Origin of the sequence: Nocardioides sp. BP30, assembly GCF_029873215.1 — a bacterium.
Taxonomy (GTDB): Bacteria; Actinomycetota; Actinomycetes; order Propionibacteriales; family Nocardioidaceae; genus Nocardioides.
Genome location: NZ_CP123620.1, coordinates 3,748,402 through 3,806,072, shown reverse-complemented (window position 1 = coordinate 3,806,072; position 57,671 = coordinate 3,748,402). Strand labels below are relative to the sequence as shown.

43 protein-coding genes, 1 tRNA gene, 3 rRNA genes and 1 riboswitch (2 of these 48 only partly in view) are annotated in these 57,671 nt (G+C 69.8%); of the genes, 34 read left to right on the top strand and 13 right to left on the bottom strand.

All coding sequences use genetic code 11. The features are described 5' to 3' along the window. The 3 genes from hrpA to P5P86_RS17840 all read left to right on the top strand — a co-directional run. On the top strand, positions 1–3,334 hold the 3' portion of the coding sequence (gene hrpA / locus P5P86_RS17850; RefSeq protein WP_280608792.1) for an ATP-dependent RNA helicase HrpA. The gene continues 578 nt to the left of window position 1, outside the view; 3,334 of the gene's 3,912 nt are visible here — the last part of the coding sequence; its start codon lies beyond the left edge, outside the window; the stop codon is at positions 3,332–3,334. Then, complete coding sequence (locus P5P86_RS17845; protein ID WP_280608791.1) at positions 3,331–3,927, top strand: hypothetical protein; 597 nt, start codon at positions 3,331–3,333, stop codon at positions 3,925–3,927. The genes hrpA and P5P86_RS17845 overlap by 4 nt, the downstream gene beginning before the upstream one ends. Before the next feature lie 297 nt (positions 3,928–4,224). Continuing rightward, positions 4,225–5,610 (top strand): ABC transporter substrate-binding protein, encoded by a 1,386-nt coding sequence (locus tag P5P86_RS17840; RefSeq protein ID WP_280608790.1) that lies wholly within the window; start codon positions 4,225–4,227, stop codon positions 5,608–5,610. Between the two features lie 31 nt (positions 5,611–5,641). On the opposite strand, the gene P5P86_RS17835 is transcribed toward P5P86_RS17840, so the two are convergent. Together P5P86_RS17835 and P5P86_RS17830 are read right to left on the bottom strand one after the other, a co-directional pair. Continuing rightward, a complete protein-coding gene (locus tag P5P86_RS17835; protein WP_280608789.1) occupies positions 5,642–6,964 on the bottom strand; it encodes an HRDC domain-containing protein in 1,323 nt (440 codons plus the stop codon). Beyond that, complete coding sequence (locus P5P86_RS17830; protein ID WP_280608788.1) at positions 6,961–7,599, bottom strand: DUF3000 domain-containing protein; 639 nt, start codon at positions 7,597–7,599, stop codon at positions 6,961–6,963. The genes P5P86_RS17835 and P5P86_RS17830 overlap by 4 nt, the downstream gene beginning before the upstream one ends. A gap of 105 nt (positions 7,600–7,704) precedes the next feature. Here P5P86_RS17830 and hemE point away from each other — a divergent pair, with 105 nt between their 5' ends. Beyond that, complete coding sequence (gene hemE, locus P5P86_RS17825) at positions 7,705–8,721, top strand: uroporphyrinogen decarboxylase (RefSeq protein WP_446724946.1); 1,017 nt, start codon at positions 7,705–7,707, stop codon at positions 8,719–8,721. 22 nt (positions 8,722–8,743) lie between these two features. Here the strand turns inward: hemE and P5P86_RS17820 are convergent, their stop codons facing one another. Further along, positions 8,744–9,676, bottom strand: coding sequence for a LysR family transcriptional regulator (locus P5P86_RS17820; RefSeq protein ID WP_280608786.1), 933 nt, complete (start codon positions 9,674–9,676; stop codon positions 8,744–8,746). 243 nt (positions 9,677–9,919) lie between these two features. Between P5P86_RS17820 and P5P86_RS17815 the strand changes: the two genes are divergently transcribed. From P5P86_RS17815 to P5P86_RS17785, 7 genes are all read left to right on the top strand, one after another. Continuing rightward, positions 9,920–11,080: an LLM class flavin-dependent oxidoreductase gene (locus P5P86_RS17815; protein ID WP_280608785.1), complete on the top strand. Its 1,161-nt coding sequence runs from the start codon at positions 9,920–9,922 to the stop codon at positions 11,078–11,080. Next, entirely contained in the window at positions 11,077–12,450 is a 1,374-nt protein-coding gene (locus P5P86_RS17810) for an MFS transporter (protein WP_280608784.1), read from the top strand. Before P5P86_RS17815 ends, P5P86_RS17810 begins: the two co-directional genes overlap by 4 nt. Before the next feature lie 46 nt (positions 12,451–12,496). Beyond that, positions 12,497–13,000 (top strand): flavin reductase family protein, encoded by a 504-nt coding sequence (locus tag P5P86_RS17805; RefSeq protein WP_280608783.1) that lies wholly within the window; start codon positions 12,497–12,499, stop codon positions 12,998–13,000. 76 nt (positions 13,001–13,076) lie between these two features. Next, entirely contained in the window at positions 13,077–14,378 is a 1,302-nt protein-coding gene (locus P5P86_RS17800) for an FAD-dependent oxidoreductase (protein WP_280608782.1), read from the top strand. 70 nt (positions 14,379–14,448) lie between these two features. After that, positions 14,449–14,563, top strand: a riboswitch (SAM riboswitch). 17 nt (positions 14,564–14,580) lie between these two features. Further along, positions 14,581–15,960, top strand: coding sequence for an aminotransferase class V-fold PLP-dependent enzyme (locus P5P86_RS17795; protein WP_280608781.1), 1,380 nt, complete (start codon positions 14,581–14,583; stop codon positions 15,958–15,960). An 18-nt stretch (positions 15,961–15,978) separates the two neighbouring features. Further along, positions 15,979–16,722, top strand: a complete 744-nt coding sequence (gene hemQ, locus P5P86_RS17790; RefSeq protein WP_280608780.1) for a hydrogen peroxide-dependent heme synthase — start codon at positions 15,979–15,981, stop codon at positions 16,720–16,722. Positions 16,723–16,837: 115 nt separating this feature from the next. Further along, positions 16,838–19,021 carry a methyl-accepting chemotaxis protein gene (locus P5P86_RS17785; protein ID WP_280608779.1) on the top strand — a complete coding sequence of 728 codons (2,184 nt, stop codon included), beginning with the start codon at positions 16,838–16,840 and terminating at the stop codon, positions 19,019–19,021. Positions 19,022–19,227: 206 nt separating this feature from the next. Here P5P86_RS17785 and P5P86_RS17780 read toward each other — a convergent pair whose 3' ends face one another. Together P5P86_RS17780 and msrB are read right to left on the bottom strand one after the other, a co-directional pair. Next, the gene (locus P5P86_RS17780; protein ID WP_280608778.1) at positions 19,228–20,490 is read right to left on the bottom strand and encodes a uracil-xanthine permease family protein; all 1,263 of its coding nucleotides are present in this window, start codon (positions 20,488–20,490) and stop codon (positions 19,228–19,230) included. 127 nt (positions 20,491–20,617) lie between these two features. Continuing rightward, positions 20,618–21,016 carry a peptide-methionine (R)-S-oxide reductase MsrB gene (msrB, locus tag P5P86_RS17775; protein WP_280608777.1) on the bottom strand — a complete coding sequence of 133 codons (399 nt, stop codon included), beginning with the start codon at positions 21,014–21,016 and terminating at the stop codon, positions 20,618–20,620. A 79-nt stretch (positions 21,017–21,095) separates the two neighbouring features. On the opposite strand from msrB, the gene P5P86_RS17770 reads away from it, so the two are divergent. Further along, on the top strand, positions 21,096–22,172 hold the full coding sequence (locus P5P86_RS17770; protein WP_280608776.1) for a DNA polymerase domain-containing protein: 1,077 nt from the start codon (positions 21,096–21,098) through the stop codon (positions 22,170–22,172). A gap of 259 nt (positions 22,173–22,431) precedes the next feature. Here P5P86_RS17770 and P5P86_RS17765 read toward each other — a convergent pair whose 3' ends face one another. Together P5P86_RS17765 and P5P86_RS17760 are read right to left on the bottom strand one after the other, a co-directional pair. Beyond that, positions 22,432–22,965, bottom strand: a complete 534-nt coding sequence (locus P5P86_RS17765; protein WP_280608775.1) for a hypothetical protein — start codon at positions 22,963–22,965, stop codon at positions 22,432–22,434. Between the two features lie 37 nt (positions 22,966–23,002). After that, on the bottom strand, positions 23,003–24,085 hold the full coding sequence (locus P5P86_RS17760) for an ATP-dependent DNA ligase (protein ID WP_280608774.1): 1,083 nt from the start codon (positions 24,083–24,085) through the stop codon (positions 23,003–23,005). A gap of 40 nt (positions 24,086–24,125) precedes the next feature. Here P5P86_RS17760 and P5P86_RS17755 point away from each other — a divergent pair, with 40 nt between their 5' ends. The 4 genes from P5P86_RS17755 (at position 24,126) to P5P86_RS17740 (ending at position 26,480) form a co-directional block, all read left to right on the top strand. Further along, positions 24,126–24,557, top strand: coding sequence for an FAD synthase family protein (locus P5P86_RS17755; protein WP_280608773.1), 432 nt, complete (start codon positions 24,126–24,128; stop codon positions 24,555–24,557). Continuing rightward, positions 24,554–26,152 (top strand): LicD family protein, encoded by a 1,599-nt coding sequence (locus P5P86_RS17750; RefSeq protein WP_280608772.1) that lies wholly within the window; start codon positions 24,554–24,556, stop codon positions 26,150–26,152. The genes P5P86_RS17755 and P5P86_RS17750 overlap by 4 nt, the downstream gene beginning before the upstream one ends. Beyond that, the gene (locus P5P86_RS17745; protein WP_280608771.1) at positions 26,149–26,385 is read left to right on the top strand and encodes a DUF6752 domain-containing protein; all 237 of its coding nucleotides are present in this window, start codon (positions 26,149–26,151) and stop codon (positions 26,383–26,385) included. Before P5P86_RS17750 ends, P5P86_RS17745 begins: the two co-directional genes overlap by 4 nt. A 16-nt stretch (positions 26,386–26,401) precedes the next feature. Further along, positions 26,402–26,480 (top strand) — tRNA-Gln (locus P5P86_RS17740). Position 26,481: 1 nt separating this feature from the next. Here the strand turns inward: P5P86_RS17740 and P5P86_RS17735 are convergent. Further along, complete coding sequence (locus P5P86_RS17735) at positions 26,482–26,922, bottom strand: SRPBCC family protein (RefSeq protein ID WP_280608770.1); 441 nt, start codon at positions 26,920–26,922, stop codon at positions 26,482–26,484. A gap of 131 nt (positions 26,923–27,053) precedes the next feature. Between P5P86_RS17735 and P5P86_RS17730 the strand changes: the two genes are divergently transcribed. The 6 genes from P5P86_RS17730 (at position 27,054) to pth (ending at position 32,483) form a co-directional block, all read left to right on the top strand. Next, positions 27,054–27,392, top strand: coding sequence for a hypothetical protein (locus P5P86_RS17730; protein ID WP_280608769.1), 339 nt, complete (start codon positions 27,054–27,056; stop codon positions 27,390–27,392). Between the two features lie 63 nt (positions 27,393–27,455). Next, on the top strand, positions 27,456–28,403 hold the full coding sequence (locus P5P86_RS17725) for a helix-turn-helix transcriptional regulator (RefSeq protein ID WP_280608768.1): 948 nt from the start codon (positions 27,456–27,458) through the stop codon (positions 28,401–28,403). A 29-nt stretch (positions 28,404–28,432) separates the two neighbouring features. Continuing rightward, positions 28,433–29,965 carry a bifunctional UDP-N-acetylglucosamine diphosphorylase/glucosamine-1-phosphate N-acetyltransferase GlmU gene (glmU, locus tag P5P86_RS17720; RefSeq protein WP_280608767.1) on the top strand — a complete coding sequence of 511 codons (1,533 nt, stop codon included), beginning with the start codon at positions 28,433–28,435 and terminating at the stop codon, positions 29,963–29,965. 87 nt (positions 29,966–30,052) lie between these two features. Next, on the top strand, positions 30,053–30,997 hold the full coding sequence (locus P5P86_RS17715; protein WP_280611284.1) for a ribose-phosphate diphosphokinase: 945 nt from the start codon (positions 30,053–30,055) through the stop codon (positions 30,995–30,997). A gap of 262 nt (positions 30,998–31,259) precedes the next feature. Beyond that, entirely contained in the window at positions 31,260–31,895 is a 636-nt protein-coding gene (locus tag P5P86_RS17710; RefSeq protein WP_280608766.1) for a 50S ribosomal protein L25/general stress protein Ctc, read from the top strand. A 3-nt stretch (positions 31,896–31,898) separates the two neighbouring features. Beyond that, positions 31,899–32,483, top strand: coding sequence for an aminoacyl-tRNA hydrolase (pth, locus tag P5P86_RS17705; RefSeq protein WP_280608765.1), 585 nt, complete (start codon positions 31,899–31,901; stop codon positions 32,481–32,483). Here the strand turns inward: pth and P5P86_RS17700 are convergent. Further along, positions 32,473–33,159: a helix-turn-helix transcriptional regulator gene (locus tag P5P86_RS17700; protein WP_280608764.1), complete on the bottom strand. Its 687-nt coding sequence runs from the start codon at positions 33,157–33,159 to the stop codon at positions 32,473–32,475. The two genes, pth and P5P86_RS17700, sit on opposite strands and share 11 nt — an antisense overlap. Before the next feature lie 543 nt (positions 33,160–33,702). Between P5P86_RS17700 and P5P86_RS17695 the strand changes: the two genes are divergently transcribed. From P5P86_RS17695 to P5P86_RS17685, 3 genes are read left to right on the top strand one after another with little or no spacing between them, the layout of a single operon-like run. Further along, positions 33,703–35,007: a sensor histidine kinase gene (locus tag P5P86_RS17695; protein ID WP_280608763.1), complete on the top strand. Its 1,305-nt coding sequence runs from the start codon at positions 33,703–33,705 to the stop codon at positions 35,005–35,007. Beyond that, positions 34,985–35,698 (top strand): LuxR C-terminal-related transcriptional regulator, encoded by a 714-nt coding sequence (locus P5P86_RS17690; RefSeq protein ID WP_280608762.1) that lies wholly within the window; start codon positions 34,985–34,987, stop codon positions 35,696–35,698. The genes P5P86_RS17695 and P5P86_RS17690 overlap by 23 nt, the downstream gene beginning before the upstream one ends. Beyond that, positions 35,695–37,059 (top strand): sugar transferase, encoded by a 1,365-nt coding sequence (locus P5P86_RS17685; RefSeq protein ID WP_280608761.1) that lies wholly within the window; start codon positions 35,695–35,697, stop codon positions 37,057–37,059. Before P5P86_RS17690 ends, P5P86_RS17685 begins: the two co-directional genes overlap by 4 nt. A gap of 310 nt (positions 37,060–37,369) precedes the next feature. On the opposite strand, the gene P5P86_RS17680 is transcribed toward P5P86_RS17685, so the two are convergent. From P5P86_RS17680 to P5P86_RS17670, 3 genes are read right to left on the bottom strand one after another with little or no spacing between them, the layout of a single operon-like run. Beyond that, complete coding sequence (locus tag P5P86_RS17680; RefSeq protein WP_280608760.1) at positions 37,370–38,680, bottom strand: DUF4910 domain-containing protein; 1,311 nt, start codon at positions 38,678–38,680, stop codon at positions 37,370–37,372. Continuing rightward, positions 38,671–39,675 (bottom strand): NAD-dependent epimerase/dehydratase family protein, encoded by a 1,005-nt coding sequence (locus tag P5P86_RS17675; RefSeq protein ID WP_280608759.1) that lies wholly within the window; start codon positions 39,673–39,675, stop codon positions 38,671–38,673. The genes P5P86_RS17680 and P5P86_RS17675 overlap by 10 nt, the downstream gene beginning before the upstream one ends. After that, positions 39,672–40,295: a PIG-L deacetylase family protein gene (locus tag P5P86_RS17670; protein ID WP_280608758.1), complete on the bottom strand. Its 624-nt coding sequence runs from the start codon at positions 40,293–40,295 to the stop codon at positions 39,672–39,674. The genes P5P86_RS17675 and P5P86_RS17670 overlap by 4 nt, the downstream gene beginning before the upstream one ends. A gap of 415 nt (positions 40,296–40,710) precedes the next feature. Here P5P86_RS17670 and P5P86_RS17665 point away from each other — a divergent pair, with 415 nt between their 5' ends. The 9 genes from P5P86_RS17665 to rrf all read left to right on the top strand — a co-directional run bounded on the left by P5P86_RS17665 (position 40,711) and on the right by rrf (position 57,330). Further along, positions 40,711–42,090, top strand: a complete 1,380-nt coding sequence (locus P5P86_RS17665) for a right-handed parallel beta-helix repeat-containing protein (RefSeq protein WP_280608757.1) — start codon at positions 40,711–40,713, stop codon at positions 42,088–42,090. Positions 42,091–42,277: 187 nt separating this feature from the next. Beyond that, a complete protein-coding gene (locus P5P86_RS17660; protein ID WP_280608756.1) occupies positions 42,278–43,894 on the top strand; it encodes a succinic semialdehyde dehydrogenase in 1,617 nt (538 codons plus the stop codon). Further along, the gene (locus P5P86_RS17655) at positions 43,887–45,617 is read left to right on the top strand and encodes a GMC oxidoreductase (RefSeq protein WP_446724910.1); all 1,731 of its coding nucleotides are present in this window, start codon (positions 43,887–43,889) and stop codon (positions 45,615–45,617) included. Before P5P86_RS17660 ends, P5P86_RS17655 begins: the two co-directional genes overlap by 8 nt. A 290-nt stretch (positions 45,618–45,907) precedes the next feature. Beyond that, a complete protein-coding gene (gene guaA / locus P5P86_RS17650; RefSeq protein WP_280608755.1) occupies positions 45,908–47,491 on the top strand; it encodes a glutamine-hydrolyzing GMP synthase in 1,584 nt (527 codons plus the stop codon). A 118-nt stretch (positions 47,492–47,609) separates the two neighbouring features. Beyond that, entirely contained in the window at positions 47,610–49,694 is a 2,085-nt protein-coding gene (locus P5P86_RS17645) for an Ig-like domain repeat protein (protein ID WP_280608754.1), read from the top strand. A 112-nt stretch (positions 49,695–49,806) separates the two neighbouring features. Next, positions 49,807–51,336 carry an acyl-CoA synthetase gene (locus P5P86_RS17640; RefSeq protein ID WP_280608753.1) on the top strand — a complete coding sequence of 510 codons (1,530 nt, stop codon included), beginning with the start codon at positions 49,807–49,809 and terminating at the stop codon, positions 51,334–51,336. Positions 51,337–51,965: 629 nt separating this feature from the next. Further along, positions 51,966–53,494: ribosomal RNA gene (locus P5P86_RS17635) — 16S ribosomal RNA — on the top strand. 432 nt (positions 53,495–53,926) lie between these two features. Next, positions 53,927–57,059 (top strand): 23S ribosomal RNA (locus P5P86_RS17630). 154 nt (positions 57,060–57,213) lie between these two features. After that, a 5S ribosomal RNA gene (gene rrf / locus P5P86_RS17625) occupies positions 57,214–57,330 on the top strand. The 16S, 23S and 5S rRNA genes sit together here, the layout of an rRNA operon. A gap of 126 nt (positions 57,331–57,456) precedes the next feature. Here rrf and P5P86_RS17620 read toward each other — a convergent pair. After that, positions 57,457–57,671, bottom strand: partial view of an SDR family NAD(P)-dependent oxidoreductase gene (locus tag P5P86_RS17620; RefSeq protein WP_280608752.1) — the final stretch only. The gene runs 1,252 nt beyond the window's last position; only the last 215 of its 1,467 coding nucleotides appear in the window; the start codon falls outside the window, past its right edge — the gene reads right to left on this strand; it ends in the stop codon at positions 57,457–57,459.

Below are 57,671 nucleotides of genomic sequence, written 5' to 3'. Positions count from 1 at the left end.
TCGCACCTATCCCGTCGAGGTGCGCTACCGGCCGCTGATGGCGCTGCCCGACGAGCTGGGCGCGTCGGACGACCCGGACGATGGCGAGGGCGAGCCCGTCGTCCGGGACCAGACCGAGGCGATCGTGGACGCGGTCAAGGAGCTCTCGGCGGAGGGGCCGGGTGACATCCTGGTCTTCCTGCCCGGGGAGCGCGAGATCCGCGACACCGCCGACGCCCTGGCCGACCTGACCCGCTCGACCCGCGGCGGGGGCGTCGAGGTCGTGCCGCTCTACTCCCGCCTCTCCGCGGCCGAGCAGCACCGGGTCTTCCAGCCACACCCGGGGCGGCGGGTCGTCCTCGCCACGAACGTGGCCGAGACCTCGCTGACGGTGCCAGGGATCAGGTACGTCGTGGACACCGGGGTGGCGCGGATCAGCCGCTACTCGGCCCGCAGCAAGGTGCAGCGGCTGCCGATCGAGCCGATCTCGCAGGCCAGCGCCAACCAGCGCAGCGGCCGGTGCGGTCGGGTCGAGGCAGGCATCGCGATCCGGCTCTACTCCGAGGAGGACTTCGAGGGCCGCCCCGAGTTCACCGACCCGGAGATCCTGCGCACCAACCTGGCCTCGGTCATCTTGCAGATGGCCTCGTTGGGGCTGGGCGAGATCGCCCGGTTCCCCTTCGTGGAGCCGCCGGACGGTCGCAACGTCGCCGCCGGCGTACAGCTCCTGGAGGAGCTCGGCGCGCTCGGACCTGCCCAGCAGGACCGCGCGAAGCCCGACTCCGCGCGGCGCCATCCGCGACTCACGCAGGTGGGCAGGCGGCTCGCGCGGCTGCCGATCGATCCGCGGCTGGCCCGGATGGTGCTGGAGGCCGAGCGGCTCGGCTGCGTCCGCGAGGTGATCGTGATCGCCGCCGCGCTCAGCCTCCAGGATCCGCGCGAGCGGCCGGGCCAGGACCACCCCCAGGAGCAGGCCCAGGCCGACCAGCTGCACGCCCGGTTCAAGCACGAGCGCAGTGACTTCCTGACCTGGCTCCAGCTGTGGCGCTACCTGCGCGAGCAGCAGCGCGAGCTCTCCTCCAGCGCCTTCCGCCGGATGTGCCGACGCGAGTTCCTCAACTACCTGCGGGTGCGGGAGTGGCAGGAGTTCGAGTCGCAGCTGCGCCAGGTCGCCAAGGAGATGGGGATCCAGCTCGGGCAGCCCGCCGACGCCCCGGACGCGGACGGCATCCACCAGGCGCTGCTCTCGGGTCTGCTGAGCCACATCGGGCTGCTCGAGGAACGCGAGCCGGCGCGACCCGCTCAGGGCGCGAAGGCGGGCGCAGCTCGCCCGGCCCGCCGACCGCAGCGGGAGTACCTGGGCGCGCGCAACACCCGGTTCGCGATCTTCCCCGGCAGCGTCCTGCACCGGAAGAACCCGCAGTTCGTGATGGCCGGCGAACTGGTCGAGACCTCCCGGCTGTGGGCCCGGCAGAACGCCGAGATCAAGCCCGAGTGGGCCGAGCGGCTGGCCGGCGACCTGGTCAAGCGGACCTACTCCGAGCCGCACTGGTCGCGCAAGCGAGCCGCCGTGATGGCGCGCGAGCGGGTGACGCTGTACGGCGTGCCGCTCGTGGCGGACCGTCTGGTCAACTACGGCCGGATCGACCAGGAGCTCGCGCGCGAGCTGTTCATCCGGCACGCGCTGGTCTACGGCGAGTGGCACGGCGCCGGGCCCTCGGGCCACCACCGCTTCCTGCGCGAGAACGCGGCGTTGCTGGACGAGGCGCGCGAGCTCGAGCACCGCGCCCGGCGACGCGACATCGTCGTCGACGAGCAGACCCTCTTCGACTTCTACGACGCCCGGCTGCCCGAGAACATCGTCAGCGGGGCGCACTTCGACCGCTGGTGGAAGCAGCAGCGCGACAAGAGCCTGCTCACCTTCGACCTCGACATGCTCACCCGGGAGGTGGAGGTCTCCGCCGAGGAGTTCCCCACCACCTGGGAGTCGGGGCCGCTGACGTTCTCCCTCGGCTACCACTTCGAGCCCGGCTCGGCCGAGGACGGCCTGACGATCGACGTCCCGGTCGCCACCCTGAATCGGGTCGGCGACGACGACTTCTCCTGGAACGTCCCGGGGTTGCGCGAGGAGCTGGTCACGGCGCTGATCCGCAGCCTTCCCAAGGCCCTGCGTACCAGCTTCGTGCCGGCGCCCGACAGGGCCCGCCAGTTCCTCGCCGAGACGCCGCCGGGGGAGGAGCCGCTGCTGGACGCCCTGGAGCGCTGGGGACGGGCGACGGCCGGGGTGCACATCCCGCGCGAGGCGTGGGACTGGGCCAGGGTCCCCGAACACCTGCGTCCGACGTACCGCGTCGTGGACGAGGCGGGCCGTGAGCGGGCCCGCGGCAAGGACCTGGCCGCGCTGAAGGCGCCCCTGGCCGGCGAGTTCCGGCAGGCGATCGCCGAGGTCGCAGCGGACGCCGGCCTGACTCGCACCGGCCTGACCGACTGGGTGCTCGGCGACCTGCCGGCCACCGTCACCGAGAAGCGGGCCGGGCACGAGGTCACCGTCTACCCCGCCCTGCAGGACGAGGGCGCGGCCGCGGGTGTCGTCGTCTGCGGCTCCCTGGAGGAGGCCGAGGCGCGACACCGGCTCGGTACGACGCGACTGCTCCTGCTCGGCACCGCCGACCCGACCAGGCGGGTGATCGACGCGCTGTCGCTGCAGGACAAGCTGGCGCTGGCCTCCACGCCGTACGCGACCACCCAGGCGCTGGTCGAGGACTGCCGGGCGGCGGTGGTGCAGCAGGTGGTCGACGCGCGGCCGCGCGCCATGACCCGGGAGGCCTTCGACGAGCTCCGCGCGGCCCTCGGCACGCCTGCCGAGCACGAGGCCGCGGTCGCGGCCGTGCTGGGCGACGCCCTCCGGGCCCTGGCCGCCTGGCGGGAGACGGACAAGGAGCTCAGCGGCCGTGCCGACATGTACCAGCTGCCGGCGCTGACCGACATGAGGGACCAGCTCGGCAGGCTGATGGGCTCGACCGGATCCGGGGGAGGCTTCATCCGTGCGGCCGGCGTGACCCAGCTGCGGCGCTACCCGACCTACCTGGCCGCGATCGTGGAGCGCCGTCGCAAGCTCGACGCGGCCGGGCCCAACAAGGGGGTCAACGCCGACCGCCAGCTGCAGGATCGGATCAGCGACCTGCAGGAGCACTACCTGCACCAGATCGCGGCGCTGCCGCCCGGGCGGCCGCCGGGGGAGCGGCTGCGCCAGGTGCGGTGGATGCTGGAGGAGTACCGGGTGCAGCTGTGGGCGCAGCACCTGGGCACCGCCCAGACGGTCAGTGACCAGCGCATTCGTAAAATGCTGGGGTGAGCTCCGACCGACCCCATCACCGCCCGATGAAGCCGGGCGACCGGTTCCTCGAGGCCGTCGCCGGTGGCGTCGACCCGATCCAGGTCCGCGAGGCCGCCGACCGCGCCGCGACGCTGCTGGTGCGAGGCGCCCGCACCAGCGACGATCCGGCTGTCGCCGAACGGCTGCTGCACCTGGCGGACACCGAAGGAATCGAGACCATCGCCGAGGTGTGGTCGGGCTCGCCCGCCGACTCGCTGGCAGGGTGCCTGTGGCGGCTGTTCCTGCTGCGCAGCTGGGTGTACGGCGAGCCGCACGAGCTGGCGCGGCAGTTCGACGTCGGGCGCCGCGGGGCGCCGGTCGCGCGGGTGGTCGCGGGCGTGGCCGAGCCGCCCGGGCCCGAGGAGCTGAAGGCCCTGGTCGACCAGGTGCTGCGCGGTATCGCCACGAGCGACTTCGCCGACGTCCTGCTGCGGGCGGCAGCCTTCGCCCGGGTGATCGCGACCGGCCGGGCCGCGCTGGAGCACGATCCGGTCGAGGTGCGTCACACCCTGGTGCTCTCCGAGCAGCTCGAGGCGGCCGGTCATCTCGAGCTCGAGGGCCGGCTGCACTGAGTCGCTCGCCGGGATCTGCCGCGCTGACCTGCACTGATCGAACGAGCCGGTGCAGAAGTGCGCATCGTTGGGGAGGAGCCGTTAAAATGGACAACGAGCACGTCGGGCCGTGGCAGCCCCGGGTCCCAAAATAAGCCGCTGCGAGCGGCCACGCGCCGTGAGGCGCTCCCGGTCCGGCGTGTTCATCATCGTCGTGGTGACCATCCCCACGTCCTCGCCGACAGGCTCCGCTCAGGTCGGCCCGCTACAGTGAACCGGCCGTAGCGGATGGCGAAGGGGAGGCTCGGGTTGAGGTCGGTGCGGACGGTCGCTGGCGCGATCGCGGTGATCGGAGCGCTCGTCCTCAGTGGGTGTGGCGGGGGCGACCACCCCGCCAAGCGGAGTCACGCCCCGCGGCCCTCGGCCACTGCCAGCGCCGAGCCGACGGCCTTGACCGTCGGGTTCTACGGAACCGCCGACGAGATCGCCGCTTACAAGCAGGCCGTCGACAACTACGACGCCGCCCAGCAGTCGGTGACCCTCACCCTCGAGACCTGGCCGACCGCCGCCGCCATGATGACCGATCTCGCCGCCGGCAAGCCGGCACCCGACGTCTTCCTCGCCGGTCGCGGTGACCTGGACGTGCTGGAGCAGGACAAGCTCATCTCCCCGGTCGACGAGCTGCTCGCCGCGCGCAACGTCGACCTCGGTGACGCCTACTCGCGCGAGGCGCTGGAGGCCTTCTCGGCCGACCGGCACCTGACCTGCATGCCGTACGCCGCGACCCCGCAGGTGATCTACTACAACACCGACCTCATCGACTTCACGACCATGAAGGCCGAGGGCCTGGCCACGCCGGGCAACCTCGACAGCGGTCGCTGGACCGTGCCCACCTTCGCGGCGGCCGTGGAGTGGGCGTCGCGACCGGCGACGGGCGAGCGGGCCCTCTCGCTGCCGACGTCGGTGGAGGGGCTCGCGCCGTACCTCTACTCCGGCAAGGGCAAGGTCGTCGACGACGAGTCGAAGCCGACCTCGCTGGCGTTCTCCGACCCCAGCAACCAGAGCACCTGGGACCAGCTCCTGCCCGTGCTCAGCGGCCACGGCGCCATGCTGAGCGCGAAGCAGCTGAAGAAGCACTCCCCGCTGCAGTGGTTCGAGCGGGGCAAGCTCGGCATGCTCGTCGGTGACCGCTCGCTGGTGCCCGAGCTGCGCAAGCAGCCAGGCCTGCACTGGGACGTCATCTCGCTGCCGTCGGTCTCCGGCACGACCACGATCGGCGACTACAGCGGCCTGTGCCTGAGCGCGCACACCAAGCAGACCCAGGCGGCCGCCGACCTGCTGGCCTACCTGGTCTCCAAGCCGGCGGTGTCGCTGGTCGCCCAGTCGGGCTTCATCGTCCCGGTCAACACCGAGGTCGCGATGTCGGACGACTTCCTGCAGCCGACCCAGCAGCCTCTGCACGCGAAGGTCTTCGTGAACAACACGCGCTCGATGCACATCCTGCCGATCCCGTCCGCGACCCTCGTGACGCTCGACGGCCAGGTGGGTGGGCTGGTCGCGCAGCTGCTCAAGCCGGCCGCGGACGTCGGCGGCACCACGGCGCAGATCGACGCCACCAGCAAGCCGATCTTCGAGGCGCTCAACGCCTCGCTCAGCCCGAGCCCTTCGGCGTCCGCGACGGCGACGGGGTCGGGCGGCTCCTGAGCCGGGCGCGACCCTCGCGGGTCGAACGACGCTAGTCCCGCTCGGCCCCGAGCACCGCGTCGACCAGCAGCGGCGCCGTGAGCGCGATCTGCCACCCGCGGGCGCCGTACGTCGAGAGTTGGGTGGCCATCTCGTCGAGCAGCGTGCCCGGGTCACGGGTCGCCGGCGGCGTCCACATCACCCGGCGCAGGTAGTCGGGAGTGAGCAGGTTCTCCAGGGGGACGCTCTTCTCCTCGGCCAGCTGCGCGATAGCGTCACGGGCCAGGGTCAGCCGGCGGGCGGCGACCGGGTCCTTCTCCGCCCACGCGCGCGGCGGCGGGGGCGAGTTGTCGCCGCGGGGGTTGCGGGCGGGGAGCTCCTCGTCGCTGAGCGCGAGCGCCGCCTTGATGGCGGCGATCCACCGCGAGGAGTAGCGCTCCGCGCCACGGCCGTGGAAGCCCTTCGTGCCCAGCAGGGTGGCGCGGTCGGTGGGAGCCGCGGCCGCCGCCGCCACGATGGCGGCGTCGGGAATGATCCGGCCCGGCGTGACGTCGCGCTGCTGGGCGATCTCGTCGCGGGTCTCCCACAGCGCCCGGACCAGTGCCAGCTCGCGCCGGCCGCGGATGCGGTGCATCCCGGAGGTGCGGCGCCAGGCCTCGGTCCGCGGGGTCGGCTCGAAGGACCGCTCGGCCTCGAACTCCTGGCGTGCCCACTCCGCCTTGCCGGCGGCCTCGAGCTGGTCGAGGAGCGCCGCGCGCAGCTCGACCAGCACCTCGACGTCCAGGGCCGCGTACTCCAGCCAGGAGGCCGGAAGCGGCCGGGTCGACCAGTCGGCCGCCGAGTGCTCCTTGAGCAGGTGGAAGCCGAGCACCGTCTCCACCAGCGTGGCCAGACCCACGCGCGGATAGCCCAGCAGGCGGCCGGCCAGCTCGGTGTCGAACAGGGCCGAAGGTCGAAGCCCCACCTCGGCCAGGCAGGGCAGGTCCTGGGTGGCGGCGTGCAGGATCCACTCCGTCCCGGCCAGCGCCTCGGCCAACGGCTCGAGGGTGGTCAGACCGATCGGGTCGATGAGCCAGGTGCCCGAGCCCTCCCGACGCAGCTGGATGAGGTAGGCGCGGTTGCTGTAGCGGTACCCGGAGGCACGCTCGGCGTCGACGCCGACCGGGCCGGTGCCGGCGGCGATCGCGGCGGCGGCCTCGAGCAGGCCGGCGTCGGTGTCGGTGACAGCAGGCAGGCCGTCGCGCAGAGTCAGCAGCGGCGACTGCGCAGCGGCGTCCTGCTCCTCGCCGGTCCCGGTCCCTGCCCCGGCATCGGTGGTGCTCTCGGCGCTGCTGTCGGTGGTGCCGTCCGGCGTCGGTTCCGCCTTCTCCGTCACGCAGGCCCTCGCTGCCCACGCCGGCTCGGGATCACCGCTACCCCTTCGGGGACGGGCGGCAGGCCCACGGCGGTGCACATCAGCTCGGCCCATGCCTCGACGTGCGGCCGGACGTCGACGTACCCGTTCTCGTCGGCGCGGGGCGTCCACGACGCCCGGATCTCCACCTGCGCGGTCGCCGCCTCCTCGGCCATGCCACCGAAGCTCTCCGTCGCGACCCGGGTCACCGAACCGGAGGCGGCCAGGTAGTCGGCCTCGTGGGACTCCAGCGCCTCGGTCAGCCAGGACCAGCCCACCTCGCCGAGCATCGGATCGCTGATCAGGTCGACCTCGACCTCCGCGCGGGTGTAGAGCACGCAGCGGAAGGTGCCCCCACCCCACGCCTCGTTGCCCTCGGGGTCGTGCAGCAGGATCAGCCGGCCGGTGCCGAGGTCCGCCGGCTCGTTGGCGCCGGTGTCGACCGTCACGTCCGCCGACAGAGCACTCGCGTACGGCGCGATCCGCTGCGGCGCGGGCATCTCCTCGCAGAAGATCTCCGGGCGCAGGACGGCCGCGTGCATCGACGCCACGGCAGCACGGAACACGTCAGGCACGGCGGAGCCCGTACCCGGGCGTGCCTCCTCCCGAACGACCATGCGCTCAGCGTAGGTCCCAGGACTCGCACGGATGTGCGAACACGCCGGTCCTGGTGCGACGATCGCAGCGTGACCCCCGCGACCACCGGCACCGCTGACCCTCGCCTGGCCGACTCCGCCTTCCTCAAGGCGGCCCGCGGCGAGACGCCCCAGCACACGCCGGTCTGGTTCATGCGACAGGCGGGCCGGTCGCTGCCGGAGTACCTGCGGGTGCGCGAGGGCATCGCGATGCTCGACTCGTGCATGGACGCCGACCTCATCACCGAGATCACGCTCCAGCCGGTCCGCCGGTACGGCGTCGACGCGGCCATCTTCTACTCCGACATCGTGCTCCCGCTCAAGGCGGTCGGCGTCGACCTGGAGATCAAGCCCGGCGTCGGCCCCGTCATCGCCCACCCGGTGCGGACCCTCGCCGACGTCGAGGCCATCCCGGACCTCACGCCCGAGCACGTGCCCTTCGTCACCGCGGCGGTCCGCACCCTCGTCGGTGAGCTCGGCGGTACGCCGCTGATCGGCTTCGCCGGCGCGCCGTTCACCGTCTCCTCCTACCTGGTGGAGGGCGGCCCGTCGAAGGAGTACGCGAAGACCAAGGCGCTGATGTTCGGTGCGCCGGAGATCTGGCAGGCGCTGATGACCAAGGTCGCCGGCATCTCGGCGGCCTTCCTCGAGGCGCAGGTGCGTGCGGGCGCCTCCGCCGTACAGCTCTTCGACTCCTGGGCCGGCGCGCTCGCTCCCGACGACTACCGCGACTACGTGCGGCCCTACTCCGCGCACGTGCTGGAGCGGGCCGGTGCGCTCGGCGTCCCGCGCATCCACTTCGGGGTGAACAGCGCGTTGCTGCTCGACCAGATGGGTGCTGCCGGCGCGGACGTCGTGGGTGTGGACTGGCGTACGCCGCTGGACTGGGCGATCGACCGGATCGGTCCCGACCGCGGGGTCCAGGGCAACCTCGACCCGACGCTGGTGTTCGCCCCGACCGAGGTGATGCTCGCCCGGGCGGCCGAGGTGATCGAGGCGGGCCGTCGGGCCAAGGGGCACATCTTCAATCTCGGCCACGGGGTGATCCCCGCCACCGACCCCGACCAGCTCAAACGGCTGACCGAGTTCGTGCAGTCCGCCTGAGCCCGGCCCGCACGGGCCGCCGTCACCGGGTCCGGACGCTGACCTGCTCGGTCCAGGTGCGCGCTCGCTGCGTGAGCGTGTCGACCAGGGCGGCGACCTGCTCGGAGGGATGCGGATCGCGGCGCTCCACCAGCAGCAGGGTGATCGCCGCAGCGGCATCACCGGCACCGACGATCGGGCGCGCCACGATCGCGCCCGCCCGCTCGAGCGGGTCGCCGGTCACGCTGAACGCGGGCAGGAGCGTCAGCCCGAGCCCCTCGGACACCATCAGCTTGCCCATCTCGGCGCCGTCGGTGGTGCGGCAGCTCGGCGGTAGCCTCTCGCCGAAGAGCCGGTGCGCCAGCCGGTGCATCACGTAGCCCGAGCGCATCAGGATGAACGGCTCGCGGCGCAGGTCCTCGACGCTGACCTCCGGCTGAGCGGCGTACGGGTGCCAGGCGGGAAGGACGACGACAGGGCGGCCGGTCAGCAGGGGCGTGGCCTGCACGCTGATCGGCAGGTCGTCGCCGGGCAGGACGTTGACCAGGCCCAGATCCAGCGTGCCCTCCGCCAGGCCGGCCTCGATCTCGGCCTGGAGCATGTCGAGGACCTCGACGGTTGCCTCGGGGTGACTCTGCTGCAGGCTGCGCAGGCTCGGGAAGAGCAGTTGCGAGGTGGCGGTGTTGACGGTGCCGAGCCGGACGGCGCGGGCGGCCGTGCGCTGGTCCCCGGCGGCGGTGCGCAACGCGTCGACCGCCTGCAGCACCTCCTCGATCCGGGGCAGGAGATCCCGTCCGGCGCGGCTGATCCGCGCTCCGGAGCGGCGCCGGTCGAGCAGCGCCACGCCGAGCTCCCGCTCCAGCTTGCTGACGGCCTCGCTCAAGGCCGGCTGAGAGACGTGCAGGTGCTCGCTCGCGCGCCGGAGCGACCCGAGCTGTGTCACTGCCGCGATGTACTCGAGCTGCTCGATGCGCATGCCGGCGTACCTCTCTCCTCCAGGCGTCATGAAAGGCCCTGCCGATCACCCGGTCGGCGATGCCGAGCGTCGGACCTCTCCGCCGGTCGGCGACCCTGTGCCATTCTCTAGTAATCCACTCGTTTTTCCAACGAAGGATGGATCACGTGACCGCACCGGTGGCGCCGACCGGTGCGAGGGCCGCCGCCGGCACGCCGCGGCCGCGGCACGGCCAGCTCTGAGCGCTCGAGAGGGAGGAATGACATGAACGACCTGAGGTTCCACTGGTTCCTGCCGACCAACGGCGGCGACGGCCGATCGGTGGTGGGCGGCGGCCATGGCGTCAGCGCCGGAGACGGCCTGCACGGCCGGCCCGCGTCGGTGCCCTACCTGGGGCAGGTCGCGCGCAGTGCCGAGCAGCTCGGCTTCGAGGCGGCGCTGACGCCCACCGGTGCGTGGTGCGAGGACGCCTGGCTGACCACCGCGATGCTCAGCTCGGTCTCGGAGCGGTTGAAGTTCCTGGTGGCGTTCCGGCCCGGCCTGATCGCGCCGTTCCTGGCCGCCCAGATGGCCGGCACCTTCCAGAACCTGACCAACGGCCGGCTGCTGCTCAACGTCGTGACCGGTGGGGAGAGCGCCGAGCAGCGGATGTACGGCGACTTCCTCGACAAGGACGCCCGCTACGAGCGGTGCGCGGAGTTCCTGGAGGCTGTCACCGCGCTGTGGCGCGGAGAGACGCTCAGCTACAGCGGCAAGCACTATCAGCTCGACCACGCCACCCTCTCCCAGATCCCCGACCCGCGGCCCGAGATCTACTTCGGCGGCTCCTCGCCGGCGGCCCTGGATGTCGCCGCCCGGTACGCCGACGTCTACCTCACCTGGGGCGAGCCCCCGGCAGCGGTGGAGGAGAAGCTGGAGCGGGTCCGCAAGCGGGCCGCGGACGTCGGTCGCGAGCTCCGGTTCGGCATCCGGCTGCACACCATCGCCCGAGACACCTCGGACGCCGCCTGGGCCGAGGCGGACCGGCTGCTGGCCCAGATCTCGCCCGAGGACATCGAGCGGGTGCGGTCGGGCCTGATGCGCAGCGAGTCCGAGGGGCAGCGTCGCATGCTCGAGCTCAACGCCGGGTCCAAGGACGGCCTCGAGATCCACCCCAACCTGTGGGCCGGTGTCGGCCTGGTCCGGGGTGGAGCGGGCACGGCGATGGTGGGCAGCCATGCCGAGATCGCCGACCTCATCGAGCAGTACGCCGCGATCGGCATCGACGAGTTCATCCTCTCCGGCTACCCGCACCTGGAGGAGTCGTACTGGTTCGGCGAGGGCGTCCTGCCCGAGCTGGCGCGACGTGGGCGCTGGTCGCACCCGAACCCCGTCGTCGGGCGCGCCGCGGTGCCCTTCGGGGCGCACTTCGGGGCCCCGTCGTGAGCGCGCCCGCACGGCCGGCGTCCCCGCGCCGAGTGGCGCTGGCGGCCGCCGTCGGCTGCACCATCGAGTGGTACGACTTCTTCCTCTACGGCACCGCCGCAGGACTGGTCTTCAACAAGCTCTACTTCAACGGTCTCTCCGGGTCGGCCGCCACCTTCGCCTCGTTCGGCACCTTCGCCGTCGGCTTCCTGGCCCGTCCCGTCGGTGGCCTGATCTTCGGCCACTTCGGCGATCGCATCGGCCGCAAGGCCATGCTGATCTGGACGCTGGTGATCATGGGGTTCGGCACGGCACTGGTCGGGCTGCTGCCGACGTACGACTCGATCGGCGTGCTCGCGCCGGTCGCGCTGGTGGCCTTGCGGATCCTGCAGGGCGTGGGTGTCGGCGGCGAGTACGGCGGCGCGGTGCTGCTGGCCACCGAGTTCGCACCCCGCGGCCGTCGGGGGCTCTACGGCAGCTTCGCCCACATCGGTGTCCCCGGCGGGCTGTTCCTGGCCTCGGGTGCCTTCGCCCTGGCCAGCCGGCTGCCCGACCAGGCCTTCTTGGACTGGGGTTGGCGGGTCTGCTTCCTGCTCAGCATCGTGCTGCTGGCGATCGGCTCGTGGATCCGGCTCTCCATCATGGAGACACCGGTCTTCCAGCAGGTGCAGGCGCACCAGCAGGTCAGCAGGCTGCCGATCGCCGAGGTGATCCGGGCGCAGCCGCGGACGCTCCTGCTGGGGATGGGCACGCGACTGATCGAGGGCTTCACCTACAACCTCTACTCGGTCTATCTGCTCACCTATGCGGTCAACGACCTCGGGGTGAAGAGGTCGTCTGTCCTGAACGCGATCATGGTCGGAGCCCTGCTCGGGGTGGTCCTGACGGTGGTCTCGGGTGCGCTCAGCGACCGCTTCGGCCGACGCCGGATCTACAGCATCGGTGCGGGCTTCGGCCTGCTGATCGCCTTCCCGGTGGCGGCGATGGTGCAGTCCGGCGACCTCCGGGCCATCTCTGCCGCCTTCATCGGCGGCCTGGGCCTCGTGTACGGCACTGTCTACGGGCCGCTGGCGGCCTTCTGGAGCGAGCTGTTCGACACCCGCTACCGGTTCTCCGCGCTCAACGCGCTCTACCAGGTCTCCGGCGTGCTCGCCTCGGGGTTCACCCCCCTGATCGCGGCCTGGCTCGTCGAGCTCTCCGGCGACCGGAGCCTGTGGTTCGTGGCGGCGTACAACGTGCTGCTCGCGATCATCAGCCTCGCCTGCATGCGGGCGCTCCCCGAGACGCTGGGGCGCGAGCTGGACGATCGAGCGGTGCGTCGCACGAGGCGGGAGATGACGCCGGTGTCCACGGGGGACGGTCGTGGCGGGATTGCGTCGTATGTCGAGTAAACTTATGGAGAATCTGATCAAAGACTCCGGTCCCGAGAGGACACACATGAGCACCTTGTCGGCCCTGACCACCAACCAGGACCTCGACCCGATCGCGCTGCGGCAGGCGTTCGGCGTCTTCCCGACCGGTGTGGTGGCGGTGGCGGCCGTCGTCGACGGCCGGCCGGTCGGCCTGGCGGCGTCGTCGTTCACGTCGGTCAGCCTGGACCCGCCGCTGGTCTCGTTCTCGATCGCGCGGACGTCGAAGACCTGGCCCGACCTGCGCCGCGCCACCCATGTCGGCGTGACGATCCTGGCCGAGCACCACGGTGACGTGTGCCGCCAGCTCGCGGGGGAGCCGGACGAGCGGTTCGACGGCATCGCCGTCTCGGTCTCCGGCGACGGCGCGCTCACCCTCGACGAGGGCCTGGCCCGCTTCGATTGCACGATCTACCGCGAGGTGGAGGCGGGCGACCACGTCATCGTGCTGCTGCAGCTCCATGCGGCCGAGCACGCGGCCGGCCAGCCGCTGGTCTTCCACCGCTCCGGCTTCGGCCGCCTCGCCGGCTGACCCCCCACGACGCCCGAGGGGTCGCGGTCAGCACCCGGCCGCGACCCCGTCGGGTCCTACCTGCGAAACTCGAGCGGTGCGCGTCATCGTCGTGGGAGCAGGGATCGGCGGTCTGGCTGCCGCCCGCGAGCTGGCCGTCGCCGGCCACGAGGTGAGTGTGCTCGAGGCCTCGGACCGGGTCGGGGGCAAGTTGCGCGTGGAGAGCGTCGCCGGGGTCGGTGTCGACGTCGGCGCCGAGGCGATGCTGGCCCGGCGGCCGGAGGGCCTCGCCCTGGCGGCCTCCCTCGGCCTGCCCGTGGTGCACCCGACCCGTGCCGCCTCCCGGATCCTGTCGCGAGGCGCGCTGCGGCCGATGCCGCGCTCCATCATGGGCGTCCCGACCGACCTCGACGGGTTGGCCGCATCCGGCATCCTCAGCGAGGCGGGCATGGCTCGCGTGCGGGAAGAGGCCGGACTCCCGGTCGTGTCGCCGACCAGGGACGTCTCGGTCGGCGACCTGGTCGCCGAGCGGTACGGCGACGAGCTCACCGATCGGCTCGTGGAGCCGCTGCTGGGAGGCGTGTACGCCGGCAACGCCCGCCGGATCTCCACGCGGGCCGCCGTGCCGCAGCTGCTGACCATGCTCGCCCGCGGCCCGCTCACCCCCCAGGCCGTGGCGGCGCCGGTCTCCTCCGCGCCGGTCTTCGCCGGCGTGGCGGGTGGGATGGGACGGCTGCCGGAGCTGCTCGCGGAAGGCCTCGACGTACGGCTCTCCTCGCCGGTGCGCTCCCTCGACGATCTCGACGCGGACGCGATCGTGCTCGCCACGCCCGCTGCCGCGACAGCGCGGCTGGTGCGCTCCCTCGCGCCCGAGGCGGCCCAGCTGCTCGACGGCATCGAGTCGGCGACCAGCGCCGTGGTGACCCTCGCCTTCGAGGCCGGCGAGCTCGATCTCGGCGACGACCGCTCCGGCTTCCTGGTGCCGCCGGTGGAGCCGACGGCGATCAAGGCGGCGACCTTCTCCTTCGCCAAGTGGGACTGGGTGCGCGAGGCCGGCCGGGCCGCGGGGGACCTGCTCCTGCTGCGCACCTCGCTGGGCCGGGCGGGCGAGACCATCGACGCGGACGACGCCGAGCTGGTCGCCGCATCGCGCCGGGACCTGGCGAGGATCGCGGGCGTGACGGCGGTGCCGGTCGACGTGCACGTGCAGCGCTGGGTCGACGGACTGCCGCAGTACGCCGTGGGACATCGCGAGCTGGTCGAGCGGGTGAGGGCCGCCGTCGAGAGCGTCCCCGGTACCCGCCGGCTCGCCGTCTGTGGCGCTGCCTACGACGGCGTCGGGATCCCCGCCGTGATCGGCTCGGCCCAGCGGGCTGCGGCCGGCCTCACCCGCGACTGAGCGTCTTTGTCTCATATGTCGGTAGACCAACTCGACGATCCGCCCGCCCCTCGCCCTAGACTCTCCCGCAGGTCACGACTGCCAGCGACAAGCCCCGGCTAGCTGGCGGGCAACCCTCCTTCGCGGTGGGGTGCTCCGGGTGACGACCAGGCCCACGTCGACGCGACGTCGGGCAAGCGCGAACAACACGAGGTGATCGTCCATGTCCCTGTCCACCCCTTCGGGCCCCGTCCTCCCCGCCGCCGACGCGAACATCGAGGCGCTGCTGCCGCTGGCGGCCGACGAGACGCGCGTGCCGCTGCTCGACGGTCGCTGGGTGCGCTACGCCAACCTCGACGGCGCCGCCAGCACCCCGGCGCTGGCCAGCGTGGCGGCCCGGGTCGCCGAGGTCACGCCGTGGTACTCCAGCGTCCACCGCGGTGCCGGCTACCTCTCCCAGGTCTCCACCGCGCTCTACGAGGAGGCGCGCCACACCATCGCCACCTTCGTCGACGCTCGCGAGGACGACATCGCGGTGATCACCCGGAACACCACCGACGCGGTCAACCTGCTCGCCTCCGCCGTCCCCGGGCGCACGCTCGTCCTCGACATCGAGCACCACGCCAACCTGCTGCCCTGGCAGCGGTCGCCGCATGGCGTCACGGTGGTGACGGGTGAGTCGACGGTGGCGCGGACGCTGGCCGCCCTCGAGGCCGAGCTGGTCGGCAGCCGGCACGCCCTGCTCGCGATCACCGGTGCCTCCAACGTCACCGGCGAGAGCCTGCCGATCGACCGGGTCGTCGCGCTCGCCCACGAGCACGGTGCGCGGGTCCTCCTCGACGGCGCCCAGCTGTTGCCGCACCGGCGCTTCTCGCTGACGGCGACCGGCGTCGACTACGTGGCGTTCTCCGGCCACAAGCTCTACGCCCCGTACGGCGCCGGAGCCCTGATCGGGCGGCGCGACTGGCTCGACGACGCGCCGGCGTACCTGGCCGGGGGAGGCTCGGTCCAGCGTGTCACCGTCGAGGGAGCCACCTGGTCACCCGCCCCGGCCCGACACGAGGGCGGCACGCCGAACCTGATCGGCGCTCTCGCCATCGCCTCGGCCTGTGAGGCCCTGGCAGCGCTCGACCCGGTCGCATGGGAGCACCACGAGCGGGTGCTGCGCGAGCGGCTGGTCGAGGGCCTCGGCGCGATCCCGGAGGTCAGCACCGCGGCCCTGTGGGAGGACGCCGCGGAGCCGGTCGGCGTGGTCACCTTCACGGTGGCGGGGGCCGACGCCGGGCTGGTGGCGACGTACCTCTCGGCCGAACACGGCATCGGCGTGCGGGACGGCAAGTTCTGCGCGCACCCGCTGGTGACGCGGCTCGGTCTCGTGGAGGGTGCGCTGCGGGCCAGCGTCGGCCTGGGCAACGGCAGCGAGGACGTCGACCGGCTCCTGGCGGGCCTGCGCGCCTTCGTCAGCGCTCTCGCGACGGGCGAGCTGGAGGGGCGCTACCGGTCGGCGGACGGGCTGTGGGGTCTCGCCGCAGATCCGCGTCCACTGCCCCGGATCGCCGGGCTGGCGGCCTTGGCCCGGACCGCCTCCGCGTGCCGCGGGTGAGCCCCGCACAATAGAGGCATGAGCACGCCGCAGACAGCCGACCCGCAGGCCCACCTCAAGACCAACGCCGCGAAGATCAACGAGCTCAACGCCGCGATCCGCTACACGATGTGGTCCGTCTTCGCGCTCGACGAGCCCTTCGCCGACGCCGAGGCGGGCGTCCGCGAGGAGGAGACCGCCGAGGTCGAGGCGCTGGTGGCCGAGCTCGCAGCCGACGACGTGGTGCTGCGCGGCCTCTACGACGTCGCCGGACTGCGGGCGGACGCGGACCTGATGGTGTGGCTGCATGCGGACTCCTCGGACAAGCTGCAGCGCGCCTACCACCGCTTGCGCCGCACCGCCTTCGGCCAGCGGCTCACTCCCGTGTGGTCCCAGATGGCGCTGCACCGGCCGGCCGAGTTCAACCGCTCGCACCTGCCGGCCTTCCTCGCCGAGGAGCGCTCGCACGACTACGTGGCGGTGTACCCCTTCATCCGGTCCTACGAGTGGTACCTGCTCCCGGAGGGGGAGCGGCGTGCGCTGCTGGCCGAGCACGGCCAGATGGCTCGCGACTACCCCGACGTACGGGCCAACACGGTGCCGTCGTTCGCGCTGGGTGACTACGAGTGGATCCTCGCCTTCGAGGCCGACGACCTGTCCCGGATCGTCGACCTGATGCGCCACCTCCGCGGCTCGGAGACCAGGCGCCACGTGCGCGAGGAGGTGCCGTTCTACACGGGCCGGCGCGTCGAGATCGGCGAGCTGCTGACGCAGCTGCCCTGATCCGCCTCACTCCAGCAGCGGAACCTGGGACGGGTCCCGCTTCTGGGCGGTATTGCTTGGTCCGCCGACGGCTCGGCCGATGGGTGCAGCAACCCACACCCCGTTGGAGGAGCCCATGGCCACGCTGGCCTTCGAGCGCGAGACCGAGCGCCCGACCACGCCCCTGACCGAGCGTCTGATCGGGCACCGCCCCGAAGGCTCGTCGGAAGACCCAGGGACAGGCCGCCGCCGCGGTGGGCTGCTCACCCGGGTCACGATCAAGCAGAAGCTGTGGGCGATGGCGGCCATCGCCATCGTCGTGTTCGCCGTGATGACGGGCCTCGGCCTGCTCCGGATCGGACCCTTGATCAGCCAGAACGAGTCCTCGGGGACCACCAACCAGGCGATCGCGGCGATCAGCGCCGCCCGCAACTCATGGATCGCCAGCGACGACATGATGGAGTCGGCGCTGAACTCGCCGCCGATCGAGTCCGAGCAGCCGGGCATCACCCAGACCAGTGTCGGCTACGTCGCCAGCGACTACGCGGCGACTCTGAAGTCGCTCGACACGGCGATCAAGGTGATCAAGGGCATCGGGACGCCCTCGGCGCAGGCCGTGGTGCCCCAGTTCACCGACCTGCGGGCGAAGGTCGTCGCCTACCACGACGACATCCAGGCCAAGGCCCTCGCGCTGATGCAGAAGGGCGACGAGGCCGGCGCCTCCCGGGTGGCCATCATCAAGGCCTATGCGCCGTACCTGGCGATCGACAAGATCTTCACCACCCTCACCACCGGCGGCGATGCCGCCGCCGAAGCCAACATCAAGAAGGGCAACGACTCGTTGAAGTCGTTGCGGTTGAGTTTGGCGTTGGTGGCGTTGGTGGGTGCGGTGTTGTTCTGGGTGGTGGCGTGGTTGATCATTCGGTCGATTGCGGGGCCGTTGGGTCGTGTGGTGGTGGTGTTGCGGGCGATTGCTTCGGGTGATCGTTCGAAGCGGGTGGTGCATCGCAATGTTGATGAGATCGGGTCGATCGCGACCTCGATCGATGCGGTGATCTCGTCGTTGGATGCTGCTGATGAGGCTGCTGCGGTGGCGCAGGCTGAGCGGGAGGCTCGGTTGGTGGCTGAGCAGCGGGCTGCGGTGGAGCGGGCTGAGTTGGAGGCTCGGCAGGCCGAGGAGCGGGCTGCTGCGGAGGCTGAGCGGGTGGCTGGGGAGGCCCGGGTCGAGGCGGAGCGGCGGGATCGTGAGGCTGCGGTGGAGGCTGAGCAGCGGGCGGCGGCTGATGCGGCGCAGGCTGAGCAGCGGGCTCGGGAGTTGGCGGCGGCGGAGCAGGAGCGGGCTCGTGCTGCGCAGGTCGCGGCGAAGGCCAGTGAGGATGCGCAGCGGGTGGCGGTGATGTTGACCTATGCCCAGGGGTTGGCCGCTGGTGATCTGACCGGTGAGTTGGAGGTTTCGGGGGAGGATGGTCTGGGTCAGGTTGCGGATGCGTTGCGGCGGTTGGCGGGGGCGTTGCGGGGCAGCATCGCTCAGATCGGGCAGACCTCGACGTCGATGGCGGCTGCGGCTGAGGAGTTGACGGCTGTGTCGGGGGAGATGACGCGGGGGACGGGGCAGGCCTCGGATCTGGCGGGGAATGTCTCGGCGGCGGCGGAGCAGGTCTCGGTCAATATCGCCACGGTCGCCACGGCGGCCGAGGAGATGTCGTCCTCGATCCGGGAGATCGCTCGTAACGCGACTGATGCTTCGACGGTGGCTGCGGATGCGGTGCAGGTGGCGACCACGGCGCGGGGCACGATCGATTCCTTGGGGGTCTCCAGTGCGGAGATCGGGCAGGTGATCAAGGTGATCACCTCGATTGCGCAGCAGACCAATTTGTTGGCGTTGAATGCCACGATCGAGGCGGCTCGGGCTGGGGATGCGGGCAAGGGGTTCGCGGTGGTGGCCAACGAGGTCAAGGAGTTGGCTGGGGAGACCGCGAAGGCGACTGAGGAGATCGGGCGTCGGATCGAGGCGATCCAGGGTGATACGACCAATGCGGTGGAGGCGATTACTCAGATCACGGCGGTGATCGGGCAGATCAATGACATCACCGGGACGATTGCCTCGGCGGTGGAGGAGCAGACTGCTACGACCAATGAGATCGCTCGTTCGGTGACCGAGGCTGCGACGGGTGCGAACGGGATCGCTGCGGATATCACCAAGGTTGCTGGTGCTGCCGCGGAGACTCAGCAGGGTGCGGCGGGGACCTCCGCGGCAGCCGCGGAGCTGGCCGGGATGGCCACCACCCTGGACCGGCTGGTCAGCACCTTCCGCTACTGAACCACGGGGCCGACCCCGCAGGATCAGGGCAGGCGGACCGGCGCAGGTTGCTGGTTCGTCGAGGGATGCAGCCCGACCCACGCTCCCCGTGCGGTGTTCCGCACGGGGAGCGTCTGCTTCCCGACCTACCTCGAGCCACCCACACCCGACTCCCGACGCCCGCACCGACGCCGGAGCTGACGCCGGAGCCGGCGCCGGAGCCGGCGCTAAGCGCGCCGCAGCCGGGTGATGGCTGTCATCCCGTGGAAGACCACCACGGCGGCGATCGTGCCCAGCGCGATGCCGGTGAAGGTCAGGTCCCCGGCGCTCAGGGTGAGGTTGCCGATCCCGATCACCAGCGCGACGGCGGCAGTGAACTGGTTGACCGGCGCGGAGAAGTCGACGTCGTTGTCCAGCCAGATCCGGATGCCGATCAGACCGATCAGCCCGTAGAGCGCCACCGTGACGCCGCCCAGCACGCCGGCCGGGACGGTGTTGAGGACGGCGCCGACCTTGGGGCTCATGCTCAGCAGCAGCGCCACGAGGCCGGCCACCCAGTATGCAGCGGTGGAGAACACCCGGGTGGCGGTCATGACGCCGATGTTCTCGCCGTACGTCGTGGTCGCCGACCCGCCGCCGAGGCCGGCGAGGGTGGTGGCGAGACCGTCCGCTACCAGTGCCCTGCCGGTCAGCCGGTTGATGGTCGGGTCCTGGGCGAGATGGGCCACCGAGCGGACGTGGCCGACGTTCTCGGCGACGAGCACCAGCACGACCGGTAGGAACATCGGCACCACCGACCAGGTGGCGTGCGGATGGGCGAAGTCGGGCAGGCCGAACCAGTTGGCCGTACGCACCTGCTTGAAGCTGATGTCGCCGGCGACGGCGGCAGCGGCGTACCCGACCACGACGCCGATGAGGATCGAGAGCCGTGCCGCCATGCCGCGGAACGCCACCGACGTGACCAGCACGGTGACCAGGGTGACGAGAGCCAGCCAGGGCTTGGCCTGGAAGTTGCCGGCGGCCGTGGGGGCGAGGTTGAGCCCGATCAGCGCCACGATCGCGCCGGTGACCACCGGCGGCATCAGCACCTCGATCCAGCGGGTCCCGGTGGCGACCACGATCCCGCCGACGACCGCCAGCAGGACGCCTGTCGCCACCACTCCGAACAGCGCGCCACCGACGCCCTGGCTCGGCTCGGCCTCCGCGGCGAGGATCGGTGCGATGAACGCGAACGAGGACCCCAGGTAGCTCGGCAGCCGGTTGCCGGTGAGCACCAGGAACAGCAGCGTGCCGACGCCGGAGAAGAACAGCGTGGTGCTCGGCGGGAAGTGCGTCAGCAGCGGCACCAGGAACGTGGCACCGAACATCGCCACGATGTGCTGGGCACCGAAGCCGATCGTCCGTGGCCAGGTCAGCCGCTCCCACGGGGCGACGATCTCGCCCTCGCGGATGCTTCGTCCGTCACCGTGCAGGTCCCACCCGAGTCGCATGTCAGCCCTTCCGCCACCGTCGTCGTCGGCAAAGGATGTCCGAAGACGGCCGTACGGCGGAAGTCCTCAGGGGGACTCGGTGACGCCTCGAGGGCGACCCGGTGACGCCTCGAGTGTGACGGGGTGACTACTCGGCGGCTTCGAGGGTGACCGAGATCGAGTTGATGCAGTAGCGGTCGCCGGTCGGGGTGCCGTAGCCGTCGGGGAAGACGTGGCCCAGGTGCGAGCCGCAGTTGGCGCAGCGCACCTCGACCCGCTTCATCCCATAGGAGTCGTCCTCGATGTACTCCACGGTGTCCGTGATCGGCTGGTAGAACGACGGCCAGCCACAGCCGGAGTGGAACTTGGTGTCGGACTCGAAGAGCTTGGCCTGGCACGCCTTGCAGCGGTAGACGCCCTTGGTCTCGGTGTCGGTGTACTCCCCGGTGAACGCCCGCTCCGTGCCCGCCTCGCGCAGCACGTGGTACTCCTCAGGGCTCAGCTCGTCGCGCCACTCGGCGTCGGTCTTCTCCACGTTGTAGGACACGACTCCAGTGTACGGACACGCCGAGTGGCGTCGGGGGCGTGGCGGAGGTAGGGCCTCCACCAGCGTCTACGGTGACTCCATGGCCAAGGACGCGTACGTCGCCGCGGGTGACCGGGAGGTCAGGATCTCCAGCCCCGACCGGGTGATCTACGAGGCCACGGACCGTACGCCGGCGATCACCAAGCTCGACGTGTGCGAGTTCTTCGCGACCGTCGGCGCCGGCCTGATGCGCGCGCTCGGGGAGCGGCCGACAGCGCTGGAGCGCTGGCCCTCGGGGGTCCGCGAGGGCTACCGGCTCGCGACGAGCACCACGCAGAAGGACGCCGAGGCGTTCTACCAGAAGCGGGTCCCCAAGGGTGCGCCCGACTACCTGGAGACGGTCACGGTGACCTTCCCGAGCGGTCGCACGGCCGACGAGGTGTGCCCCACCGAGGCGGCGGTGCCGGTGTGGTGCGCCCAGATGGGCACGCTGACCTTCCACCCGTGGCCGGTCCGGCGCGCCGACGTCGACCGCCCCGACGAGCTGCGCATCGACCTCGACCCGCAGCCGGGCACCGGGTTCGCTGACGCCCGCCGTGTCGCCGCGGTGGCCGACGAGCTGCTGCGGGAGCTGGGCATCGTCGGCTACCCGAAGACCAGCGGCAACCGCGGTATCCACATCTACGTCCGGATCCGGCCGGAGTGGTCCTTCGAGGAGGTCCGGCACGCCGCGATCGGGTTCGGCCGCGAGCTGGAGCGCCGCGACGGCGGCGTCACCACCGCCTGGTGGAAGGAGGAGCGCGGGCAGCGGATCTTCGTCGACTACAACCAGAACAACCGCGACCGCACCATCGCCAGCGCCTACAGCCTGCGACCACGACCGGGTGCGCCGGTCTCCACGCCGCTGACCTGGGCCGAGCTCGCCGAGCTCGACGACCCCCGCGGTCTGAACATCGTCACCGTGCCCGATCGCTTGGCCGACGCGGATCCGTGGGCGGGCATCGACGAGGTGGCGCACGAACTGACGCCGCTGCTGCGGCTGTGGGAGGAGCTGCCGGGCGGCGAGCTCAACTTCCCGCCCGACTACCCCAAGATGCCGGGGGAGCCGCCGCGCGTGCAGCCGAGCAAGAAGGTCGCCGGACACTGGGACGACGACGGCAACCGGATCGAGCGGTAGGGCCCCGAAATGAGGCCGACCCGCCGTGCCGATCCCCCGATCGCACGACGGGCCACTCACCGAAGACACACGCGCGGTCTGTCCCCCGACCTACCGCTGGCCTTACGTCCGTGGTGCTTCGACGCCTCCCATGTTGCGGCACCCGCCTCCGGGGAGGCGAACACCATAGGGAACCCTAGGCAAGCCGCCTCCTCGCGACATCCACGGGAGCGGCAGGGTTCGGTAACAGAACGGGAACAGGTCGGGCGGGTCGGTGGTCTCAGAAGCCCTGGATGCCTTCGCCTTCGCCGGCCTGCTCGTCGAAGGTCTCATGCTCGAGCAGGTGCAGCACCGGGACGCCGAGCTTGCGACGAGCCTGCGCGGTCCAGTCGACGTGGAAGAACTCGGCCACGACGTGGGGCTGGGTGAGGATGATCGCCTCGCGGCCGTCGACCTCCTTGACCTTCGCGGCGAGCGCCTCGATCGGGTCCTGGACGAGCTGTCCGGACGCGGTGGCGCCGGCGGAGGTGAGCGCGGCGAGCGTGTCGGCCAGTGCCTTGTCGGCGCGCTCACGGGCGTCCTCCTCGACAGCGGCCAGGTCGGCGCTGTTGGCCAGGACGCCTGGCGCACCGAGCAGCTCGCTGCTCGGCAGGGTGCCCATCGCCGCCTCGACACGCGCGGCGGCGTCGTCCACCGGCAGCAGGACGTGATAGGTCACCGGGTCCTCGAGGGCCTCGTGCAGGGAGCGCACCCGAGCGGCGTCGGCGGCGCTGAGCGCCTGCTCGACGAGGAGTACGACGTCGTAGTCAGCCATGGCCGGAGCCTAGTCGCATGCTCGGCGGCCGGCCGCCTCAGCCGCCCAGGACGTCGCCCAGGTCGTAGGAGACCGGCTCCTCCAGCTGGTCGTAGCCGCAGGTCTCGGGATCGCGGTCAGGCCGCCAGCGCTTGAACTGCGCGGTGTGCCGGAACCGCCGACCCTCCATATGGTCGTAGCCGACCTCCAGCACCCGCTCCGGGCGCAGGGGGACGAAGGAGAGGTCCTTGCCCTGGGACCAGCGCGACTGGGTGCCCGGAACGCGGTCCGGATTGGCGGTCAGGAACTCCTGCCACCGTCCCCACGGATGCTCCTCGATCGGCACGACCAGGGGCGCCAGCTCGTCGATCAACTCCGCGCGTCGCTTGGCCGTGAACGAGGCGGCCACCCCGATGTGCTGCAGCTCGCCGTCCTGGTAGAGCCCGAGCAGCAGGCTGCCGAGCAGGGGGCGCTCCTCGGTGGAGGTCTTGTGCAGCCGGTAGCCCGCCACGACGACGTCGGCCGTGCGGGCGTGCTTGATCTTGAGCATGGTGCGCTGGTTGGGCGCGTACGGTGCGTCCAGGCTCTTGGCGACCACGCCGTCGAGCCCGGCGCCCTCGAACTGGCGGAACCACCGCTCCGCCTCTGCCGGGTCGGTGGTCGTCCGGGTCAGGTGGCACGCCCCCGCCTGCCCGGCCAGCCCGCCGAGCGCCTCCTCCAGGGCGGCACGGCGCTCAGCGAACGGGCGATCGACGTACGAGGTCTCGTCCAGGGCGAGGAGGTCGAAGGCGACGTACTGTGCCGGGGTCTGCTCGGCGAGCAGGTTGATCCGTGACGCGGCGGGGTGGATGCGCTCCTGCAGCACCTCGAACTCCAGCCGGTCCCCGCCCGCGACGAACAGCTCGCCGTCGAGCACGCACCGTGCCGGCAGCTGCGCGCGCGCCGCGGCGACCACCTCGGGGAAGTAGCGGGTCAGCGGCTTGGTGTTGCGCGAGGCGAGCTCGACCTCCTCGCCGTCCTTGAAGATCAGGCAGCGGAAGCCGTCCCACTTGGGCTCGAAGGAGAGCCCCTCGGTGGTCGGCACCGACGGCACGGACTTGGCCAGCATGGGAAGTACGGGCGGCATCACCGGCAGGTCCATGAAGTCAGCGTAGAGGCGCCGATTGGGTACTCTGAGCCGCATGAGCAAAGTCGTCGGCTACGTACCCGGCGTCTTCGACCTGTTCCACGTGGGCCACCTCAACGCGCTGCGCCAGGCGCGCGCGATGTGCGACGTACTCGTCGCCGGTGTGGTCTCCGACGAGGTCTGCGAGGCGTCCAAGGGCATCACGCCCACCGTCCCGCTGATCGAGCGGTTGGAGATCGTCAAGGCGATCGGGATCGTCGACGACGCCTACGTCGAGGTCACCACCGACAAGCGGGACGCGTGGCGCGCGGTCGGCTTCCACCGCATCTTCAAGGGTGACGACTGGAAGGGCACGCCCAAGGGCGAGCGCCTCGAGCGGCACATGGCCGAGGTCGGGGTCGAGGTCGTCTACTTCCCCTACACGATGCACACCTCGAGCACCGCGCTGCGCCGCCACCTCGACCGAGGGGACGAGCGCGTCTCGTGACCGATCCCGTCCCCGGGCCCGCCGCTGATCGCGAGCTGGTCGGCGGCGTCGGCGTCGACGGACGCGGCGTCCACGTCACCGCCCAGGGCACCGGCCCGCTGGTGCTCTCCGTCGAGGGCCGCTACGTGTGGTCGCTGACCCCCGAGCGCGACGGTACGTCGCAGGGCGGGGGCTGGCTGGTGCCGTGGCCCAACGTGCTGCAGCGCTTCCTCGACGGGGTCGGCCGGATCAGCGTCTGCGACGTGACCGGCGAGACGGCGTACTTCGACGCCGACGTCTCCTTCGGCTCCGGTACGGATCGCCTCGAGATCGTCGACGCCGACGGCAACCCGCTCTCGGTCGACAAGGTCGGCCACCTGACCCGTTCCTTCGCCGCCACCGACGAGGGCATCCGCGACGAGATCCTCGCGGGGACCCAGCGGGCGCTGCGTGACCTGCGCGAGACCTGCGGGGTGGAGGCCTACCTCAACTACGGCGCCCTCCTCGGGGCGATCCGGGACGGCGCGATGATCGCGCACGACTCCGATACCGACGTGTGCTACCTGTCGCGGCACGAGTCGCCGGCCGACGTGATCCTCGAGTCCTACCGGATCGAGCGCGTGATGCGCGACCTGGGCTGGAACCTGCTGCGCATGTCGGGCGGCGACATCAAGCTGCTGCTGCGACTCAGCGACGGCCGGGTCTGCCACATCGACATCTTCGTGGCCTTCTACGTCCGCGGCACCTTCTACCAGCTGGGCAACCGCAGCGGCCAGGTTCCGCGGGAGGTGATCGTGCCGGTCTCGCAGGTCGAGCTGCACGGCTACACCTTCCCGGCACCCGCCGACCCCGAGGCGATGCTGGCCTTCCTCTACGGCCCCTCCTGGCGGGTGCCCGACCCGTCGTTCAAGTACGCCGACCCGCCCGCGGGCGTCCGTCGTCTCGACGGCTGGCTGCGCGGGTTCCGCACCACGATGGGCCTGTGGACCGAGTTCTGGACCGGTGCCGCCTCCGACGACGTGCCGCGGCGCAGCTCCTCGTTCGGGCGCTGGGTCCACGAGCAGCTCGAGCCCGGGCAGCCGATCCTGGACGTCGGCTGCGGTAACGGTCGCGACGCCGTGCTGCTGGCTCGTCGCGGGCACCGCCTGTGGGCGGTCGACTTCTCCCGGGGCGCCGTGCGGTTGACCGGCCGGCGCGCGAGCAAGCGGCCCGTCGACCTGCGCACCGAGCAGCTGATCCTGGGGGAGCTGCGGCACGTGCTGACCTTCGGTGCGCGGCTGGCTCGGGACCCGCACCACATCTTCGCCCGCCGCCTGATCGGCTCGCTCGACGCCGCGGCACGCGACCAGTTCTGGCAGCTGTGCTCGATGGCGCTGCGCGGCGACCGGGCGCTGTTCCTGGAGTTCGCCGCGACGGGCGACGACGTACCGGACCCGGAGCCGGTGGACCTCGAGCAACGACTGGATCCGGAGCAGGTCGCCGAGGAGATCCGCGCTCGCGGCGGCCACATCGAGCTCCTCGAGGTCGGTCCTGGCGACGACCTGTTCGACCAGCCCGACCCGGCAGTGTGCCGGATCCGGGCATCCTGGCCCGCGCCGAAGGGAAAGAACGCATGAGTGCCACCGGCAAGATCCGCTACAACATCGAGAACTGGCGCGCCGAGCGGGCCAGCGGCAAGACGGTGCGGTCCCGCCTCCGGGCGCTCGAGGACGAGGTGCAGGAGCTGCGGCAGCTGAACCGGCGCATCGCCGAGCTCACCGACGTCGTCGCCGAGCTGCTGGTGCCGATCCAGGAGCGCGACGAGGACGCCGTCCGGGAGGCACTGGAGCGCTACCGGGCCAGCATCTGACACTCTTTTCTCACGATCCCCGGTTGGTCTGCCGGCAGGGCCCGCCTGACTTTGAATCAGGACTAGCGACGCAGGTTCGACTCCTGCCCGGGGAGCTCAGCGGTTCTCGATGTTGCGCACCAGCGTCTCGCTGGTGTGCTTGATCGCCACCGAGATCAGCGGCTTGACCGCGTTCGCGATCACCTTGCCCGCCGGTCCGCCGGGCAGGGTGTAGCTGATCCACGCCTCGAGCCGGGTGCGGTCGCCGCCGAGGTCGGTGAACGTCCAGCGCTGGGTGTTCTGGACGCCCTTGACCGACTCGATCTCGATCAGCCGGCCGGGTTCCCAGCGGGTGCAGCGGAGCCGGGAGGTGAGCGAGACGCCGAGCTTCATCGTGCCGTCGTACGTCGCGCCCACGCCACGCAGCTGCTCACCCACCGGCTCGATGGTGTGCAGCCCGTACATCCAGTCCTTGGTCTTGGTGAAGTCGTCGACGTAGGCGAAGACCTCGTCGACCGGGGCGGCGATCTCGACGCTGTGCTCCACGATGCTGCTCACCCGGCGATTGTGACGTGTCCTTCCAACCGGCACCGCCGAGGACCGGCGGCGTTCGCTTTCGGCCCTGTCGGCCGGCGAGGCGTGCGCCGACGGCCTAGACGCGCCCGGCCGCCGGCTTCGAAGGTAAGGCCATGAGCGGGTTCGGGCGCGCGCACGCGAAGAGGGACGGGACCCTGGACCAGAGGGTGCCGACGGTCGAACGCGACCCGGCCACCGGTGAGCTGCGCCTCGTCGGGGAGCTCGACTTCGCGGTGGTCCCGACCGTGCGCGCGGAGCTGGCGATGCAGCTGGACTCCGCCGGATCCCACGCGGTGGACCTGAGCAGCCTGGCGAGGCTCACCCCGGCCGGGGTGACCTTCCTCGAGGAGCTCCTCGAGGAGCACGTGGCGCTGCGCTGCGCGAGGGACTGTGCGGCGTATGAGGTGCTGGACGCCGTCGGGATGCTGGACCGGGTCGAGATCGTCTGCTGAACGGCCGGATCGCGAATCGGAACGGGTATCCTTCCGGCTCCCGAAGCCACCGAGGGGCCGCCCGTGCACGCACCCGTCATCACCGAGCAGATCACCACCGACGCCGAGAGCGCCCAGGCGCTGCTCGCCTCGGCGTACGCCGAGGGTCGCGTGCGGTTCGAGACGAGCGAGGACTTCCGCTTCGGTCAGCGACGGCAGGATCTCGGCGAGCTGCGCATCGACGACATGCACTACTCGTTCTACACCGAGTACCAGATGAGCCCGCTGGGCTACGCGCTCATCGTGCGGGTGCTGGACGGTGAGCTCGGCTTCGAGGACGCGCACCGCGACCGGCGGCTGTTCCGGGCCGGGGACGTCTTCATGTGCGCGCAGCCGGACGAGCCCTACCGGGCCGTCACGCGGACGCGCCGCGCGCAGGCCATCAGCCTCGACCTCAGCCTCGTGGACGAGGTGAGCGAGGAGCCCGCCGCCGACGTCGTCCGACGCTTCACCCGGGAAGCGCTGCGCCCCGAGCAGGCCGGGCACTGGCGGCGCACCGTCGACTACCTGACCCAGACGCTGGCCGCCAACGACACCGCCGCGAGCAGCCCGCTGGTGCTGGGCGCCGCGGGTCGGCTGTTGGCCGCTGCGACGGTGACGGCCTTCACCCCGGGCGCGCTGCCCCGACCGAGCGAACACCGGTCGGGGATCGCGACCGTACGGCGAGCGGTGGCCTTCATGGAGGCCAATCCGGACCTCGACCTGAGCGTCACCGACATCGCGGCAGCCGCACACGTCTCGGTCCGCGCGCTCCAGATCGCCTTCCGCCGTCACCTCGACGCGACCCCGATGGGCTACCTGCGCCGCGTTCGCCTGGACCGGGTGCGCGCCGATCTCCACGCCGCCGACCCCACCCGCGGGGTCACCGTGACCGACATCGCGGCCCGGTGGGGGTTCGCCGACCTGAGCCGGTTCAGCGCGCACTACCGCCGGATGTTCGGCGAGCTGCCGCGAGACACGCTGCGCGGTTGAGCCCCGAAAGGCCCCGTAGGCTCTCGCCCATGACCGATCTCACCGTCATCGTGCTCGCTGCCGGCCACGGCAAGCGGATGAAGTCCAAGCTGCCGAAGGTGCTGCACACCATCGGCGGCCGCAGCATGGTCGGTCACGTCCTGTCCGCTGTCGAGTCGCTGCACGCCGACCGGGTCGTCGTGGTCGTCGGTCACGGCCGCGACCAGGTCCAGGCCCACGTGGAGCAGCTCGACGAGCGGATCGTCGTCGCGGTGCAGGACGAGCAGCTCGGCACCGGCCACGCCGCCCAGGTGGGCCTCCTCGCCAGCGGAGCGACGAGCGGCGACGTCCTGGTCCTCACCGCCGACACCCCGCTGCTGACGGGCGAGACGCTGCAGTGGTTCATGGGCCGCCACCGCTCCGGCCAGCATGCCGTGAGCGTCCTGACGGCCCGGGTGCCGGTGCCGCGTGGCTACGGCCGGATCGTGCGTACCGATGACGGCGACGTGCGCGCGATCGTGGAGGAGAAGGACGCCTCGGAGGAGGAGCGCGCGATCGACGAGATCAACTCCGGGATCCTGGCCTTCGACGCGGCCTTCCTGCAGGCGGCGCTGCCGCGGCTCGAGCGCAGCCCGGTCAGCGGGGAGTTCTACCTGACCGACACCGTGCGGCTCGCCGTCGCCGACGGCTCCCGGGCCGGCGGTCACGTGCTGGCCGACCCGGTCCAGACCGAGGGCGCCAACGACCGGGTGCAGCTGGCCGAGCTCGGCCGCGAGCTCAACCGGCGGGTGGTGGAGCGCTGGATGCGCGAGGGAGTGACGGTGGTCGACCCCGCGACCACCTGGATCCACGTCGACGTCGACCTGGCTCCCGACGTCACGCTCCTCCCGGGCGTGCAGCTGCTCGGCGCGACGAGCGTGGCCGAGGACGCCGTGATCGGCCCCGACACCACCCTGACCGACTGCGAGGTCGGCCCCGGTGCCCACGTCGTACGCACGCAGGCGGCGCTCTCGGTGATCGGCGAGGGCGCCGAGGTGGGTCCCTTCGCCCACCTGCGACCCGGCACCGTGCTGGGCAGGGCCGGCAAGATCGGCGGCTTCGTGGAGACCAAGAACGCCGAGATCGGCGACGGCGCCAAGGTCCCGCACCTGTCCTACGTCGGCGACGCCGTGATCGGCGAGGGCACCAACATCGGCGCGGGCACGATCTTCGCCAACTACGACGGCGTCACCAAGCACCGCACCACGATCGGGAAGTACGCCAAGACCGGCTCCAACAACACCTTCATCCCGCCGGTCACGATCGGCGACGGCGCCTCCACGGGTGGTGGCACGGTCGTGCGTGAGGACGTGCCCGCCGGTGCGCTGGCGGTCTCCGCGGGGCCGCTGCGGGTGATCGAGGGCTGGGCGCGCGCGAAGCGGCCGGGTACGCCGCAGGCTGCCGCAGCCGAGGCCGCCTCCGGCACCCCCGACCCGGCTGGCGACTCGGCCGGCGACCCGGCTGGCGGCGGGCGAACGGCCGGTGAACATGAGGAGTCTCACACCCGGGGGTCCCGGGTTGGGGACCCGGCGACGGGTGCGTAACAATCCTCACGTACCACCTCTGGCGGACCTAGCACGGGAGCGGCGCTCGTGACCACCGACATCAAGCGGACCACCGAGAAGCACCTGATGGTCTTCAGCGGTCGAGCGCACCCGGCGCTCGCGGAGGAGGTCGCCGAGCTCCTCGGGACGCCCCTCGTCGGCACCAGCGCCTACGACTTCGCCAACGGCGAGACCTACGTCCGCTACGAGGAGTCGGTGCGCGGCTCGGACGCCTTCGTCATCCAGAGCCACACCGCACCGATCAACGACTGGATCATGGAGCACCTGATCATGGTCGACGCGCTCAAGCGCGCCTCGGCCAAGCGGATCACCGTGGTCATGCCGTTCTGGGGCTACAGCCGCCAGGACAAGAAGCACCGCGGCCGCGAACCGATCTCGGCGCGGCTGGTCGCCGACATGTTCAAGACGGCCGGTGCCGATCGGATCATCTCGGTCGACCTGCACGCCGACCAGCTCCAGGGCTACTTCGACGGCCCGGTGGACCACCTGATGGCCTTGCCGATCCTGACCGACTACATCAAGGAGAAGTACGGCGACCAGCAGCTCGCGGTCGTCTCTCCCGACGCCGGCCGGATCAAGGTGGCGGAGCGCTGGGCGGCCCGCCTGGGCGGCGTACCGCTGGCCTTCATCCACAAGACCCGCCGCACCGACATCGCCAACGAGGTCGTCGCCAACCGGGTCGTCGGCGAGGTCAGTGGCAAGATCTGCGTCCTGACCGACGACATGATCGACACCGGCGGCACCATCGTGAAGGCGGCCGAGGCGCTGATGAAGGATGGTGCGGCTGGCGTGATCATCTGCGCCACCCACGCGATCCTCTCCGACCCGGCCGTGGACCGGCTGAAGAACAGCCCGGCCGTCGAGGTCATCGTGACCAACACCCTTCCGGTGCCGGAGGAGAAGCAGTTCGACAAGCTGACCACCCTCTCGATCGCGCCGATGCTGGCGCGGGCGATCCGCGAGGTCTTCGAGGACGGCTCGGTCACCTCGATGTTCGACGGCCACGCCTGAGCTGAGCGCCGAGGCCTCGGGGTCGGGTGACCTCCGGCGTACCTGGTGCGCCCGGCCTGACCCAGATGCCTCGCCGGATTTCGCGACGGCGGCTCCCGCCTCCTAGACTGTCGAGGTTGCCTCGGCGAGGGAGTCCGTAGAACGGAGCTCCGTGATCGACAGGGCCGGCTCTCTCCAGCGCCGCGCGCCGATGTCGGTTGCGCGGTGCTTCTTTCTCGGCCCGCGCCGGGCCCGTCCGCACCAGACTTTCCAGGAGTAGAGCATGTCCAGCGAGAAGATCACCGCAGAGGTCCGCAGCGAGTTCGGCAAGGGCGCCGCCCGCCGCATCCGCCGTGCCGACAAGATCCCGGCCGTCATCTACGGTCACGGCGCCGAGCCGACCCACGTCACCCTGCCGGGCCACGAGACCCTGATGGCGCTGCGCCACCACGGCCAGAACGCGCTGCTCGAGCTCGACATCGACGGCAAGACCCAGCTCGCCCTGACCAAGCAGGTCCAGGTCGACCCGCTGCGCCGGGTCATCGAGCACATCGACTTCGTCGCCGTCATCGCCGGCGAGAAGGTCACCGTCGAGGTCGCCGTCCACACCGTCGGCGAGGCCGCGCCGGGCACCGTCGTCACGGTCGAGCACGCCGCTCTCACCGTCGAGGCCGAGGCCACCCACGTGCCCGAGGGCTTCGAGATCTCCGTCGAGGGTGTCGAGGCCGGCACCATCATCACCGCCGGTGAGGTGGCTCTGCCGAACGGCGTCACCCTGGTCACCGACGCCGACGCCAACGTCGTCAACATCGCCGCCGCGCCGACCGCCGCCCAGGTCGAGGCCGACCTCGAGGCCGCCGAGGCCGAGGCCGGCATCGTGCACGACGCCCCCGAGGCCGAGGCCACCGAGGCTGAGTGAGGCATGACTGAGGATGGTGTCTGGCTCGTCGTCGGCCTGGGCAACCCCGGGCCGACGTACGCCGGGCACCGTCACAACATCGGCTACCTCGTCAACGACGAGCTGGCCAAGCGGCTGGGTGGGTCCTGGCGGTCCCACAAGTCCGGCCGCGCCGACGTCGTCGAGGGCCGCCTGTCGCCGGGCGGCCCTCGGCTCGTCCTGGCCCGTCCACGCTCGTACATGAACGAGATCGGCGGACCGACCAAGGCGCTCGCCGCCTTCTACAAGGTGCCGGCCGACCACATCGTCGCGATCCACGACGAGCTCGACATCCCCTTCGACACGATGCGGGTCAAGCTCGGCGGCGGCGACAACGGTCACAACGGCCTGAAGTCGCTGCGCGGCTCGCTCGGCACCGGCGACTTCTACCGGGTCCGGGTCGGCATCGGCCGCCCGCCGGGTCGGCAGGAGGTCTCCGACTTCGTGCTCTCCAACTACTCCGGCGCCGAGCGCAAGGTGCTGCCCTTCCAGGTCGACACCGCCGCGGACGCCGTCGAGTGCCTGATCACCGACGGCCTCGAGAAGACCCAGCAGCGGTTCAACTCCTGACCGGCGGCAGCGCCGGGTCGGGCTCGATGAGCGAGCCGTACGCCGCCACCGCAGCCAGCTGCGAGGTCACGCCGAGCTTGCGCCGGATCGCCTTCATCTGACTGCGCACCGTCGAGGCGGAGATCTCCAGCAGCGTCGCGATCTCCAGGATCGGCGCGCCCTCGTAGAGCAGCAGCAGGACCTCGCGCTCGCGCGGGGTCAAGGAGCGGGCCCTGGCCCGCATCTGCTCGCGGTCGTCGCGCAGGTGTCGCCACTCGGCGCGCAGTCGGGTGCGTTCACGCGCGGGTACCGGCGACTCGCCCCGGGCCAGCGACCTCAGCGTCTCCACCACCTCGTCGAGAGCGGTGGTGCTCGGCAGCACGACCGTGGCGCCATGCTCGTAGGCCGCACCCCACAGCGGACCCGAGGGGGCGCCGGTCAGCACCGCCCACGGGATCGAGAGCCCGCGGAGGAGCACGCCGCTCGCGCGCACCCGCTGCCAGCGATCGAGGTCGCTGACCAGCAGTCCCACGTCGAAGTGCTCCCCCGAGCGCGGCAGGGGGACGCCGCCGCCGGGCCAGTGCACCGGCGTGGTGCTGAAGCCACGGCTGTCCAGCGCCGTCCCGACGGCGTCGCCGATGAGCGACTGTTCCGCCGCGACAGCGGCGCGCACCACTTCGTCGCGCTGTGGCGCCATCCCTCACCTCTGCGTCGGTCGTTGTGGCGACGGCGCCTGGGCAGCGTCATCCTTGTTGATCATCCTCACGTCCCAGGAAGCGGGCGGACCCCGCGGAGCCGTTTCTCCCCAAGTTGGGGGAGAACGACGCCTCGTCTAGACATTTGTCCAGAAAAGCGGATTTTGCTTGAGTTCCGTAGCACGTCGCCGAATTTGTGTGTCGATTCGGGACCATCTCGCCAAATTGCGGTATAGCGTCCCTCGTGTTGGGGAGGTCCGGTCCGGCGCTTCATAGCGTTCGGGGCGGAACAACAAAGTGACCAGACGACGCCCCGGCGCACAGCCGGGTCTGGGCGCTCTCGGGGCGTCGGGGGACGCAGCCCAGTGCGCACCTGGTCTCGCATCGGGGGCACGATGAAACTCAATTACATACCGCGGGAGTACTGGAACTGGCGCTGTTCTGCGCTACTCCTCGTGGTGGCACTCACACCGATTCTGTCGTTGACATGGCTCTCCACCAACCGGCCGGACAAGCTGGCGGTGGCGGCGAGTCTGGATGGCTTGATGCGCGGCCCCGCGGCTGTCGCAGCAACGCTCTGCTTCTACGTGGCCTGGCGGATCAGCGCGAAGCCGCAGCTGATCTGGCTGGCCGCCGTCTCCGCGGCGATCGCCGTACAGGCTGTCCTCCAGTCCGGCCTGCAGCTCACCGACATCAGCCACGAGTACGGCGGGAGCCTCTGGCTGGCGCTCTTCGACGTCGTCAGCCTGGCTCTCATCGCTCAGCTGAGCGTGGCCGCGGGTCGCCGGTCGCACTGCGGGGACCCGATCATGCTGGGCGTCCTGGTCGGGCTCGGCCTCGGCATCGGCCGGATCCTCGCCGTCATCTTCCTGCCGCGGGTGGACGCGAACGTCCTCGGCTGGCCGGTGCTCGTGCTCGGCTTCCTCCTCCTGGCGGTGCCGGTGACGCTCCTGCTCACCCTCCTGCCCGACGTGCCGGCCTGGGTCAGTGCCCGGATGGGCGCCGGGGTGCTGCTCTACGGGATGGGGCACCTCGCCAGCTACATCGACGGCAGCGATCGCTCCACCGTCGGCAGCGTCGTGACGCTGGTGGCAGGGCTGAACGGCGCGCTGTTCCTGGCGGCCGCCGCGGCGGCGATGCTGCGGATGGCCATCGTGGAGGAGGACCGCGATCGCGACCGGCTGCGGCTGCGGGTGGACGAGCTCGAGAACGGCCTGCGTATCGACCGGGCGCGGATCCACGAGATCAACTCCACGATCGCCGGGGTGGTCTCGGCCAGCCGGCTGCTGCGCGAGGACCCGACGATCGGCTCCGAGCGGCGGGCCCTGCTGGACAACATGGTCCACGCCGAGCTCGGCCGGTTGCAGCGCCTGCTGAACGAACCGGTCGTGAGCGGGCCGGGCGTCGTCGACCTGGACGACACCATCGGGAACCTGGTGCTCGCCCAGGAGGCGCGCGGTAACAGGGTCAGCTGGCTGCCCAGCGGCGCACGCGTCTCGGCCGAGCCGGACGCCGTGGCGGAGGTGCTCAACATCCTCCTGGACAACGCCGCCAAGCACGGCTGCAGCGACACCTCGGTGACGGTCACCTCCGTCGCCGATGCGATCGAGGTGGTGGTCTCCGACGACGGTCCCGGGATCGAACCGGAGGTGCGCCAGCACCTGTTCGAGTGGGGGGCGCGCGGGGCGCGCTCGCGGGGTCAGGGGATCGGGCTGCACATCGCCCGCGACCTGACGGCACGGCACGGCGGCTACCTGCGGCTGGGGGAGGGCACCGCGCGCGGTGCGACTTTCGTGGCGGGGTTCCCGATGGCGCGACGGGGCGAAGATGAACCGGCCCACCTCGCGTAGCCAGATCCGGATCATCATCCTGGAGGACCACGTCCTGTTCGCCGAGTCCCTCGAGCTGGCGCTCACCGTCGAGGGGTACGACGTCAGGCGCGCGGAGCTACCCGTCAACGGCAGCACCCCCAGCACCGTGATCGCCTCGGTGGTGCGGCAGAGTCCGCGCATCGTCCTGCTCGACCTCGACCTGGGGCACTTCGGTGACGGCGTGCGCATGATCGCGCCGCTCGCCAAGGCAGGGGTCAACGTCGTGGTCGTCACCGCCAACACCGACCGGGTGCGCTGGGGTGAGGCGCTGCGGCACGGGGCTCGCACGGTGCTGTCCAAGTCGCGGCCGCTCAACGAGATCCTCGCGGTCGTGCGTCGGCTCGGAAACGGCCAGCCCGTGATGGAGGTCGAGGAGCGCGAGTCGCTGCTCAAGCTGTGGCACCAGCGCAATGCCGAGATGGCCGGGCTGCAGTCCCGGATCGACCGGTTGACTCCCCGCGAGGCGCAGGTCCTCGGCCACCTGATGGAGGGCATGACCGTGCACGACATCGCCGCCGCGAGCGTTGTCTCCGAGGCGACGGTGCGCACCCAGGTCAAGGCGATCCTGGCCAAGCTCGAGGTCACCTCCCAGATCGCGGCGGTGGGCCTGGCCCACCACCTGAACTGGCACCCGGCGGTGCCGGCCGAGGACGGGAGGGGACGGCGATGACAGCCTCCCTCACGCCTGCCTCGCTGAGCGCCGGCCTGCCCGTCGGCTCGCGGCGCTGGCTCGACCGGTCACGGTGGTCCCTGGCGCGGCCGGGGCTGATCGACCACCCGAGGCTGCGGGGCGGTCTGGGCCTGTGTGACGCCGTGGTGGCCACGTTCGCCGGGGTCCTGCTGGTCGGTACGACGCCGCGTGTCTTCGCTGTCGTCGTCGGCTGGATGGTGCTGCTGCGCGCGCTGACGGCGCCGACCGCCCGCCTTGCGCGGCCCAGCACCACACCGGTGTGGCGGGCAGCGACCCTGGTGTGCCTGGGCTGCTGGATCGCCGGGCCGGCCCTGCCGATGACGCCCGACCGGGCCATGCTCGGCATCGCCGTCGCGGTGTCGGGCTCGGCGGCCGCCCGGCTCGCCGCTCGCGGCCGGCGACTCCGGGTGCTGCTGGTCGGCTGCGACGACCGGGCCGTCTCCGCGCTCGACCAGACATCGGTGGGCAGGGTGCGGGCGGTCGACGTCTGCGCGCCGACCCCGCAGGCGCTGGCCTCGAAGCTCGCGGCCCACGCGCGCGGCGCGGTCGATGCGGTCCTCGTCGTACCGGGCCCGGAGCTGACCGGCCGCGCGCTACAGCGGCTGGCCTGGCAGACCGAGGCGGCCGGCCTGCCGCTCCTGGTCGAGACCGGGATCGACGGTGTGCTGCCGAGCCGGGTCGCGCCACTGCTGGCCGGCCACCTCGGGATGGTGCACGTGCAGCCGGCACGGCGGCGGGGCTGGCGACTGCTGGTCAAGCGGGTCTGTGAGCGCGCGCTGGCGCTGGGCGCCCTGGTGGCGGCCGCGCCGGTGCTGATCGGGATCGCGCTCGCGGTGCGCTTCGACAGCCCGGGGCCGGTGCTCTACCGGCAGGTACGGGTGGGGCGCGACGGGCGCACGTTCACCATGCTCAAGTTCCGCTCGATGGCGATCGGATCGGACGCCCTGCTGGCCGACGATGCGCTCGGCAACGACGGCGCCGGGCCGCTGTTCAAGCTGCGCGAGGACCCGCGGGTGACCCGGGTGGGGCGCTTCCTGCGGCGCTACTCCCTCGACGAGGTACCCCAGCTGATCAACGTCCTGCGCGGTGAGATGTCGCTGGTCGGGCCGCGGCCCGCACTGCCCAGCGAGGTGGCGACGTACGACGGCGACCCTCGCCGCCGGCTCGCCGTCGCCCCCGGGATCACCGGGCTGTGGCAGGTCTCCGGCCGCTCGGACCTGTCCTGGAACGAGTCGGTCCGGCTCGACCTGGACTATGTCGACAACTGGTCGCTGGGTCGTGACCTGGTGATCCTCGCGCGGACCCTCGGGGCGGTGCTGCGGCACGAGGGTGCGTACTGACGTTCCTTCGGGCCTCCGTCCGGGTTGATTCGGGCCTGCGTTCGGGTTGATTCGGGGTGGGTGCCGTGCGGCGCCCGCCGCCCACCGCCGAGGCAGACCTACCGCCGCGCGGCGCTCCTTCGTCGCGGCGCGTCGTCCGGTAGCGCCTCGGCGGCGCACGTCGATCACCGCCCGGCGCTCGTCCTCGCCCCATCCCGCCGTGCCCGCGGTGCTGCCGCAGTGCGCTGGGGGACGGAGGCCCGATTCGGCGGGGACGGAAGCCCGGTTCGACGGGGACGGAGGCCCGATTCGGCGGGCACGGAGGCCCGACTCAACCGAGCAGCCCGGCTCCGAGCAGATCGTCGGCGGCCTTGCGGAGCACGCCGAACGGCAGCCCGGCGCGCTCGGCGATCGAGAGCACCGAGGTCTCGCCGTCCGAGCACGCCATCAGCCACAGCATCGCCATGACCGCGTCGTCGGCGCTCCGGCCGCCCATCTTCGGGTAGAGGCCGCGCTTGCCGAGCTGGGGTTCGCCGTACGGGCTGAGGTTGCGGTACGTCGCGTCGCCCTCCAGCACCTCGAGGATCTCCTCGATCGCCGTCATCGCCTCGACCAGCTCGTCGTCGTGCACGAAGCCGAGATCGTCGGCGGAGGTGTGGTACTCGGGGTACTCACCGTGGGGGGTGCGGGTCAGCCGGCCCGCGGGCAGGTCGAAGCCGAGGGCGTTGTACTGCCGCTCGTCATAGCCGTAGGGCGAGTAGTCGATGATCCGGCCCGCCCGCCGGCCGACGACGTGCTCGGCAGCGCGATCGATCGCCTGCCCCCCGCGGCGGGTCCGCTTGTAGACCAGCGGACCACCCCCACCGAGGCCGGTCAGCACCAGCAGGTGCCGGGGTCGTACGCCGGGGTGTTCGGCCAACCAGGTCAGCGAGCCGATGGTGCCGGGCGCGAGGACGAACCGGTAGCTCAGCCGATGGCGGCGGGCGCCGATGCGGCTGGCCAGCTCGATCGCGACGCTGAGCCCGCTGAGGTTGTCGTTGGCCAGCGAGGGGTGGCACAGGTGTGAGCTGATCAGCACCTCACCGGCGTCCGGGTCCTCGCCCGGGAGCAGCACCTCGCCGTAGACCAGCTCACCACCCTCGTCGCCCTCGGTGAGCGTGGTGTCGACGACCACGTCGAACGGACCCCGGCCCAACCCGTCGCGCTGGCGCTGGCTGAGGCAGAACCCCCAGTCACGCGCGTAGTAGCTGGTCCGGTACGGGATCTGGTCGGGCCGGTCCGGCAGCGAGTGCAGGTGCGGCTCGAGCTCGGCCCGGTCGAGCCGGCCGCTGAACGGCACGCTGTAGGAGACCAGATGCAGGGTGTGGTCGGCCAGGTCGATCAGGCGCTCGCCGCTGGTGGCGTCCGCGATCCAGGCGGCGCGCGCGTTCCACTCCGGCGGTACCGTCCAGTCGAAGACGTGGCTGCCGGAGGGCACCCGGCGTACCTCCAGCGGGTGCGTCGCTGGAAGGTCGTCGGCGAGGATCGCGAGCGTCTGCCGGACGCCGTCCCCGGTCAGGCTGCGGCACAGCGGGTAGAGCCGCTCCATCCGCCGCCTGAGCTGGGCCTCCAGCGCCGTGGTGTCGGCCTCGGCTAGCGCCATCGCAGCAACTCGTCGAGCCGGCCGCCGTCGGTCAGCCGCTGGATCTGGTGCAGCCGTGTGAAGCGCTCGATCTCCACGCCGTACGCCGCCATCTGCCCGGCCAGCTGCTCGATGCCCAGCGGTACCGTCCATTGCGGCCGGAACGCCGGCAGCTGCTCGCTCGCCTTGGCGAAGCTGACCCGGTAGTCGCGGGTGTCGGCGCCCGCGCCGGCCGCGAAGGTGACGGGCGCGTCGTAGCGGGCGGCCACCGCCTCGGCGATGGCGCGCACCTGCATCACGTCCTCGTCGCGGCCGATGTTGAAGGCCTGGTCGTGCATGACCTCCCGGTCGGCCTCCAGCACGGCCAGGAACGCGCGGGAGATGTCCTCGATGTGCACCAGCGGCCGCCAGGCGGTGCCGTCGCTGGCCAGCCGCACCTCGCCGGAGCGCTGGGCGCCGGCGCACAGGTTGTTGACCACGATGTCGGTGCGCAGTCGCGGGCTGGCGCCGTACGCGGTGGCGTTGCGCAGGTAGGCCGGGCTGAAGCTCTCGTCGGCCAGCTTCGCGATCAGCTGCTCGGCCAGGATCTTGCTCTCGCCGTACGGCGTGACGGGGTTCGTGGCGCTCTCCTCGGTGACGGCTGCGTCGCCGGCGGCACCGTAGAGCGAGCACGAGGAGGAGAACAGGAAGCGGCCGACGCCGGCGGTGCGGGCGACCTCCGCGAGGTGTGCGGCACCGTGGGCGTTGACCGAGAAGGTCGTCTCCGGATTGAGGTGGCCGATCGGATCGTTTGAGATCGCGGCCAGGTGGACGACCGCGTCGAAGCCACGCAGGTCCTCGGGCGTCTGGTAGCGGATGTCGCCGGTGCGGGACTCGTAGTCCAGCCGGTAGGGGCCGAAGTCGCAGCCGTCGTACCAGCCCGCGTCGAGGCCGACGACCTCGTGGCCGGCCTGCAGGAACAGGGGGGCGAGGACCGCGCCGATGTAGCCGCGGTCACCGCTGATCAGGACCTTCACAGTGCCACTCTCACCTTCGTCGTGTGGAAGGCCTCCGCGTAGCGTGCGCGGGTCTCCACGCCACGCAACCGCATGAGGCCGAGGAACAGCTCGTCGTCCCACCAGTCCCGGCCGATCTGGCTCGGGAAGCACTCGTCGAGCAGCTCGACCTTGCGGTGCGCCTGCTCGGGCGTCAGCGAGACGTAGTGCGTGGGCGGCTCCAGGTCGCCGTCCCACTTGGGGATCTCGTAGTGCAGCACCAGCGCGTCGCGCCACACCGTGGCGGCGAGCCGGCCGAGCAGACGGTGATCCTGGTGCGCGTCGTCGACGCGCGGTGCGAGCACCAGGCCGGGTGAGACGGCCAGATCCTCCAGGCCCTGCTTCACCTCGTTCCAGTACGCCGGCAGCCGGCCGTCGGGCAGCTGGGCGAAGGAGATCTTGGCCGTGGGCGCGAAGAGTCCGATGGCCCGGGTCGACTCGGCCGCGCGCTCCGGCGTACCCGTCATGACGTGGACCCGGATGGAGGCGTCGCGCTCGGCGAGACACAGGAGCGTGCCGCCGCACCCGATCTCCACGTCGTCGGGGTGGGCGCCGAGGCAGAGCACCTCCAGGTGACCCGCGGGAAGCTGCAGTCCGAGCACGTCGCCTCCCTCGCGTCGTCGTGGCCCCTCGTGGTGGCTGCGCTGGCTCGACGCTAGGGATGCGAGCGCAGCGCGCCGCCGATCGTGCGGCGGCGTACCTCATTTGAGGGATGAGCTCCCTCGCGCCCACGCCCTAGGCTCGAGGTGCGGCAAGCCGAGGGAGCGGGTAGGGAGGACGGCGATGGTCCTGCCAACCCGGTTGGTGATCGGGTCTGTCACGTGCCTGATCGTCACGGGGACACTCGGCGCGGGGGCCGCGCCTCCCGGGCCGGCGCCCAGCAGGCAGACATCGTCTGTCCTGGTGAGCCGGGTCGCCGACCCGGGGGAGCCCCGCTCGCCGGGTAGCGTGGCGGGCGTCGGCCGAGGAGCCCAGGGGGCCGCCGATGTCGCCCGGGTCGTCTCTTCGTCGGGGTGTGTGCGATCGGTGCCGGCCGGGCCGGCGAGGAAGCCGCACGGTGCGGTGAAGGTCACCGGCCGACTCGACGTCGCGGTGGCCGAGCACCCGGCGGGCACCACGTTCTGGGTCACGCCGGGCGTGCACCGCTTCGGCTCAGGGGAATACGACAGCGTGGAGCCCAAGAAGGGCGACGTCATCGTCGGTGCACCTGGTGCCGTGCTGGACGGGCAGCACCGCAACCACTACGCCTTCGTCGGGCACGCCACCGGTGTGCGGATCAGCCACCTGGTCGTGCAGAACTTCGGCACCTCGATCACCGACGACTTCAACGAGGGCGTGGTGAACCACGATGCCGGCCACGGTTGGCGGATGCGCGCCCTCACGGTCCGGGACAACGCCGGCGCCGGGGTGTTCCTGGGCAGCGGTGACGTGCTCGCCCGCAGTTGCCTCAGCGGCAACGGGCAGTACGGGTTCAGCGCCTACGAGGACCGCGGCGTGAGCAACGTGCACCTGATCGGCAACGAGATCGCCGGCAACGACACCGCTCGCTGGGAGGAGCGGCAGAGCGGCTGCGGCTGCACGGGCGGCGGGAAGTTCTGGGCCACCCGCAACGCCGTCATCCGGAACAACGTCGTGCACGACAACATCGGCGTCGGCGTCTGGGCCGACACGAACAACACCGGCTTCCTGATCAGCCACAACACCTTCAGCGGCAACGCCGACGCGGGCGTCGTCTACGAGACGAGCTACAACGCCCGGATCGTGCACAACGTCTTCGTCCGCAACGCTCTCGTGGGCGGGCCGGCCGACCCCGGCTTCCCGCACGCCGCGCTCTACCTGTCCGAATCCGGCGCCGATCCTCGTGCGGGCGGCCGCTACGGGAAGACGCTGATGGTCGCGCACAACCGCTTCCGCGACAACTGGTCGGGCGTGGTGTTGTGGGAGAACGCCGACCGGTTCGCGGGCTCGCCGGCGAACTCCAGCACCGGGATCAGCACGCTGGTCTCCTCCCAAGCGAGCGTCGCGGCCTGCGGCACGCCGTCCCGGGTGGACAAGAAGCCGCTGATCGACGACTGCCGGTGGAAGACCCAGCACGTCCGGGTGGTGCACAACCGGTTCGCGTTCAGTGCGGCGCGGGTCGGGCACGGTTGCGCGGCGAACACCGGCTGTGGCTACAACGGGCTCTTCTCCAACTACGGCAGCTACCCGTCGTGGTCACCGTTCCAGGGCACCGTCGTGGAGGACCACATCACGTTCGCGCAGGACAACAGGTTCGCCAGCAATCGGTACGTCGGAGCCTGGCGGTTCATGGTGCACGAGCAGGACCGGGTGGTCGGCTGGGCGACGTGGCGCGCCGCGCCGTACGGGCAGGACAAGGGCAGCGTGCGTCGAGGCTAGGTCGACGACCGGCGGCAGGTCGTGCGCGCCCGCACTTCCCCCGGCCGGCGGCCGGAACTGACGCCTCGACCCACCGGAAGTGACGCCTCGACCCACCGAACGTGACGCCTCGCCACCTGCGACACCGCGTCACAGCTGTCGCTACCAACCAGTAGCCAACGCGACGACCGTCACATACTCTCGGTACATGAGCGCTTCGAACCCGGATCGTCGGCCTCTCGTCGAAGGCCCGCGTGATCCCGAGCACGACCCCGCGGCGTCGTACGCCCTCGAGCCCGACTACGTCGGTCGGCTCACCGCCCGTGTGCTGGCCAACTCCGGGCGCACCCACGAGGTGCGCTCGCCGATCGACGGCGCGCCGCTGGCCCACATCCCGCAGTCGACGGATGCCGATGTCGAGGAGGCCTTCCGCCGCGCCCGCGTCGCGCAGGAGAAGTGGGCGCGCACGCCGGTGGTCGAGCGCGAGCGGCTGCTGCTGCGCCTGCACGACCTCGTGCTCGACCGGCAGGACGAGATCCTCGACCTGATCGTGCTGGAGTCGGGCAAGGCGCGCAAGCACGCCTTCGACGAGCCGCTGCACATCGCTCTCACGGCCCGCTACTACGGCCGCACCACCGCCAAGCACCTCGGCAGCGAGCGGCGCGCGGGCGTCATCCCGGGTCTGACGCGCATCGACGTGCATCACGTGCCCAAGGGCGTCGTCGGGGTGATCTCGCCGTGGAACTACCCCTTCACGATGGCGCTGTGCGACGGGCTCGCGGCGCTCGCCGCCGGCAATGCGGTGGTGGCCAAGCCCGACGCCCAGACCATGCTCACGGCGCTCCTCGGCGCTGAGCTGCTGGAGCAGGCCGGCTTCCCGCAGGATCTGTGGACGGTCGTGGCCGGCCCCGGCCCCGAGATCGGGTCCAGCATCATCCAGCGCGCCGACTACATCTGCTTCACCGGATCGACCGCGACCGGCAAGGTCATCGGCCGGCAGTGCGCCGAGCGCGTCATCGGCTGCTCGCTGGAGCTCGGTGGCAAGAACGCGATGCTGGTCCTGGCGGACGCCGACGTCGAGCGCGCCGCGGAGGGCGCTACCCGGGCGGTCTTCTCCAACACCGGTCAGCTCTGCGTGTCGATCGAGCGGCTCTACGTCGCCGATGCGATCTACGACCGGTTCGTGGAGCGCTTCGTGGCCCGGACCGAGGCGATGACCCTCGGCGCGACCCTCGCGTGGGAGAACGACATGGGGACGCTGATCAGTCAGGCGCAGCTCGACACCGCCGTCGCGCACGTCGAGGACGCGGTCGCCAAGGGGGCGCGCGTCCTGACCGGCGGTCATGCCCGGCCCGACCTCGGCCCGTTCTTCTTCGAGCCGACCATCCTGGAGGGCGTCAGCCCGGAGATGGTCTGCTTCGGCACCGAGACCTTCGGTCCCGTGGTCTCGATCTACCGGGTCACCAGCGAGGAGGAAGCGATCGAGCGCGCGAACGACGGCGAGTACGGCCTCAACGCGGCGATCTACAGCCGAGACACCGCCCGCGCCCGCGCGGTCGCGACGCGGATCAAGTCGGGAACGGTCAACATCAACGAGGCGTTCGCCGCCAGCTTCGCCAGCCTGGACGCGCCGATGGGTGGCTTTCGTCAGTCGGGCATGGGGCGGCGGCAGGGTGCCGAGGGGTTGCTCCGCTACACCGAGACCCAGGCGGTGGCGACCCAGCGGCTGCTGCGCTTCGGTCCGATGCTCGGCATGTCGGACGAGGGCTATGCCAAGACCATGACGCTGGCGCTGCGCGCGATGAAGGCGATCGGCCGTGCCTGAGCCCCGGGTGACCAAGCACTACGACGTCCTGGTCGTCGGCTCCGGCTTCGGCGGCTCGGTCAGCGCGTTGCGACTGACCGAGAAGGGGTACGCCGTCGGCGTCCTCGAAGCGGGCGCTCGACTGCGTGACGAGGACTTCGCGAACAACTCCTGGGACCTGAAGAAGTTCCTCTTCAACCCGGCGCTCGGCTGCTACGGCATCCAGCGGATCGACCTGGTCAAGGACGCCTTGATCCTGGCCGGGGCCGGCGTGGGTGGAGGATCGCTCGTCTACGCCAACACGCTCTACGAGCCGCTCGACGCCTTCTACCGCGACCCCTCCTGGGCGCACATCACCGACTGGAAGGCGGAGCTGGAGCCCTACTACGACCAGGCCAAGCGGATGCTGGGCGTGGTCGTCAACCCGCACATCACGCCGGCGGACGAGATCATGCAGAAGGTGGCCGCCGAGATGGGCGTCGCCGAGACCTTCCACCGGGCACCCGTCGGGGTGTTCTTCGGGCCGGACGGCGCCGCCCCGGGGACGACGGTCGAGGATCCCTACTTCGGCGGCGAGGGTCCCGCCCGCAACACCTGCCTGCAGTGCGGCGAGTGCATGGTCGGCTGTCGGCACAATGCGAAGAACACGCTGGTCAAGAACTACCTCCATCTCGCCGAGAGGAACGGCGCCGAGATCCACCCCCTCACCACGGTGACCCGGGTGATCCCGCGCGCGGGCGGCGGCTACGAGGTGCACGCCCGCTGGACCAAGGCGAAGCTGTCGCGGCGTACCGCCGTCAAGGTCTTCACCGCCGACCAGGTGATCTTCAGCGCGGCGGCCATCGGCACGCAGCGGCTGCTGCACAAGCTGAAGGCGACCGGCGACCTGCCCGACATCTCCGACCGGCTCGGCATGCTCACCCGGACCAACTCCGAGGCGATCCTCGGCGCGATCGCGCCGGATCTCTCCGTCGACTACAGCCGCGGTGTGGCGATCACCTCCTCGATCCACCCGGACGCGGACACCCACTTCGAGCCGGTGCGCTACGGCAGGGGGTCGAACGCGATGTCGCTGCTGCAGACAGTCCTCACCGACGGCGGTGAGGGTCGCAAGCTGCGCTGGTTGAAGGAGATGTGGGCACAGCGCCGCAACATCGGTCGGCTCTACGACCTCAAGCACTGGTCCGAGCGGATGGTCGTGCTGCTGGTCATGCAGGCGCTCGACAACTCGATCACCGTCATCCCCAAGAAGACGCCCTTCGGCTGGCGTCTCACGTCCAAGCAGGGGCACGGCCTGCCGAGCCCGAGCTGGATCCCGGCCGCCAACGAGGGCGCACGACAGATGGCGAAGGCGATGTCGACGGACGCGGGGGAGGGGTACGCCGGCGGCACGATCGGCGAGCCCTTCAACATCCCGATGACAGCTCACTTCATCGGCGGCTGCGCCATCGGTGACTCGCCGGCCACCGGCGTCGTCGACCCCTACCAGCGGCTCTACGGGTACGACGGCCTGCACGTGGTCGACGGCTCGGCGATCTCGGCCAACCTGGGGGTCAACCCGTCGCTGACGATCACCGCCCAGGCCGAGCGGGCGATGTCGCTGTGGCCGAACAAGGGCGAGGCGGATCCGCGGCCGGCCGTGGGGGCGGCGTACGAGCGGGTGGAGCCGGTCCAGCCGGCCAGGCCGGCCGTGCCGCCGACCGCTCCGGCGGCGCTGCGGCTGCCGATCGTGGGCATCGGCTGAGCCGCAGAATTTTCTTCGCAGATTTTTCTGCGGTCGGCGTAACCGGGTCTGTCACCCCTCGTTGGAGTGGCAGACCCGGATTGCTCCCTCCCTTCATGTTCGGGTCGCTCGGTCCAGGCGCTGTCCATCAGTTGCGTGGACCATCAGGGCCCGGCCACCCTCCCTCCCCGGCCGGGCCCTGGTGCATTTCCCGGCGCCGGCGCAGAGGTCGGGGATCGGCGGGCAGCGGCCGGCGGGCAGGGACCGGTGACGGTTCGGTGTGGTGCGACCTGCGTCGATAGGATTCGGCCATGACTGACGCCGCTGCGCAGCCCGAGCACGATCTGGTCCTCGTCGTCGACTTCGGTGCGCAGTACGCGCAGCTGATCGCGAGGCGCGTTCGCGAGGCCCGGGTGTACTCCGAGATCGTGCCGCACACGATGCCGGTCGCGGAGATGCTGGCCAAGCAGCCGAAGGCGATCATCCTCTCCGGCGGCCCGAGCTCGGTGTACGAGGAGGGTGCCCCGGCGATCGACGAGAACCTCTTCACGGCCGGGACGCCGGTCTTCGGGATGTGCTACGGCTTCCAGTTGATGGCTCGCGGCATGGGCGGCACCGTGTCGGCCACCGGCGCGCGCGAGTACGGCCGCACGCCGCTGACGATCGCCACCGGTGGGACGCTGCTCGCCGACCTCCCGGCGGCCCACAACGTCTGGATGTCGCACGGTGACTCGGTGACGGCGGCGCCCGAGGGCTTCGCCGTACTGGCGTCGACGGCGGTGACGCCCGTGGCGGCGTTCGAGAACGTGGACAAGGGCCTGGCCGGCGTGCAGTGGCACCCGGAGGTGCTGCACTCCGAGCACGGTCAGCGGGTGCTCGAGCACTTCTTGTGGGACATCGCCGGCTGCCGGCAGACCTGGACGATCGGCAACATCGCCGAGGAGCAGATCGAGCGCATCCGTGAACAGATCGGCGAGGACGGCCGGGCGATCTGCGGTCTGTCGGGCGGCGTGGACTCAGCCGTCGCGGCCGCCATCGTGCAGCGAGCGATCGGCGACCGGCTGACGTGTGTGTACGTCGACCACGGCCTGATGCGGCAGGGTGAGTCCGAGCAGGTCGAGCGCGACTTCGTGGCCGCCACCGGCGCCAAGCTGGTCGTCGTCGACGCGGAGAAGCAGTTCCTCGACGCCCTCGCCGGCGTGAGCGAGCCGGAGACCAAGCGCAAGATCATCGGCCGGGAGTTCATCCGCTCCTTCGAGGGAGCGCAGGCCGACATCATCCGTGATGCGCCCGAGGGCACCACCGTCGGCTTCCTGGTGCAGGGCACGCTCTACCCCGACATCGTGGAGAGCGGCGGCGGCGCCGGCACGTCGACGATCAAGTCGCACCACAATGTCGGCGGCCTCCCCGACGACCTCGAGTTCGAGCTGGTCGAGCCGCTGCGCACGCTGTTCAAGGACGAGGTCCGTGCGGTCGGCGCGCAGCTCGGCCTGCCGGCCGAGATCGTGCAGCGCCAGCCGTTCCCCGGCCCCGGGCTCGGCATCCGGATCATCGGTGAGGTGACCCGCGACCGGCTCGACATCCTGCGGCACGCCGACGCGATCGCTCGCGAGGAGCTCAGTGCTGCCGGTCTCGACGGCGACATCTGGCAGATGCCGGTGGTGCTGCTGGCCGACGTGCGGTCCGTGGGCGTCCAGGGTGACGGCCGGACCTACGGGCACCCGATCGTGCTGCGCCCGGTGACCTCGGAGGACGCCATGACCGCCGACTGGGCCCGGCTCCCCTTCGACCTGGTCGAGAGGATCTCCACCCGGATCACCAACGAGGTGCGGGAGGTCAACCGGGTGGTGATCGACGTGACGTCGAAGCCGCCGGGCACCATCGAGTGGGAGTGAGGGCCTCCTCCCTCAAATTGGGGTGACTGCAGCCTGAACGCGGCGTCCGGGGTGCACGCACCCCGAGAGTCGGTGCAAGGGCCCCGCTCGGGGGCTGTGCCCGACCGGGGAGGACCTCGTGAACGCTGCTCGGCTCCGTGGTGAGCGTGGCCATCTGCGCGACCGCCTGCTCGTCCTGACCACCTCGCTCACGCTCGGCGTCGTCGCGGCGCTGACCCTGACCACCGGCCAGGCCGCGGCGACGACGGCTGGCGGGCTGACCTACTCCTGCAGCTATGACGTGCTGGGCTCGAACGTGCCGACCCCGGTGGTGCTGGACAGCGACCTCCCGGCCGTCTCGGGGGTGAGGAACCCGCTGAACATCACCACCTCGATGACGCTGACGATGCCGGCGAGCGTGGCGGCGAAGATGGAGGCGTTGCCGGGCTTCAGGACCGCGCAGCTCTCGCCGGACGGTGCGAGCGACGGCGTCAGCGAGACCTACATAGCGCCCACCGGCCGTACGCCGGTGACGGCACACCCCGTGCTCTCCGAGCTCGCCCAGGACGGGGACGGCGACGTGCCGTTCAGCGGGATGAGCCCGGCGCCGTACGCGATGAACCCCGGGCCGAGCGTCCCGGGCACCTACTCCCTGGTCGTCGGCGCCCTGTCCTTCCAGCTGCACGTCGACGCGACCACGCCGGTGACCTACCAGGTCAGCTGCCAGCCGCCGTCGGTGGACGTGCTGGTCGACACCTTCAGGATCACCGCGCCCACGAGCACGGCCGTGACCGTCACCGGCACCTGGACCTACGGCGACACGCCTCCCGGAGCGACCGCGACCGTCACCCGCACGGGAAGCACATCCTCATGGCCCGCCGTCAGCGGCAGCGTCCAGTTCTACGCCGACGGCGACCCCGCGGGGGCGGCGGTGCCCGTGACCGGCTCCGGCGCGGCGGACCTCGCGCACCTGCCGGCGCTCGAGCCCGGTGACCACCAGATCAGCGCGGCCTACTCACCCGACGCCGCGAGCCCCTATCTGGCCAGCACGTCGACGGCCAGCCCTGTCACGATCGACATCGGCACCTCGATCGTCGTCGTCCTCGCACCCTCCGCGGCGGTGGAGATCGGTGACGCCGCCAGCGCCACGGCGACCCTCACCGCGAGCGACGGCAGCACCGTCCCGGGTCAGGTCACCTTCACCGTGGCCGGCACCACCGGGGACCCGGTCCCGCTGACGGACGGGAGCGCCACGATCCCGCTCCCGACCACGTCGAAGGGGCGGTACACGGTGACGGCGAGCTACCCGGCGAGCGGTCTGTACCGCGCCAGTACGGGCAACACGACGACACTGGACGTCGGCGTGGCGGCCACCACGACCCGGCTCGAGCTCGACCGGTCGTCGGCGTCGTACGGCGAGCCGGTCACCGCCTCGGTCATCGTGTCGAGCGCGCACCAGCCGCCGGCCGGCTCGGTCACGATCTCGGTGGGAGAGCACGCGACGACGGTGCCTCTCACCGGTGGTCAGGCGCAGCTCACGCTGCCGACGCTGCCAGCCGATGACTACCAGATCCACGCCGTCTTCACCCCGACCGATCTCGAGGCGTTCGGCACCAGCGACGACACGGCAGCGCTCACCGTCCTGCCGGATGTCACCACGACCGCGCTGGTCCTCGACGCCGCGGCCACGCCGTACGGCGAGCGGATCACCGCGACCGCGACCGTCACCGGCGGCCCGGCGACAGCGCTGGGGACGGTGACGTTCACGGTCGGTGGTCGCAGCGTGAGCGCCACGGTGGTCGGCGGCCGAGCCCGGGTGGTGCTGCCCGTGCTGAGGCCGGGCAGCTACCAGGTCCTTGCGACGTTCGTGCCGGCCGCGGGCAGCAACGTCGGGCGCAGCACCTCGGCCCCGGCCCGCCTGACGGTGAGGCGCGACGCCACCAGCATCCGGCAGCGCGTCAGCACGTCCCGACACCGCACCCGGCTGGTCTGTGTGGTCAACGTCGTCGCTGCGCACGGCACGCCTGTCACAGGCCGCGTGCGCGTGACCCTGAGGCAGCCGGGACGGGGACACAGGTCCACGTCGGTGCTGCTCGAGCGAGGCGGCCGGACCGTACGGTTCCGTGGGCTGGCCAGGCACGGCAGCTGGAGCGTGGTGGCGACGTACGCGGGGAGCGTGACCCTGGCGCCCTCGACCGACAGGGTGCGCCGCGGCAGCACCTGACCTCGGACGCACGGCGGCCCGACGCTGTCCGAGGAGTGGCGACGGGCCGTGACCGGCGCCACAGCGCGGGACTAGGGTGATCGGGCCGACCTCGCCGTCGAGAGGACCACCGATGTACCCGGGCACCTGGGCCCAGCAGACGCCCGACAAGCCGGCGCTGATCATGGCCGGCTCCGGCCGGGTGCTCACCTACGCCGCGCTCGACGACCGCAGCCTCCGGCTCGCACGGCACCTGCGCGCCAGCGGTCTCGAGGTCGGCGACGGGATCGCGATGATCAGCGACAACAGGCTGGAGACCTACGAGGTCTACTGGGCGGCGATGCGCTCGGGTCTCTACATCACCGCTGTCAACAGCCACCTCTCGGCGCCCGAGGCGTCCTACATCGTCAGGGACTGCGGTGCGAAGGCGCTCGTCGTCTCCGCCGCCCTCGCCGGGACAGTCGTCGACCTGGAGGTGCAGGTCGCCGAGCGACTCGTCTTCGGGGGCGCCCTCGATGGGTACGCCGACTACGAGGCGGCACTGGCTGCCGCGGGCGACGAGCCGCTCCCCGAGCAGCCGCACGGTGACGACCTGCTGTACTCCAGCGGCACGACCGGCCGTCCCAAGGGGATCAAGCCGCCGCTGCCCCAGATCGCGGTCGATGAGCCGGGCTACCTCTACCCGACGGTGTTCGGGCAGGCCTACGGCTTCGGACCGGACACCGTCTACCTCTCGCCCGCACCGGTCTACCACGCCGCACCGCTGCGCTTCGTGGGCTCGGTCCACGTCGCCGGGGGCACCGCGGTGATGATGGAGCGCTTCGATGCCGAGGCGGCCCTGGCGGCCATCGAGAAGCACCGGGTGACGCACACCCAGATGGTCCCGACCATGTTCGTGAGGATGCTCAAGCTGCCGGAGGAGGTGCGGGCGGCGTACGACGTCTCCAGCCTGCGGTGCGTCGTGCACGCGGCGGCGCCGTGTCCGGTCGACGTGAAGCGCCGGATGATCGCGTGGTTCGGGCCGGTCATCGAGGAGTACTACGCCTCCACCGAGTCCAACGGTTCCACCATGATCGACTCGAGGACCTGGCTGCAGCACCCCGGCTCGGTCGGCAAGCCCCTGCTGGGCATCCCGCACATCGTCGGCGCGGACGGGACGGAATGCGCCGCCGGCGAGATCGGCACGATCTACTTCGAGCGCGAGAAGCGGACCTTCAGCTATCACAACGACCCCGGCAAGACGCGTGCCGCCGAGCACCCCGCCCACCCGAACTGGACGACCGTGGGCGATCTGGGCTACCTCGACGAGGACGGCTTCCTCTTCCTCACCGACCGGCAGGCGTTCATGATCATCAGCGGGGGCGTCAACATCTACCCGCAGGAGATCGAGGATCTCTTCGCGCTGCACCCGGCGGTGGCCGACATCGCCGTGATCGGGGTGCCGGACGAGGAGATGGGGGAGCGGGTCGTCGCCGTCGTCCAGCCGGCACCGGGCGTGGTGGGGGACCAGTCGCTGGCCGACGAGCTCACGGCGTACGCGCGCGAGCGGATCGCGCGGTTCAAGGTGCCACGGGAGATCCACTTCCGCGACGACCTGCCCCGCACCCCGACGGGGAAGATGGTCAAGGGCAGGCTCCGAGACCTGTACGCCGCCACGACCTGAGCGGCCTGTCGCCACCGCGATCGGGAGCCGCCACGCGGCCGGACGCGGGTGGTGCGCCTCGATTTGGCAAGGTCGACCGAAGTGCGTACTGTTCTCCGAGTCGCCACGGGCGGCGGGGAGCAAGACCCGGTTCCGGGTCGGGCTTCCGGCCTGGGGCTGGCCACCCTCCTTCAACTTCTTCACCGGGTTGAGACGTGTGCTCATGGAGCAGGCGTTGAAGATCCGGTGCTGGGGTGCGGGATATGGGTGTGGAGACTGGAGCGGTTATCGCGAAATTGCGGGACGCGGTTGGTTTCGGCTAAAGTGGTTATCATTGCGGCGGAAACGAAAAGCGCGTAACGCGAAATTGCGGGAAGCGAAAGTCTCCGGTAAGGTACTGCCAGGCGGTAAGGCGCCGGGTAGGATAGTGCAAGCCCCGTAGGGGAGATGCTCGTCAGGGTGTTGATCCGCGGTGCGCGTGTGATTCTTGAGAACTCAACAGTGTGTCATAGTCGACGAATTAGTTTGTTATGCCCTGTCACCTTTTGGGTGATGGTTTTGACAATGAATTCTGGCAATATGTCAGGTTCTCTTGTTCAGGCATCTCTTCTTCTCAGCTGGTCCTTTTGGGGTTGGTTGGGTTTTGTTTTTCTACGGAGAGTTTGATCCTGGCTCAGGACGAACGCTGGCGGCGTGCTTAACACATGCAAGTCGAGCGGAAAGGCCTTTCGGGGTACTCGAGCGGCGAACGGGTGAGTAACACGTGAGTAATCTGCCCTGCACTCTGGGATAGCCACCGGAAACGGTGATTAATACCGGATATGAGCCCTTCATGCATGTGGGGGGTTGGAAAGTTTTTTCGGTGTGGGATGTGCTCGCGGCCTATCAGCTTGTTGGTGGGGTAATGGCCTACCAAGGCTTCGACGGGTAGCCGGCCTGAGAGGGTGACCGGCCACACTGGGACTGAGACACGGCCCAGACTCCTACGGGAGGCAGCAGTGGGGAATATTGGACAATGGGCGGAAGCCTGATCCAGCAACGCCGCGTGAGGGATGACGGCCTTCGGGTTGTAAACCTCTTTCAGCACAGACGAAGTTCTATCTTTTTGGGTGGAGTGACGGTATGTGCAGAAGAAGGACCGGCCAACTACGTGCCAGCAGCCGCGGTAATACGTAGGGTCCGAGCGTTGTCCGGAATTATTGGGCGTAAAGGGCTCGTAGGCGGTTTGTTGCGTCGGGAGTGAAAACCCAGGGCTTAACCCTGGGCCTGCTTTCGATACGGGCAGACTAGAGGCATTCAGGGGAGAACGGAATTCCTGGTGTAGCGGTGAAATGCGCAGATATCAGGAGGAACACCGGTGGCGAAGGCGGTTCTCTGGGAATGTTCTGACGCTGAGGAGCGAAAGTGTGGGGAGCGAACAGGATTAGATACCCTGGTAGTCCACACCGTAAACGTTGGGCGCTAGGTGTGGGACCTATTCCATGGGTTCCGTGCCGCAGCTAACGCATTAAGCGCCCCGCCTGGGGAGTACGGCCGCAAGGCTAAAACTCAAAGGAATTGACGGGGGCCCGCACAAGCGGCGGAGCATGCGGATTAATTCGATGCAACGCGAAGAACCTTACCTGGGTTTGACATACACCGGAAAGCTGCAGAGATGTAGCCCCTTTTAGTCGGTGTACAGGTGGTGCATGGCTGTCGTCAGCTCGTGTCGTGAGATGTTGGGTTAAGTCCCGCAACGAGCGCAACCCTCGTCCTATGTTGCCAGCACGTGATGGTGGGGACTCATAGGAGACTGCCGGGGTCAACTCGGAGGAAGGTGGGGATGACGTCAAGTCATCATGCCCCTTATGTCCAGGGCTTCACGCATGCTACAATGGCCGGTACAAAGGGCTGCGATCCCGTGAGGGGGAGCGAATCCCAAAAAGCCGGTCTCAGTTCGGATTGGGGTCTGCAACTCGACCCCATGAAGTCGGAGTCGCTAGTAATCGCAGATCAGCAACGCTGCGGTGAATACGTTCCCGGGCCTTGTACACACCGCCCGTCACGTCACGAAAGTCGGCAACACCCGAAGCCGGTGGCCTAACCCTTGTGGGAGGAGCCGTCGAAGGTGGGGCTGGCGATTGGGACGAAGTCGTAACAAGGTAGCCGTACCGGAAGGTGCGGCTGGATCACCTCCTTTCTAAGGAGTCAGTGGCCATGGTGGCCTGCACAGTGGGTGTGGGCTGGTGGTGCTGCTCGTAAAGTGGAATCGTCGATGAAGGCCTGTTGCCGGGCTTGTGATGTCAGTACTGCTTGCCATGTGTTTGTGTGGTGGGTGTGGAACCTCGGATCGGGTGTTGGTGGTGGGTGTGGCACACTGTTGGGCTTTGAGGGATCACACTCCTCTTGCCTCCTTCTGTTCATGATCGCGCTTTTGGTGTGGTTGTGGGTGTTGGTGGGTTGGGTGGTTGATAGTTGGATAGTGGACGCGAGCATCTTATGCGCACTGCCTTGCAATGCTTGGCTCTTGCTTCACCAGGTGAGGGTTGGGTGGGTGGTGCGCGGTCTTTGTAGTATGCCTTTGAGTTTTTTTGACGAGAACAGTGTTTGTTGTTTTTGTTGAGTGTTTGTTTGGCAAGCTATGAGGGGCACATGGTGGATGCCTTGGCATCAAGAGCCGATGAAGGACGTACGAGCCTGCGATAAGCCCTGGGGAGTTGGCAACGAAGCGTTGATCCGGGGGTGTCCGAATGGGGGAACCCAGCACGAGTCATGTCGTGTTACCCCTGCCTGAATATATAGGGCAGGTGGAGGGAACGCCGGGAAGTGAAACATCTCAGTACCGGTAGGAAGAGAAAACAATAGTGATTCCGAGAGTAGTGGCGAGCGAAATCGGATGAGGCTAAACCAGCTGCGTGTGATACCCGGCAGGGGTTGCGTGGTTGGGGTTGTGGGAGCCTTCGGGTCCATCTGCCGGTGGGCCGCACAGTGAGAAAATGTCGTTGAATGCGAAGTCCGTTGGAAAGCGGTGCCGTAGAGGGTGATAGTCCCGTAGTGGTAAGACGATGTCTGTGGAGGGTTGTCCCAAGTAACACGCTACTCCTGGAATGGCGTGTGAATCTGGCAGGACCACCTGTTAAGCCTAAATACTCCTTGATGACCGATAGCGGACAAGTACCGTGAGGGAAAGGTGAAAAGTACCCCTGGCGGGGAGTGAAATAGTACCTGAAACCGTGTGCCTACAATCCGTCAGAGCCCGGCTGCCCTTTGGGTGTTGGGGTGATGGCGTGCCTTTTGAAGAATGAGCCTGCGAGTTAGTGGTGTGTGGCGAGGTTAACCCGTGTGGGGTAGCCGTAGCGAAAGCGAGTCCGAACAGGGCGTTTCAGTCGCATGCTCTAGACCCGAAGCGAAGTGATCTATCCATGGGCAGGTTGAAGCGCCGGTAAGACGGCGTGGAGGACCGAACCCACTTCAGTTGAAAATGGAGGGGATGACCTGTGGATAGGGGTGAAAGGCCAATCAAACTTCGTGATAGCTGGTTCTCCCCGAAATGCATTTAGGTGCAGCGTTGTGTGTTTCTTGCCGGAGGTAGAGCACTGGATAGCCGATGGGCCCTACCAGGTTACTGACGTTAGCCAAACTCCGAATGCCGGTAAGTGAGAGCGCAGCAGTGAGACTGCGGGGGATAAGCTCCGTAGTCGAGAGGGAAACAGCCCAGACCATCAGCTAAGGCCCCTAAGCGGTGACTAAGTGGAAAAGGATGTGGAGTCGCAGTGACAACCAGGAGGTTGGCTTGGAAGCAGCCACCCTTGAAAGAGTGCGTAATAGCTCACTGGTCAAGTGATTCCGCGCCGACAATGTAGCGGGGCTCAAGTCATCCGCCGAAGCTATGGCATTCACATGTTAGCTAAGCCGCTCCTTGTGGGTTGGTTCAGGTGTGTGGATGGGTAGGGGAGCGTCGTGTGGGCGGTGAAGCGGCGGAGTGATCCAGCCGTGGAGGCCACACGAGTGAGAATGCAGGCATGAGTAGCGAATGATGAGTGAGAAACTCATCCGCCGGATGATCAAGGGTTCCAGGGTCAAGCTAATCTGCCCTGGGTAAGTCGGGACCTAAGGCGAGGCCGACAGGCGTAGTCGATGGACAACCAGTTGATATTCTGGTACCGGCAAAGTAGCGCCCATGACGAGGCGCATGATGCTAACCACCCGAAACACCGTGATCTATGCCTTCGGGCGTGGGCGTGTGTGCGTAGCGTGGGACCCGAGTGTGTAGTAGTCAAGCGATGGGGTGACGCAGGAAGGTAGTCGATCCGGCGCGATGGTTGTCGCCGGCTAAGGATGTAGGACGCTGTCTAGGTAAATCCGGGCGGCTGTGTTTGATCACGTGTCTGAGATCTGATGGGGACCCGTTTGGGGAAGTCGATGATCCTATGCTGTCGAGAAAAACCTCTAGCGAGCTATGCGCCGCCCGTACCCCAAACCGACTCAGGTGATCAGGTAGAGAATACCGAGGCGATCGAGCGAACCATGGTTAAGGAACTCGGCAAAATGCCCCCGTAACTTCGGGAGAAGGGGGGCCGGATCCGTGAACCCACGTGCTGGGGGTAGCGGTGATGGCCGCAGAGACCAGGCCCAAGCGACTGTTTACTAAAAACACAGGTCCGTGCGAAGTTGTAAGACGATGTATACGGACTGACTCCTGCCCGGTGCTGGAAGGTTAAGGGGACCGGTTAGAGCGTGAGCTCGAAGCTGAGAACTTAAGCCCCAGTAAACGGCGGTGGTAACTATAACCATCCTAAGGTAGCGAAATTCCTTGTCGGGTAAGTTCCGACCTGCACGAATGGAGTAACGACTTGGGCGCTGTCTCAACCGTGGACTCGGCGAAATTGCACTACGAGTAAAGATGCTCGTTACGCGCAGAAGGACGGAAAGACCCCGGGACCTTTACTATAGTTTGGTATTGGTGTTTGGTTCGGCTTGTGTAGGATAGGTGGGAGACTGTGAAGCATGCACGCCAGTGTGTGTGGAGTCATCGTTGAAATACCACTCTGGTCGTACTAGATGTCTAACCTTGGGCCATGATCTGGTTCAGGGACAGTGCCTGATGGGTAGTTTAACTGGGGCGGTTGCCTCCTAAAATGTAACGGAGGCGCTCAAAGGTTCCCTCAGCCTGGTTGGTAATCAGGTGTTGAGTGTAAGTGCACAAGGGAGCTTGACTGTGAGACAGACATGTCGAGCAGGGACGAAAGTCGGAACTAGTGATCCGGTGTCGGCATGTGGAAGCGGCATCGCTCAACGGATAAAAGGTACCCCGGGGATAACAGGCTGATCTTCCCCAAGAGTCCATATCGACGGGATGGTTTGGCACCTCGATGTCGGCTCGTCGCATCCTGGGGCTGGAGTAGGTCCCAAGGGTTGGGCTGTTCGCCCATTAAAGCGGCACGCGAGCTGGGTTTAGAACGTCGTGAGACAGTTCGGTCCCTATCCTCTGCGCGCGTAGGAAACTTGAGAAAGGCTGTCCCTAGTACGAGAGGACCGGGATGGACGAACCTCTGGTGTGCCAGTTGTACCGCCAGGTGCATGGCTGGTTGGCTACGTTCGGAAGTGATAACCGCTGAACGCATCTAAGCGGGAAGCACGTTTCAAGATGAGGTTTCCCACCCTTGATGGGTTAAGGCCCCCTATAGACGATGGGGTTGATAGGCCAGAAGTGTACAACCGTGAGGTAGAGCTGACTGGTACTAATAGGCCGAGGGCTTGCCTTACAAATGCTCAACTGAACCAACAACCATGTTGGCTACTGCGTGATGTTCGCGTCCACGAACCGACTATCTCCACTGATTCTTGAATAGTGGCAGACGATGTAACCATGTTTTCCCCGGGCACGGCGCTGTGTGCGTGTGTGGTGGGGTCTAGGGTTACGGCGGTCATAGCGAAAGGGAAACACCCGGTCCCATCCCGAACCCGGAAGTTAAGCCTTTCAGCGCCGATGGTACTGCAACCGGGAGGTTGTGGGAGAGTAGGACGCCGCCGGACAAACATTCACGTAGGGCCGTCCCCGTTTCAGGGGACGGCCCTACGTCACATTTACGGGTGTCAACGCGGACGGAGGCCCGGTTCAACGCGGACGGAGGCCCGGTTCAACGCGGACGGAGGCCCGGTTCACCAGGGGCTGGGGCGGTAGTCCTTCAGGAAGCAGCCGTGCAGGTCCTCGCCGGCCTCCCCGCGGACGATCGGGTCGTACACGCGGGCGGCTCCGTCCACCAGGTCGAGGGGCGCGTGCCAGCCTTCGGCGGCGATGCGGAGCTTGTCCTGGTGCGGTCGCTCGTCGGTGATCCAGCCGGTGTCGACGGCTGTCATCAGGATGCGGTCGGTCT

Excerpts from the sequence above, each read along its gene's own strand:
- P5P86_RS17830 (WP_280608788.1), bottom strand. The coding sequence starts at position 7,599 with ATGGTCGTTCGGGAGGAGGCACGCCCGGGTACGGGCTCCGCCGTGCCT.
- P5P86_RS17820 (WP_280608786.1), bottom strand. The coding sequence starts at position 9,676 with ATGCGCATCGAGCAGCTCGAGTACATCGCGGCAGTGACACAGCTCGGG.
- P5P86_RS17815 (WP_280608785.1), top strand. The coding sequence starts at position 9,920 with ATGAACGACCTGAGGTTCCACTGGTTCCTGCCGACCAACGGCGGCGAC.
- P5P86_RS17805 (WP_280608783.1), top strand. The coding sequence starts at position 12,497 with ATGAGCACCTTGTCGGCCCTGACCACCAACCAGGACCTCGACCCGATC.
- P5P86_RS17795 (WP_280608781.1), top strand. The coding sequence starts at position 14,581 with ATGTCCCTGTCCACCCCTTCGGGCCCCGTCCTCCCCGCCGCCGACGCG.
- hemQ (WP_280608780.1), top strand. The coding sequence starts at position 15,979 with ATGAGCACGCCGCAGACAGCCGACCCGCAGGCCCACCTCAAGACCAAC.
- P5P86_RS17785 (WP_280608779.1), top strand. The coding sequence starts at position 16,838 with ATGGCCACGCTGGCCTTCGAGCGCGAGACCGAGCGCCCGACCACGCCC.
- P5P86_RS17780 (WP_280608778.1), bottom strand. The coding sequence starts at position 20,490 with ATGCGACTCGGGTGGGACCTGCACGGTGACGGACGAAGCATCCGCGAG.
- P5P86_RS17770 (WP_280608776.1), top strand. The coding sequence starts at position 21,096 with ATGGCCAAGGACGCGTACGTCGCCGCGGGTGACCGGGAGGTCAGGATC.
- P5P86_RS17765 (WP_280608775.1), bottom strand. The coding sequence starts at position 22,965 with ATGGCTGACTACGACGTCGTACTCCTCGTCGAGCAGGCGCTCAGCGCC.
- P5P86_RS17760 (WP_280608774.1), bottom strand. The coding sequence starts at position 24,085 with ATGGACCTGCCGGTGATGCCGCCCGTACTTCCCATGCTGGCCAAGTCC.
- P5P86_RS17755 (WP_280608773.1), top strand. The coding sequence starts at position 24,126 with ATGAGCAAAGTCGTCGGCTACGTACCCGGCGTCTTCGACCTGTTCCAC.
- P5P86_RS17745 (WP_280608771.1), top strand. The coding sequence starts at position 26,149 with ATGAGTGCCACCGGCAAGATCCGCTACAACATCGAGAACTGGCGCGCC.
- P5P86_RS17730 (WP_280608769.1), top strand. The coding sequence starts at position 27,054 with ATGAGCGGGTTCGGGCGCGCGCACGCGAAGAGGGACGGGACCCTGGAC.
- glmU (WP_280608767.1), top strand. The coding sequence starts at position 28,433 with ATGACCGATCTCACCGTCATCGTGCTCGCTGCCGGCCACGGCAAGCGG.
- P5P86_RS17715 (WP_280611284.1), top strand. The coding sequence starts at position 30,053 with ATGGTCTTCAGCGGTCGAGCGCACCCGGCGCTCGCGGAGGAGGTCGCC.
- P5P86_RS17710 (WP_280608766.1), top strand. The coding sequence starts at position 31,260 with ATGTCCAGCGAGAAGATCACCGCAGAGGTCCGCAGCGAGTTCGGCAAG.
- pth (WP_280608765.1), top strand. The coding sequence starts at position 31,899 with ATGACTGAGGATGGTGTCTGGCTCGTCGTCGGCCTGGGCAACCCCGGG.
- P5P86_RS17700 (WP_280608764.1), bottom strand. The coding sequence starts at position 33,159 with ATGGCGCCACAGCGCGACGAAGTGGTGCGCGCCGCTGTCGCGGCGGAA.
- P5P86_RS17695 (WP_280608763.1), top strand. The coding sequence starts at position 33,703 with ATGCGCGGCCCCGCGGCTGTCGCAGCAACGCTCTGCTTCTACGTGGCC.
- P5P86_RS17690 (WP_280608762.1), top strand. The coding sequence starts at position 34,985 with ATGAACCGGCCCACCTCGCGTAGCCAGATCCGGATCATCATCCTGGAG.
- P5P86_RS17685 (WP_280608761.1), top strand. The coding sequence starts at position 35,695 with ATGACAGCCTCCCTCACGCCTGCCTCGCTGAGCGCCGGCCTGCCCGTC.
- P5P86_RS17680 (WP_280608760.1), bottom strand. The coding sequence starts at position 38,680 with ATGGCGCTAGCCGAGGCCGACACCACGGCGCTGGAGGCCCAGCTCAGG.
- P5P86_RS17660 (WP_280608756.1), top strand. The coding sequence starts at position 42,278 with ATGAGCGCTTCGAACCCGGATCGTCGGCCTCTCGTCGAAGGCCCGCGT.
- guaA (WP_280608755.1), top strand. The coding sequence starts at position 45,908 with ATGACTGACGCCGCTGCGCAGCCCGAGCACGATCTGGTCCTCGTCGTC.
- P5P86_RS17640 (WP_280608753.1), top strand. The coding sequence starts at position 49,807 with ATGTACCCGGGCACCTGGGCCCAGCAGACGCCCGACAAGCCGGCGCTG.